Origin of the sequence: Streptomyces sp. NPDC101234 (assembly GCF_044767525.1) — a bacterium.
Lineage (GTDB): Bacteria > Actinomycetota > Actinomycetes > Streptomycetales > Streptomycetaceae > Streptomyces > Streptomyces sasae.
The window spans coordinates 1-55,746 of sequence record NZ_JBIWOA010000047.1 but is presented as its reverse complement, the minus strand read 5'-3'; the positions used below and the strand labels follow the sequence as shown (position 1 = coordinate 55,746).

55 protein-coding genes (1 of these 55 only partly in view) are annotated in these 55,746 nt (G+C 71.6%); 23 read left to right on the top strand and 32 right to left on the bottom strand.

The features are described 5' to 3' along the window. On the bottom strand, window positions 1–633 hold the 5' end (the start) of the coding sequence (locus ACIRR9_RS48895; protein WP_403766333.1) for an ABC-F family ATP-binding cassette domain-containing protein. It extends 987 nt beyond the left edge of the window; 633 of the gene's 1,620 nt are visible here — the first part of the coding sequence; it begins with the start codon at window positions 631–633; its stop codon lies off the left edge, out of view. 193 nt (window positions 634–826) lie between these two features. Beyond that, a complete protein-coding gene (locus ACIRR9_RS48890) occupies window positions 827–1,486 on the bottom strand; it encodes a histidine phosphatase family protein (protein ID WP_403766330.1) in 660 nt (219 codons plus the stop codon). Window positions 1,487–1,557: 71 nt separating this feature from the next. Here ACIRR9_RS48890 and ACIRR9_RS48885 point away from each other — a divergent pair, with 71 nt between their 5' ends. The 3 genes from ACIRR9_RS48885 to ACIRR9_RS48875 all read left to right on the top strand — a co-directional run bounded on the left by ACIRR9_RS48885 (window position 1,558) and on the right by ACIRR9_RS48875 (window position 4,209). Then, entirely contained in the window at window positions 1,558–3,045 is a 1,488-nt protein-coding gene (locus ACIRR9_RS48885) for a bifunctional phosphatase PAP2/diacylglycerol kinase family protein (RefSeq protein WP_403766327.1), read from the top strand. Between the two features lie 129 nt (window positions 3,046–3,174). Continuing rightward, complete coding sequence (locus ACIRR9_RS48880) at window positions 3,175–3,990, top strand: class I SAM-dependent methyltransferase (RefSeq protein ID WP_403766324.1); 816 nt, start codon at window positions 3,175–3,177, stop codon at window positions 3,988–3,990. Between the two features lie 48 nt (window positions 3,991–4,038). Then, entirely contained in the window at window positions 4,039–4,209 is a 171-nt protein-coding gene (locus ACIRR9_RS48875) for a hydrophobic protein (RefSeq protein WP_123972490.1), read from the top strand. 20 nt (window positions 4,210–4,229) lie between these two features. Here the strand turns inward: ACIRR9_RS48875 and ACIRR9_RS48870 are convergent, their stop codons facing one another. The 13 genes from ACIRR9_RS48870 to ACIRR9_RS48810 all read right to left on the bottom strand — a co-directional run bounded on the left by ACIRR9_RS48870 (window position 4,230) and on the right by ACIRR9_RS48810 (window position 13,389). Beyond that, window positions 4,230–4,514, bottom strand: coding sequence for a gas vesicle protein K (locus tag ACIRR9_RS48870; protein WP_365346913.1), 285 nt, complete (start codon window positions 4,512–4,514; stop codon window positions 4,230–4,232). Next, entirely contained in the window at window positions 4,511–4,699 is a 189-nt protein-coding gene (locus ACIRR9_RS48865; RefSeq protein ID WP_365346915.1) for a gas vesicle protein, read from the bottom strand. Before ACIRR9_RS48865 ends, ACIRR9_RS48870 begins: the two co-directional genes overlap by 4 nt. Next, window positions 4,696–5,526: a GvpL/GvpF family gas vesicle protein gene (locus ACIRR9_RS48860; RefSeq protein ID WP_403766319.1), complete on the bottom strand. Its 831-nt coding sequence runs from the start codon at window positions 5,524–5,526 to the stop codon at window positions 4,696–4,698. Before ACIRR9_RS48860 ends, ACIRR9_RS48865 begins: the two co-directional genes overlap by 4 nt. Continuing rightward, window positions 5,523–5,867, bottom strand: coding sequence for a gas vesicle protein (locus ACIRR9_RS48855; protein ID WP_403766316.1), 345 nt, complete (start codon window positions 5,865–5,867; stop codon window positions 5,523–5,525). Before ACIRR9_RS48855 ends, ACIRR9_RS48860 begins: the two co-directional genes overlap by 4 nt. Beyond that, window positions 5,864–6,931 (bottom strand): SRPBCC family protein, encoded by a 1,068-nt coding sequence (locus ACIRR9_RS48850; protein WP_403766313.1) that lies wholly within the window; start codon window positions 6,929–6,931, stop codon window positions 5,864–5,866. Before ACIRR9_RS48850 ends, ACIRR9_RS48855 begins: the two co-directional genes overlap by 4 nt. Then, entirely contained in the window at window positions 6,928–7,527 is a 600-nt protein-coding gene (locus tag ACIRR9_RS48845; protein ID WP_403766310.1) for a DNA primase, read from the bottom strand. Before ACIRR9_RS48845 ends, ACIRR9_RS48850 begins: the two co-directional genes overlap by 4 nt. After that, window positions 7,524–7,787: a gas vesicle protein GvpG gene (locus ACIRR9_RS48840; RefSeq protein WP_365346925.1), complete on the bottom strand. Its 264-nt coding sequence runs from the start codon at window positions 7,785–7,787 to the stop codon at window positions 7,524–7,526. Before ACIRR9_RS48840 ends, ACIRR9_RS48845 begins: the two co-directional genes overlap by 4 nt. Window positions 7,788–7,793: 6 nt before the next feature. Continuing rightward, window positions 7,794–8,567 (bottom strand): GvpL/GvpF family gas vesicle protein, encoded by a 774-nt coding sequence (locus tag ACIRR9_RS48835; protein ID WP_403766307.1) that lies wholly within the window; start codon window positions 8,565–8,567, stop codon window positions 7,794–7,796. Beyond that, complete coding sequence (locus ACIRR9_RS48830) at window positions 8,564–9,031, bottom strand: gas vesicle structural protein GvpA (protein ID WP_403766304.1); 468 nt, start codon at window positions 9,029–9,031, stop codon at window positions 8,564–8,566. Before ACIRR9_RS48830 ends, ACIRR9_RS48835 begins: the two co-directional genes overlap by 4 nt. A gap of 52 nt (window positions 9,032–9,083) precedes the next feature. After that, on the bottom strand, window positions 9,084–9,440 hold the full coding sequence (locus tag ACIRR9_RS48825) for a gas vesicle protein (RefSeq protein WP_403766301.1): 357 nt from the start codon (window positions 9,438–9,440) through the stop codon (window positions 9,084–9,086). Between the two features lie 244 nt (window positions 9,441–9,684). Further along, window positions 9,685–11,532: a transketolase gene (locus ACIRR9_RS48820; RefSeq protein ID WP_403766298.1), complete on the bottom strand. Its 1,848-nt coding sequence runs from the start codon at window positions 11,530–11,532 to the stop codon at window positions 9,685–9,687. Beyond that, window positions 11,529–12,872: an NAD(P)/FAD-dependent oxidoreductase gene (locus ACIRR9_RS48815; protein ID WP_403766295.1), complete on the bottom strand. Its 1,344-nt coding sequence runs from the start codon at window positions 12,870–12,872 to the stop codon at window positions 11,529–11,531. Before ACIRR9_RS48815 ends, ACIRR9_RS48820 begins: the two co-directional genes overlap by 4 nt. 82 nt (window positions 12,873–12,954) lie before the next feature. Next, window positions 12,955–13,389, bottom strand: a complete 435-nt coding sequence (locus tag ACIRR9_RS48810) for a phage holin family protein (RefSeq protein WP_403766292.1) — start codon at window positions 13,387–13,389, stop codon at window positions 12,955–12,957. Window positions 13,390–13,512: 123 nt separating this feature from the next. On the opposite strand from ACIRR9_RS48810, the gene ACIRR9_RS48805 reads away from it, so the two are divergent. Then, window positions 13,513–13,863 (top strand): VOC family protein, encoded by a 351-nt coding sequence (locus ACIRR9_RS48805; RefSeq protein WP_316782001.1) that lies wholly within the window; start codon window positions 13,513–13,515, stop codon window positions 13,861–13,863. A 24-nt stretch (window positions 13,864–13,887) separates the two neighbouring features. Here ACIRR9_RS48805 and ACIRR9_RS48800 read toward each other — a convergent pair whose 3' ends face one another. From ACIRR9_RS48800 to ACIRR9_RS48750, 11 genes are all read right to left on the bottom strand, one after another. After that, window positions 13,888–15,804 (bottom strand): DUF5107 domain-containing protein, encoded by a 1,917-nt coding sequence (locus tag ACIRR9_RS48800; RefSeq protein WP_403766289.1) that lies wholly within the window; start codon window positions 15,802–15,804, stop codon window positions 13,888–13,890. Between the two features lie 87 nt (window positions 15,805–15,891). Further along, window positions 15,892–16,446: a GNAT family N-acetyltransferase gene (locus tag ACIRR9_RS48795; protein WP_403766286.1), complete on the bottom strand. Its 555-nt coding sequence runs from the start codon at window positions 16,444–16,446 to the stop codon at window positions 15,892–15,894. Between the two features lie 74 nt (window positions 16,447–16,520). Beyond that, window positions 16,521–17,444 (bottom strand): LD-carboxypeptidase, encoded by a 924-nt coding sequence (locus ACIRR9_RS48790; RefSeq protein WP_403766283.1) that lies wholly within the window; start codon window positions 17,442–17,444, stop codon window positions 16,521–16,523. Continuing rightward, window positions 17,441–19,369: a prolyl oligopeptidase family serine peptidase gene (locus ACIRR9_RS48785; protein WP_403766280.1), complete on the bottom strand. Its 1,929-nt coding sequence runs from the start codon at window positions 19,367–19,369 to the stop codon at window positions 17,441–17,443. The genes ACIRR9_RS48790 and ACIRR9_RS48785 overlap by 4 nt, the downstream gene beginning before the upstream one ends. A gap of 32 nt (window positions 19,370–19,401) precedes the next feature. Further along, window positions 19,402–20,706 (bottom strand): M20/M25/M40 family metallo-hydrolase, encoded by a 1,305-nt coding sequence (locus ACIRR9_RS48780; RefSeq protein ID WP_403766277.1) that lies wholly within the window; start codon window positions 20,704–20,706, stop codon window positions 19,402–19,404. Next, window positions 20,699–21,532: a M55 family metallopeptidase gene (locus ACIRR9_RS48775; RefSeq protein WP_384575128.1), complete on the bottom strand. Its 834-nt coding sequence runs from the start codon at window positions 21,530–21,532 to the stop codon at window positions 20,699–20,701. Before ACIRR9_RS48775 ends, ACIRR9_RS48780 begins: the two co-directional genes overlap by 8 nt. 11 nt (window positions 21,533–21,543) lie before the next feature. After that, on the bottom strand, window positions 21,544–21,849 hold the full coding sequence (locus ACIRR9_RS48770; protein ID WP_403766273.1) for a hypothetical protein: 306 nt from the start codon (window positions 21,847–21,849) through the stop codon (window positions 21,544–21,546). Window positions 21,850–22,088: 239 nt separating this feature from the next. Beyond that, a complete protein-coding gene (locus ACIRR9_RS48765) occupies window positions 22,089–22,814 on the bottom strand; it encodes a class I SAM-dependent methyltransferase (RefSeq protein WP_403766270.1) in 726 nt (241 codons plus the stop codon). A gap of 136 nt (window positions 22,815–22,950) precedes the next feature. Beyond that, on the bottom strand, window positions 22,951–25,398 hold the full coding sequence (locus ACIRR9_RS48760) for a SpoIIE family protein phosphatase (RefSeq protein WP_403766267.1): 2,448 nt from the start codon (window positions 25,396–25,398) through the stop codon (window positions 22,951–22,953). A gap of 173 nt (window positions 25,399–25,571) precedes the next feature. After that, the gene (locus ACIRR9_RS48755; RefSeq protein ID WP_403766264.1) at window positions 25,572–27,992 is read right to left on the bottom strand and encodes an MFS transporter; all 2,421 of its coding nucleotides are present in this window, start codon (window positions 27,990–27,992) and stop codon (window positions 25,572–25,574) included. Between the two features lie 158 nt (window positions 27,993–28,150). Further along, complete coding sequence (locus tag ACIRR9_RS48750) at window positions 28,151–28,594, bottom strand: SRPBCC family protein (RefSeq protein ID WP_123972506.1); 444 nt, start codon at window positions 28,592–28,594, stop codon at window positions 28,151–28,153. 204 nt (window positions 28,595–28,798) lie between these two features. Between ACIRR9_RS48750 and ACIRR9_RS48745 the strand changes: the two genes are divergently transcribed. From ACIRR9_RS48745 to ACIRR9_RS48735, 3 genes are all read left to right on the top strand, one after another. Next, window positions 28,799–29,836: an Rv2578c family radical SAM protein gene (locus tag ACIRR9_RS48745; protein ID WP_403766261.1), complete on the top strand. Its 1,038-nt coding sequence runs from the start codon at window positions 28,799–28,801 to the stop codon at window positions 29,834–29,836. A 151-nt stretch (window positions 29,837–29,987) separates the two neighbouring features. Beyond that, window positions 29,988–31,556, top strand: a complete 1,569-nt coding sequence (locus ACIRR9_RS48740) for an alpha/beta hydrolase (protein ID WP_403766258.1) — start codon at window positions 29,988–29,990, stop codon at window positions 31,554–31,556. A 73-nt stretch (window positions 31,557–31,629) separates the two neighbouring features. Next, window positions 31,630–32,163, top strand: a complete 534-nt coding sequence (locus tag ACIRR9_RS48735) for a GNAT family N-acetyltransferase (protein ID WP_403766255.1) — start codon at window positions 31,630–31,632, stop codon at window positions 32,161–32,163. Here the strand turns inward: ACIRR9_RS48735 and ACIRR9_RS48730 are convergent. After that, the gene (locus ACIRR9_RS48730) at window positions 32,150–32,725 is read right to left on the bottom strand and encodes an adenylosuccinate lyase (RefSeq protein ID WP_403766252.1); all 576 of its coding nucleotides are present in this window, start codon (window positions 32,723–32,725) and stop codon (window positions 32,150–32,152) included. The genes ACIRR9_RS48735 and ACIRR9_RS48730 overlap by 14 nt on opposite strands. A gap of 382 nt (window positions 32,726–33,107) precedes the next feature. Here ACIRR9_RS48730 and ACIRR9_RS48725 point away from each other — a divergent pair, with 382 nt between their 5' ends. From ACIRR9_RS48725 to pssA, 9 genes are all read left to right on the top strand, one after another. Then, window positions 33,108–34,940, top strand: coding sequence for a 3-hydroxyacyl-CoA dehydrogenase family protein (locus tag ACIRR9_RS48725; RefSeq protein ID WP_403766249.1), 1,833 nt, complete (start codon window positions 33,108–33,110; stop codon window positions 34,938–34,940). 160 nt (window positions 34,941–35,100) lie between these two features. Continuing rightward, window positions 35,101–35,913 carry a TetR family transcriptional regulator gene (locus ACIRR9_RS48720; protein ID WP_365347028.1) on the top strand — a complete coding sequence of 271 codons (813 nt, stop codon included), beginning with the start codon at window positions 35,101–35,103 and terminating at the stop codon, window positions 35,911–35,913. Between the two features lie 408 nt (window positions 35,914–36,321). After that, window positions 36,322–37,665 carry a crotonyl-CoA carboxylase/reductase gene (gene ccrA / locus ACIRR9_RS48715; RefSeq protein ID WP_403766246.1) on the top strand — a complete coding sequence of 448 codons (1,344 nt, stop codon included), beginning with the start codon at window positions 36,322–36,324 and terminating at the stop codon, window positions 37,663–37,665. Between the two features lie 17 nt (window positions 37,666–37,682). Then, window positions 37,683–39,731, top strand: a complete 2,049-nt coding sequence (locus ACIRR9_RS48710) for a protein meaA (RefSeq protein WP_403766243.1) — start codon at window positions 37,683–37,685, stop codon at window positions 39,729–39,731. After that, complete coding sequence (locus ACIRR9_RS48705) at window positions 39,728–40,693, top strand: CoA ester lyase (protein ID WP_365684806.1); 966 nt, start codon at window positions 39,728–39,730, stop codon at window positions 40,691–40,693. The genes ACIRR9_RS48710 and ACIRR9_RS48705 overlap by 4 nt, the downstream gene beginning before the upstream one ends. 5 nt (window positions 40,694–40,698) lie before the next feature. Then, window positions 40,699–41,211 (top strand): MaoC family dehydratase, encoded by a 513-nt coding sequence (locus ACIRR9_RS48700; protein WP_217547894.1) that lies wholly within the window; start codon window positions 40,699–40,701, stop codon window positions 41,209–41,211. Between the two features lie 3 nt (window positions 41,212–41,214). Then, complete coding sequence (locus ACIRR9_RS48695; protein WP_403766239.1) at window positions 41,215–42,420, top strand: acyl-CoA dehydrogenase family protein; 1,206 nt, start codon at window positions 41,215–41,217, stop codon at window positions 42,418–42,420. Window positions 42,421–42,590: 170 nt separating this feature from the next. Then, window positions 42,591–43,247 (top strand): phosphatidylserine decarboxylase, encoded by a 657-nt coding sequence (locus ACIRR9_RS48690; RefSeq protein WP_123972518.1) that lies wholly within the window; start codon window positions 42,591–42,593, stop codon window positions 43,245–43,247. Between the two features lie 22 nt (window positions 43,248–43,269). Then, window positions 43,270–44,094 carry a CDP-diacylglycerol--serine O-phosphatidyltransferase gene (gene pssA, locus ACIRR9_RS48685; RefSeq protein WP_123981024.1) on the top strand — a complete coding sequence of 275 codons (825 nt, stop codon included), beginning with the start codon at window positions 43,270–43,272 and terminating at the stop codon, window positions 44,092–44,094. Between the two features lie 337 nt (window positions 44,095–44,431). Here pssA and ACIRR9_RS48680 read toward each other — a convergent pair whose 3' ends face one another. After that, window positions 44,432–45,550: a glycerate kinase gene (locus ACIRR9_RS48680; RefSeq protein WP_403256820.1), complete on the bottom strand. Its 1,119-nt coding sequence runs from the start codon at window positions 45,548–45,550 to the stop codon at window positions 44,432–44,434. Between the two features lie 159 nt (window positions 45,551–45,709). On the opposite strand from ACIRR9_RS48680, the gene ACIRR9_RS48675 reads away from it, so the two are divergent. After that, window positions 45,710–46,849: an ADP-ribosylglycohydrolase family protein gene (locus tag ACIRR9_RS48675; protein ID WP_403766236.1), complete on the top strand. Its 1,140-nt coding sequence runs from the start codon at window positions 45,710–45,712 to the stop codon at window positions 46,847–46,849. Further along, window positions 46,846–47,340 (top strand): NUDIX domain-containing protein, encoded by a 495-nt coding sequence (locus tag ACIRR9_RS48670; RefSeq protein ID WP_403766233.1) that lies wholly within the window; start codon window positions 46,846–46,848, stop codon window positions 47,338–47,340. The genes ACIRR9_RS48675 and ACIRR9_RS48670 overlap by 4 nt, the downstream gene beginning before the upstream one ends. Window positions 47,341–47,374: 34 nt before the next feature. Here the strand turns inward: ACIRR9_RS48670 and ACIRR9_RS48665 are convergent, their stop codons facing one another. Next, window positions 47,375–47,764, bottom strand: coding sequence for a hypothetical protein (locus ACIRR9_RS48665; protein ID WP_403766230.1), 390 nt, complete (start codon window positions 47,762–47,764; stop codon window positions 47,375–47,377). Between the two features lies 1 nt (window position 47,765). On the opposite strand from ACIRR9_RS48665, the gene ACIRR9_RS48660 reads away from it, so the two are divergent. The 4 genes from ACIRR9_RS48660 (at window position 47,766) to ACIRR9_RS48645 (ending at window position 51,373) form a co-directional block, all read left to right on the top strand. Beyond that, the gene (locus ACIRR9_RS48660) at window positions 47,766–48,023 is read left to right on the top strand and encodes a hypothetical protein (protein WP_403766227.1); all 258 of its coding nucleotides are present in this window, start codon (window positions 47,766–47,768) and stop codon (window positions 48,021–48,023) included. A gap of 100 nt (window positions 48,024–48,123) precedes the next feature. Next, window positions 48,124–48,654, top strand: a complete 531-nt coding sequence (locus ACIRR9_RS48655) for a GNAT family N-acetyltransferase (protein WP_403766224.1) — start codon at window positions 48,124–48,126, stop codon at window positions 48,652–48,654. Window positions 48,655–48,705: 51 nt separating this feature from the next. Next, the gene (locus tag ACIRR9_RS48650) at window positions 48,706–49,431 is read left to right on the top strand and encodes a Sir2 family NAD-dependent protein deacetylase (protein ID WP_365346984.1); all 726 of its coding nucleotides are present in this window, start codon (window positions 48,706–48,708) and stop codon (window positions 49,429–49,431) included. A gap of 106 nt (window positions 49,432–49,537) precedes the next feature. After that, the gene (locus ACIRR9_RS48645) at window positions 49,538–51,373 is read left to right on the top strand and encodes an FAD-dependent oxidoreductase (protein WP_403766221.1); all 1,836 of its coding nucleotides are present in this window, start codon (window positions 49,538–49,540) and stop codon (window positions 51,371–51,373) included. Window positions 51,374–51,615: 242 nt separating this feature from the next. On the opposite strand, the gene ACIRR9_RS48640 is transcribed toward ACIRR9_RS48645, so the two are convergent. From ACIRR9_RS48640 to ACIRR9_RS48630, 3 genes are all read right to left on the bottom strand, one after another. Continuing rightward, window positions 51,616–52,098, bottom strand: coding sequence for a methylated-DNA--[protein]-cysteine S-methyltransferase (locus tag ACIRR9_RS48640; RefSeq protein WP_403766218.1), 483 nt, complete (start codon window positions 52,096–52,098; stop codon window positions 51,616–51,618). 10 nt (window positions 52,099–52,108) lie between these two features. Beyond that, on the bottom strand, window positions 52,109–53,575 hold the full coding sequence (locus ACIRR9_RS48635) for an AlkA N-terminal domain-containing protein (protein ID WP_403766385.1): 1,467 nt from the start codon (window positions 53,573–53,575) through the stop codon (window positions 52,109–52,111). 94 nt (window positions 53,576–53,669) lie between these two features. Further along, window positions 53,670–54,560, bottom strand: a complete 891-nt coding sequence (locus ACIRR9_RS48630) for an SDR family oxidoreductase (protein WP_403766216.1) — start codon at window positions 54,558–54,560, stop codon at window positions 53,670–53,672. A 166-nt stretch (window positions 54,561–54,726) separates the two neighbouring features. Here ACIRR9_RS48630 and ACIRR9_RS48625 point away from each other — a divergent pair, with 166 nt between their 5' ends. Next, a complete protein-coding gene (locus ACIRR9_RS48625) occupies window positions 54,727–55,611 on the top strand; it encodes a LysR substrate-binding domain-containing protein (RefSeq protein ID WP_403766213.1) in 885 nt (294 codons plus the stop codon). The last annotated feature ends 135 nt before the right edge of the window (window positions 55,612–55,746 follow it).

Genomic DNA, 55,746 nt, shown 5'->3' with positions numbered 1-55,746 from the left:
CGTCTTGCGGGTCTCCTTCAGCTGCTCCTCCAGCCAGCGCTTGCCGGGGACGTCGAGGTAGTTGTCCGGCTCGTCCAGCAGCAGCACCTCGTCGGCGCCGCGGAACAGGGCCTCCAGCACCAGCCGCTTCTGCTCACCGCCGGAGAGGGTGCGCACCTGCCGCCACTGGGCCTTCTCGTACGGCACCCCGAGCGCGGCCGTCGTGCACATGTCCCAGAGCGTCTCGTGCTCGTAGCCGCGCACCTCGGCCCAGTCGGAGAGGGCCTGCGCGTAGCGCAGCTGGGCGGCCTCGTCGTCGACGGTCATGATGCCGTGCTCGGCCTGGTCGACGGCGCGCGCGGCCTCGCGGATCCCCGGCGGGGCGACGGACACCAGCAGGTCGCGGACGGTCGTCTCGTCCCGTACGGAGCCCACGAACTGGCGCATCACGCCGAGGCCGCCGCTCACGGTCACGGTGCCGCCGTGCGGCTTGAGCTCGCCGGAGATCAGCCGGAGCAGGGTGGTCTTGCCGGCACCGTTGGGGCCGACGAGGGCGACGGCCGCCCCTTCGCCGACCCTGAAGGACACGTCGCCGAGCAGGGCCCTCCCGTCGGGGAGGTGGTACTCGAGGTGCGCGGCTTCCAGATGTCCCATGGTGAGGGATTCTGCGGGGCACCACCCACCTGGGGCAAACCGTTATGGGCGGTGACGGTGGTCCTCCGGGTGCGGGCGCGTCGTGGTTGCTCGCGCCCCTTCAGGGGTGCGTTGCTGCAGCGCCCTTTCAGGGGCGCGGGGAACTGCGCGACCAGCCCCCACCGGCCCGCACCCGGAACTCACCGGCGCCCCTCTACTCCGCGGCCGGCTCCAGCGGCTCGCCCGTCGGTCCGCTCACCCCTGTCGGTTCCACGACCGCGCCCTCCCAGGACAGGGCCTTCCAGCCGTCGGCCGGGGAGCCCTCCAGGACGACCACGCCCGTGTTGTCGAGCGGGCGGGACGCGGCGTAGGGGACGTCGACGTTGTCGGCGCGGGCCGCGGTCCACAGGCGGATCGCGGCGCCGTGACTGAACATCGCGACCGTGCCGGCGCCGCTCCCGGCGGCCTCGGCGATCACCGCGTCGTAGCGGGCCAGGGCCTCGTCCCCGGTTTCGCCGCCGGGCATGCGCAGCGCGGTGTCGCCGCCCGCCCAGGCGAACACGGTCCGCATGTACTGCTCACCGGCCTCGGAGTGGCCGGGCAGCATCTCCAGATCGCCCGCGGAGACCTCCCGGATGCCGTCGCGGACGATCGGGTCGAGGCCACGGGCGGCCGCCAGCGGCGCGGCGGTGAGCTGGGTGCGGGTCAGGGTGGAGACGTAGAGGGCCGCGATGTCCTCGCCGGTGAGAGCCCCGGGCAGCGCCGCCGCCTGCTGCTCGCCGAGCGCGGTCAGACCGGGGCCGGGTACGGCGGTGTCGAGCAGGAAGTCGACGTTGGCCGGGGTCTGTCCGTGACGTATGAGGAGCAGGCGCATCCAGGGGTTCCTCTCACTCGACCGCACCGCGTACCGACAGGAAACGGCGACTTCAGGGTACCCGGACCCGCATGAGCCCAGACGTCGACCTGACCGTCCCCAAGCCCGGCCGGCACCCGCTGCGCGGCCGGCTGCTCGCTCTCGACCACCGGCTGTTCGAGGTGGCCGCCGAGCGGAACTGGCCGTTCGCGGAGCCGGTGCTGCCGCGGCTGAGCCGGAGCGCCAACCACGGGGTGCTGTGGTTCGCGGCGGCGGCCGCGGTGGCCGCGTCGCGCACCCCGCGCGCCCGCCGGGCCGCCGCCCGCGGCCTGGCCTCGCTGAGCCTGGCGTCCCTGACCATCAACACCCTCGGCAAACGGTCGGTGCGCCGGCCCCGGCCGGTCCTCGATCCGGTGCCGGCGGTACGGCACCTGAAGCGGCAGCCGATCACCACCTCGTTCCCCTCGGGGCACGCGGCGTCGGCGGCGGCCTTCGCGGCCGGGGTCGCCCTGGAGTCCCCGGCGTGGGGCGCGGTCGTGGCGCCCTTGGCGTTCTCGGTCGCCATGTCCCGGGTCTACACGGGTGTGCACTTCCCGAGCGACGTGCTCGCGGGCGCGGCGCTGGGCATCGGAGCCGCGTTCGCCGTGCGCGCGATGGTGCCGACCCGGGCGCGGACCGGCCCGCCGCCCCGGCCCCGCGCGGACGCCCCGGCGCTGCCCGACGGGGACGGTCTGGTGGTGGTGGCCAACCGGGCCTCCGGCAGTGTCGACCGGGTGCGGGTGCTCCGCGACGAGCTGCCGAGGGCGGAGCTGGTGGAGTGCGAACCGGACGAGGTGAAGGCCGAGTTGGAGAAGGCGGCGGCGCGGGCGCGGGCACTGGGGGTGTGCGGCGGCGACGGCACCGTGAACGCGGCCGCCCGGACCGCCCTGCGCCACGGGCTGCCGCTCGCGGTCCTGCCCGGCGGCACCCTCAACCACTTCGCCCTCGACCTGAGCGTGGAGGACGGCCGGGGCCTGGCCCGGGCGGTGCGTGAGGGCGAGGCCGTCCGGGTGGACGTCGGCCGCTTCACCACCGGCGACCGGGAGGGCTTCTTCCTCAACACACTGAGCCTGGGCGTCTATCCGGAGCTGGTCCGGGAGCGGGAGCGCTGGGCGCACCGGATCGGCGGGCGGGCGGCCGAGGTGCTGGCCGTGCTGCGCGTGCTGCGTGCGGACCGGCATCCGATGAAGGTCGAACTCGGCGGCTCCCGGCACCCGTTGTGGCTGCTGTTCGTCGGCAACTGCCTCTATCACCGGATGGGCCTGGCCCCGGCCCGTCGCACCGACCTGGCGGACGGGCAGCTGGACGTACGGGTGGTGCACGGCGGCCGGCACCCCGCGGTCCGTCTGCTCTCCGCCGCCCTCGCGGGCCCGATCGCACGCTCCCCCGCGCATGCGGAGGTACGGGTGCGCCGACTGCGCCTGACCGGTCTGACGACCGGCACCCCGCTCGCGTACGACGGTGAAGTCACCGATGTCGTAGGCGAGTTGACGGTGGACAAGCTGCCGAAGGCGCTGACCGTGTACCGGCCGCTGCCCTGAAGTGACCTTCCGTCAGTCCATATAGTAAAACGCAGGTCTCATCATTCGGCACGCGGGCGTAGCGTTGCGGATACCGCGGGACGGGGTCGCCCGACCCCGTCCGCCGGTATGACGCCAAGGGGTTGAGTCATGTCGAAGCCACGGGAGACCGCCGTCTACACGCACGGGCACCACGAGTCGGTGCTGCGTTCCCACACCTCGCGAACCGCCGCCAACTCGGCTGCCTATCTGCTGGGTTCGCTCAAGCCCCATATGCGGATCCTGGACATCGGCTGCGGTCCGGGCACCATCACCGCCGACCTGGCGGCGCTGGTCCCCGACGGACATGTCACGGGTGTGGACCACGCGCCGGCGATCCTGGACCAGGCCCGGGCGACCGCCGCCGGGCGCGGGCTGACGAACGTGGACTTCGCGGCCGCCGACGTGCACGCGCTGGACTACCCCGACGACACCTTCTGCGTGGTCCACGCCCACCAGGTGCTCCAGCACGTGGGCGACCCTGTGCAGGCGCTGCGCGAGATGCGCCGGGTCACCAAGCCCGGCGGCTTCATCGCCGTACGGGACGCGGACTACGCGGCGATGACCTGGTACCCGGCGGTGCCCGGTCTGGACGACTGGCTGGAGCTGTACGGGCGGGTGGCCCGGGCCAACGGGGGCGAGCCGGACGCCGGACGGCGGCTGCGGTCCTGGGCGCTGGCGGCCGGGCTCGCCGACATCACAGCCACCTCCGGCACCTGGACGTACAGCACGGCCGGGGAACGGGCCTGGTGGGGCGGGCTGTGGGCGGACCGTACGGTCGCCTCCTCCTATGCCGAGCGGGCCACGGAGGGGGGTCACGCGACCACCGGGCAACTGGAGGCCATCGCGTCGGCCTGGCGGGAGTGGGCGGGGCAGGAGGACGGCTGGTTCGCCGTGCTGCACGGAGAAATTCTGTGCCGTAAGTGAGCCTGATCCGTGGATTCCGGGAAACCCGGTCCACAGGAGGTTCACACTATGGTTCCCATTCTGCTGGTACTGCTTCTGGTCCTGATTCTGTTCGGTGCCGGATTCGCGGTGAAACTGCTCTGGTGGATCGCACTCGTCGTACTGGTCCTCTGGCTTCTGGGATTCCTGGTGCGTGGCACGACCGGCGCCGGCGGCAGGGGGCGCTGGTATCGGTGGTGACACCGCCGGCCCTGCCGGAGTCACTCACGCGGCAACAGCGGCCCCAGCGGCCCGAGGTCCAGATTCAGGTCCTCGGGCCGCAGTCCGTAGCGGTCCCGGAGTTCGGCCATGCGGTCCTCCAGGAGCATCAGGGTGAGCCCGATCCGCTCCTCCTGCTGCTCGGTGAGGTCCCCGGTGTCGAAGCGGCGCAGCGCCTGGCGTTCCATCAGCTGGCGCAGCAACTCCACCACGGTCAGCACGAGTTTGACCAGGTCGCGCTCGACGGTGTCCGGGTCCAGGTCCAGCCGGTTGCGGCGCCCGCTCATGTCGACTCCCCCCACGGCGCCGGAACTCGGCCGTTGACCGAGCTGATCAGCGCGTTGAGGTCGATGCGCACGAGGTCGACGTCCGCGATGCGCAGGGTGATGTCGCCGGTGATGACGACGCCGCCGGCCAGCAGCCGGTCGAGCAGATCGACCAAGGCGACCTCACGGCGTTCGACGACGGTCACGGCGACTCCCGCGATTGCGCCGGTTCCGCCGGTTCCGCCGGTTCGGACGATTCCGCCGACTCGGAGGATTCCGTCGGTTCGGAGAAGGAGTAGGCCGCCCAGGGCCCGGTGAGTTCCACCCGCATCCCCGTAGCCTCGTCCTTTGTACGGTCGACCAGCTCCACGAATTCCTCGGAATCCGCACGCGCCACGAGATAAGCCGCATTGAGGAGGTTCTGCCCGGGAGCTCCGGAAAGCGCCGCGTTCTGCGGAGGGTGCAGCCGGGAATCCTCGGCACGCCGGGAAAGCCGCTCATGCAGGGCGCGGGCGAATTCCTCGGCGGCCCGCCATTTCTCCTCGTATTCATGGGTGCGGGTCCGCCGCTGCCGCAGATAGTCCCGCCCGCTTGTGGGCTTCCCTGCGGGCGGGGCTTCCTGCTCCGGCGGGTCGGCGTACAGCTTGACCCCCCACTCGACCCGCCCTTCGAGCCGGTCGAGGGTGTGCCGGAAGTCGGCCTCGCGGGCCTCCATCATGACCCGTACGCCGCTGTCGTCCCGGAAGACCGTGGCGAGCCGGAGCGGCAGCGGCGTGGTGACCGTCGTGAGCGCGTCGATCACGCCCTGGTGGGCGCGGGCGGTCGCGGCCAGCCAGTCCAGGTCCTCCAAGTGGCCCCGCAGCGGCTCCTCGGCGAAGTCGCCCTCCGGGACCGTGCTGACGACGGCGACCAGACCGTGGTGTCTGAGCAGTCCGGGCGGGGCGCCGGCCACGCCGGTGAGCTGGGCCTGGAGGGCCGCCTGGAAGGGCCGGCAGACGGCGTACACGTACCGGAGTCCGGCCTGTGCGGTCATCGGTCCTCCTCCTCGCGCTGTCCGCGACCGGTCTCCAGCGCCTCCAGCGCCGCGAGCCGCTCGCGCAGCTCGTGGTTCTCCCGGGTGAGCTGGTCGCGCCGGGCGCGGGTGGACAGCTCCGGGTCGTGCTCCCACCAGTCGATGCCCATCTCCTTCGCCCGGTCGACGGAGGCGACGATCAGCCGGAGCTTGACGGTGAGCAGCTCGATGTCGAGCAGGTTGATCCTGATGTCACCGGCGATGACGATGCCCTTGTCCAGGACGCGCTCCAGGATGTCGGCGAGGTTGGCGCCCCCGCTGTCACGTCCGTAGGGCTCGGGCAGCCGGCCGGCCATCGTCATCGACGGCTCCCGGACCCGGCGTACTCGTTCTCGTCCTCGTACTCGTTCTCGGATTCCTCAGCGTCCTCCGAGTCCTCGTACTCGCCCTCGGGACCCTCCTCGTCCTCGTCCTCATCCTCGTCCGCGTACTCCTCATCATCCCCCTGCTCGGTGTCCTCCGCCTCGTCGTACGGCTCCTCGTCCTCGTAGGACTCCTCGTACGACTCCTCGTCCCGTTCCTCTTCCTCCTTCGCCACCGCGTCCTCGTGGCTGCGGACCACCTCGCCGTCGCGGATCTCGCCGCGCCAGCCGTCGTCCACTTCTCCCTTGAGGGAGATGTGGCGGGCGTAGTGCTTGAGGTCGAGACGGGTCCGGCGGCCCGAGGCACGCCAGATGTTGGCGGTCTTCTCGAAGAAGCCGCTCGGGTAGTACTCGATCACCAGCAGCACGCGGGTGAGGTTGTCGTCGAGGCGGTGGAAGGTCACGACGCCCTTGTGGGTGCCCTTGGCGCCCTGCGACGACCACTGGATGCGGTAGTCCGGGATCTGCTCGACGGTCTTGCCCTTCCAGCTGCGGCTGGACCACCAGATCTTGCCCTGCCAGTCCGACGTGGTGTCGTCGCCGCGGCCGGCGCTCTTCACGCCCTTGGCGAAGGTGCTGAAGTCCTGGTAGCGGGTCCACTGGTCGTAGGCGGTGCGCACCGGCACACCGACGTCGACGGACTCCATGATGACGGTCGGCTTCTGGCCCCCTCCCTTGCCCTTGCCCTTCCCTTTGCCGCCGCCGAGATTCTTCACCTGCTCCATCACGGTGTCCTTGGCGTGGGAGAGGCCGAGCTCCAGTGCGGAGCGCAGCGGGCCCTTGCCCTCGGCGACCTTGCGGCCGGCGTCGAGGGCGAGCTTGCCGAAGCCCGGACTGTTGCCCTCGGCGATGTCGTTGAGCTTGCCGGTGGCCTCGCCGAGTGTGCGGCCCGCGCTCGTGAGCAGGCGCTCGGTCTGGGCGGTGAGGTACTCCTGCAGCTCTGTCTTCAGGCGTTCGGCGGCCTCGGAGTGGGCCGCGTCCGTGAGCGGGCCGTTGTCGTTCATCGGTCACCGCCTCCCTTCGACCGGGCATGGTCCGCCGTCCTCCTGGCGGCCCGGCCCTGTGCGGCCTTCCTGGCCGGGGGCTTCTTGCCTGCTGCCTTCTTGGCCGGCGGCTTCTTCGCCGCCTGCTTGGGGGCGGCCTTGCGGCCCGACGTCTTGCGCGCGGGCCTCTTGCCACGGTCGCTCCCGGCCTTGTCAGCCTTCTCAGCCATGTCGGCCTTGCCCTCGGGTTCCTCATCGTCCCGGTCGTCGCCGGGAGCGAGGTCGCCGGTGTCCGGCACGACACCCGCGAGCTGGTCGCGTACCTCGGCGGTACGGTCGTGCAGCCGGTCGGCGAAGGCGTCCAACTGGCGCTCGACCATGGCGCCCGAGGCGGCCTTGCCGACCCCGCGCAGATCCTCGCGCAGCTGGTTCCCGATCTCCTTGAACTGCGGGTTGTCGCGCAGTTGCTGGTTGGCCAGGTCCATCACCGCCTTCGGGCTCAGGTTCAGCCGTTTGCCGGCCATCAAGGAGCCGACGGCAAAGGCCAGTTTCAGTTTCCTGGTCCGGCCCAGGAGATATCCGGCCCCGATCGCGAGGCCCAGTCCGATGCGGTTCATGTATGCATCCCATTGCCGTGCCCCGCACCTCTGCGCAGGGCGGTCTCCAGCCGGTCGAGGAGCTCGTCCTCGGCCCGGTCGAACTCCTCGTCGTCGATCTCACCGGCCTCCAGGCGCTCCTCCAGCCGGGCCAGTTCGATCCGGACCGCTGCCGGGTCGTAGTAGATCCGTTCCGCCTCGTCCAGCACCTGCTCGACGACCCAGGCGCTGCCGCGCACGGGCGCGAAGGGCAGGAGCAGCAGCTCCTTGATGACTCCCATGGGTCTCTACTCCTGACCGCCCCGCACCCCGCCGACGACGCTTCCCGCGGGCTCGGCGGGGCCCGGTTCGACGAAGCTGTACGGCGGGAGCGGGCCGTTGACGCTCAGTTCCAGGTGCGGATGGCTGCCGCGCAGCCGCTCGACGCCGGCCAGGAACGCCATGACGGAGCCCTGGTCCACGAGGAACGACACATTGGCGAGCCAGCCGGTGGACTCGGGTCCCACGCTCACGGCCGCCGCCTCCGGTTCCAGTGTCTGCCGGATCTCGACCGCGTCCTCGGCCTCACGAACCCGTACGGCGCCCACGACCATCTCGCCGAGCCGCAGCCGGTCCTCGTAACTGCCGCCGCCGGCCTGCCGGTTGGCCTCGGTGAGGGCGCGCAGCTCCGCGTTCTCGGACATCACCCGGTGCAGTACGGCCGCCTCGACATGGCCGGCCTTGACGTTGTACTCGACCTTGCCGTCGAGGGTGCGCAACCGCTCCCGGTAGTGATCCGCGCGTTCGGCGAGGACCCCGGTGACGGTGCAGTCGTCCGGGGCGACGCTGCCGAACCGCATGGGCAGGACACAGCCGCCGCCCCCGGCCTCCGCCAGCACGTTCTGGTGGGCCAGGAGATCCCGGCGTTTGGGCCGGAGCCCTTCGGGGGCCTCACTGACCAGTGCGGCCAGTTCGCCTTCCGTGAGCACCCGCACCCGGCGCGGCGGATCGCCGACGCCGCCCATGCCCTCGGGCAGGTCGGGGTGCGCGGCGGCCGTGATGCCGTAGACGTACGTACTCACTCCTGCTCCTCCCTCTCCTTGCGGCGGGCCGAGGCCGGCCTACGGGGGCGCGGCCTGGACTCGGTCTCGCCCGAACCCGCGTCCGATCCCGAACCCGAGCCCGAGTGCTCGTCGCGTGCCTGCTGGAAGGCGTCCGAGATCGTCTGGGCGGCGCCGGACAGCGCGCCCTTCGACTTGCCGCGGGCGCCGGACTCCGTGACCTCGCCGACGATGTCGGGCAGGCCGGGGGTCTTGTGCGGACCCGACTCCAGGTCGAGCCGGTTGCAGGCCTCGGCGAAGCGCAGATACGTGTCGACGCTGGCGACGACGACCCGTATGTCGATCTTCAGGATCTCGATGCCGACCAGGGAGACCCGCACGAACGCGTCGATGACCAGTCCTCGGTCGAGGACGAGTTCGAGCACGTCGTAGAGACTGCCGCTGCTGACGCCCCCGCCGGTCTGCTGTGCCGGTACAACGGTCATGCCGGTCCGACCTCCTTGCCGTGGGATGTGTGGACGGGCACGGGCGGGCGGCCTAGTGACCGCCGGGCCTGTGTGGGTCGGCGCGGCCGCGTTCGTAGCGGCATACGCGCCGGTAGCCGGTGAGCTGTCCCCCGGGGTCGAGGTCGACCCGGTAGCTGCCCATCAGGCTCATCGTGTCGGGCACCCTGGGGAGTTCGAGGACCTCGATCTCCAGCGCCCAGCCGTCCTCGGTCTGCTCGAAGGACGACACGGTCTCGGCGGCCATTCCGGTGAGCTCGGCGAGTTGGGTGCGCGCCTGGCGCAGCACCTCCATGGAGCTCGGCCGGTCATGTGCCGTGCCTGGTCCGTCGTCGTGTTCGCGGTCTTGCCGTGAACCCTGCGTCCGGGACGTGTCTCTTGCGTTCCTCATGGCCACCTCGCAGTCCGAGTGGCCGAACGAAAAGCAGTCAAACACGAATATTTCGGATATCACGCAGCGCGTCGGACCGACACCGGACGGGAAGGGGCCGGCTCCGGTAACGACCGGTCGGGGCAGGTGGGGCGAGAAGGGCCTGTGGGTCTGGAGGGGTCAGTGGTTTCGGAGGGGCTGGCGGGGCTGGCGGGGTCGGTGGGACGTGAGGGTCAGCGTCGGCCCGTCCGCACCTTGCCGCCGGTCACCGCACGATCGCCTCCTCCACCAGCAGCCGGCCGGCCGCGGCGATCGCCTCGGCGTCGATGCCCGCGGCGTGCAGTTGCTGGTCGGGCGCGGCCGAGCCCGGCATGGTGCGTACGGCGAGCCGGACCAGGCGCGGTACGGGCCTGCCGTCGGCGAACGCCTCCGCGACCGCGTCGCCGAGGCCGCCCTCCTCGTGGTGGTCCTCGACCGTGAGCAGACAGCCGGTGTCCTCGGCGGCCCGGTGCAGTGTGTGCCGGTCGACGGGCTTCACGGAGTACAGGTCGACGACCCGGATCCGGATGTCGTCCTCGGCGAGCGCGTCGGCGGCCTTCAGCGCCTCGTGCAGGGTGACTCCGGCGGCGATCACGGTGAGCCGGTCCTCGTCGGAGGAGCGCAGCACCTTGCTGCCGCCGACCGGGAACTCCTCGTCCGGGCCGTAGATCACCGGGGTCGCCCCGCGCGAGGTGCGCAGATACCGGATGCCGTCGAGCCCGGCCATCGTCGCGACGAGCCTGGCGGTCTGGTTGGCGTCGCACGGGTAGAGCACGGTCGAGCCGTACACGGAGCGGAACATGGCCAGGTCCTCCAGGCCCATCTGGGAGGGCCCGTCCTGCCCGATGGAGACGCCCGCGTGCGAGCCGACCAGGTTGATGCCGCTGCCGCTGACGGAGGCCATGCGCACGAAGTCGTGGGCCCGGGTGAGGAAGGCGGCGAAGGTGGCGGCGTACGGCACCCAGCCGCGCGTGGCCATGCCGACGGCGGCGGCGACCAGTTGCTGCTCGGCGATGTAGAACTCGAAGTAGCGGTCGGGGTGTTCCTTCCCGAAGAGCTCGGTCCGGGTGGAGTCGCCGACCTCGCCGTCCAGGGCGACGACATCGGCACGGGCGGTGCCGAGCGCGACGAGCGCCTTGCCGAAGGAGTCGCGGGTGGGGACCTGATCGCCCCTGTCGTAGCGCGGGAGTTCGAGCGGTCCGGTGGGCACGGAGTGCAGTGCGCGCGCCGCCGGCGGCTCCTTCACATGGACCCGCAGATCGCGGATTCCGCCGAGTTCGGCGACGGCCTCCTCGGGATCGGGCAGCGGTTTGCCGTGCATGCCCTCCCGGTCCTCGACGGAGGCGACGCCCCGGCCCTTGCGGGTACGGGCGAGGATCACGGTGGGCTGTCCGGGGCTGGAAGCGGCCTCGCCGTAGGCCCGGTCGACGGCGTCCACGTCGTGGCCGTCGATCTCCACGGTGTGCCAGCCGAAGGCCCGGAAGCGGCGGGCGTAGGCGTCGAGGTCGTGACCGTGCCGGGTGGGGCCGCGCTGGCCGAGCCGGTTGACGTCCACGATCATGGTGAGGTTGTCGAGATGCTCGTAGCCGGCGTGTTCGGCGGCCTCCCACACGGAACCCTCCGCCAACTCGCTGTCCCCGCACACCACCCAGACCCGGTAGCGGCCGTGTTCCAGCCGTTTCCCGGACAGCGCGATTCCGACGCCGACCGGCAGGCCCTGCCCGAGGGACCCGGTGGCGGTCTCGACCCACGGCAGCCGGCGCGGGGTGGGGTGCCCCTCCAGATGGCTGCCGAGCCTGCGGAAGGTGAGCAGTTCGGCGTCGTCGATGGCGCCCACCGCCTTGTACGCGGCGTACAGCAGCGGCGAGGCATGGCCCTTGGAGAGGACGAAGCGGTCGTTGCCGGGGTGGGTGGGCCGCTCGAAGTCGTAGCGCAGATGGTGGGCGAGCAGGACCGCCATCAGATCGGCGGCGGACATCGACGACGTCGGATGCCCGGACTCGGCCGCGGCGGCCGCCCGCACGCTGTCCACACGCAACTGCTGGGCCAGTTCGACGAGTTCGGCGGTGTTCATGAGGCTCCTTCCGGTGGAGCGTCCGTAACGGATTCGGGGGCCTTCGGCAGTTCCGGCGAGGCCGTGTCCAGGGGCACCGACCAGGACCGCACAAGGCCCAACTGGACGCCCTGGCGCGGCAGTACGGCGTTCAGCAGCCAGTCGGCGGCGACCCGGACCCGGCCCGCGGGCATCGCCGCCAGGTGATAGCCGCGGGTCACCAGTTGGGCGGGCGGGCCGGACAGGGGTACCCCTAGTGGGTCGGCGGCGGCCTGGACGCCGCCGAGGTCGACGACGAACCCCAGGTCGCGGTGGCGGTAGCGGCGCATGGTCCCGCCGAGACCGAGCGAGGCGGCCACGTTCTCGCCGGCCACCCGGCCCTGCCGCCAGGCGTGCTGGGCGGTCATCGGCGTGAACGCGCCGGGGTTCACCAGGTCGGGCACCGCGGCCGCGTCCCCGCAGGCGAAGGCGTCGGGGCAGCCGGGGACCCGGAGATACGGATCGACGATCAGCCGCCCCTTCTCCAGCGGCCGCCCGGTGTCCTCGACGAGTGGATCGGGCCGCACCCCGACGCACCACACCAGGGTCCGCGACGCGATGAACTCCCCGTCGGAGAGCAGCACCCCGTCGCGGGTCGCCTCCCGCACGGAGGTCCCCGTACGCACCTCGACCCCGCGCCGGCGCAGCACCCTGTCGGCCGTACGGGACAGCCTCTCGTCCATCCCTGGCAGCACCCGGGGCGCCACGTCCAGCAGCAGCCAGCGTGGCCGCACCCCGTACGGCAGGCGGTTGCGGCGGGCCAGTTCGACGGTGAGCATCCGCATCTGGGCGGCGACCTCGGTCCCGGTGTACCCGGCGCCGACGACGACGAAGGTGCACCGTGCGGCGGCGGTACCCGGATCCTCGGCGACGGCGGCCAGCTCGATCTGGCGGATCACATGATCACGCAGATAGAGCGCCTCGGGCAGTCCCCGGAAGCCGTGCGCGTGCTCCGCGACACCTGGGACGGGCAACAGCTTGTTGACACTTCCGACACAGAGCACCAGCCGTTCGTAGCCGAGGCCGCGGCCGGCGCCCTCGGGGTCGGTGTAGTGCACGCGCTGCCCGTCGAGGTCGACCCGGTCCGCCTCCCCGAGCACGGCCCGCACCCCGTCCAGGGCGCCGGAAAGGGGCACGGCGATCCGCCGGGGGTCGAGAATCCCGGCGGCGACCTGGGGCAGCAGGGGCAGATACAGAAAGTGGTCGGTGGGGTTCAGCAGGGTGACGTCGGCACGGTCCCGGGCAAGCCGGGAAAGGGTACGGGCCGCGCGATACCCGGCGAACCCGGCGCCGACGATGACGATCCGGGGTCGACGACTCACGGTACGCCTCCGGCAGTACGACGAGGTCCTCCCACGTAACCGTAGGCAATACTCCGAAACGCCGCCTGCTGAAAGCGCCCCGTCAGCTCCGGTGATGAGGCGCCTCCGGATCCGTGCCCGGCCGAACCGGCGGAGCCCCCGGCGTGGGCGGATACGGCAGCCCCAGCCCGCTCGGCGGACCCGCGGGCGCCGTCCCTCCGACGACCCGGTGCGGAGCATGCGGCCTGCTGGGCCGGGCAGCCTCCCTCAGGGCGTAGGCGACCACCGCCAGTATCACCGCGGTGACCAGCGCCGCGGCCCACCCCGGCAGCACGTGGGCCCACGCCAGCACCACGGCCAGCGCCACCGCGCCCCCGGCGTACAGGGCGACCGCGCCCGAGGCCGCGTACAGAGTCGCCGCCCGCCGCCGCTTCCGGCTCTGCTCGCGCAGCTCGTCCCGTACGGTCTCGCGCGCGACCTGGGCCAGCTCGTCGACGAGGGCCTTGTCCAGATGCTCCAGATGATCAAGGTGTTCCATGGCGCCCGAGTACCCGGACACGGATTGCCGTAACGGATTGCCGTAACAGACCGCCGTAACGGACCGCAACGGGAGATCACCGGAGGCGGCGTCATCTCGGCCCGCGCCAACTAGGCTCGTCGCATGGAGATTCTGGGCGCCTCCCTGCGCATCTGCGTCGACGACCTCGATACCGCGATCCCGTTCTACGAACGCCTCTCCGGCGGCAGAGCCCTCCGTTTCGAACGCGGCGGCGTCCAGGTCGCCGCGGTCGGCTCCTTCCTTCTGATGAGCGGCCCGGAGGCTGAGCTGGAGGTACTGCGCAAGGTGGCCGCGACGATCGCGGTGAAGGACGTCGAGGCGGCCCACCGGCTGCTCGGCGATCTCGGCGCGACGATCATCGCGGGACCGGTGCCGACGCCGGTGGGCCGCAACCTGCTCGCGATGCACCCCGACGGCTCGATCTTCGAGTACGTCGACCAGCACCAGGACTGATCCCCGGCCGCCGCCCCTGGCAAGTCAGGGGCCGGGCGGCCGCATCCGGAAGTCGTACCGGCCGGGCAGCGGCTCGTCACCGAGCCGCTCCCACAACCGGTCGACGGCGTCCGCGCCCTCCCGCAGATCGGCGACCTCGAACCCGTCGTCGAACACGGACCGGGCCGCCGCCCGCCGTCCCTCCGCTAGCCGCAGCTCCGCCTCCAGGAGCCGGAAGCGGCCCCGCTGCCGGGTCGCCGGCAGCAGCGCCTCCCACACGGTGCGGGCGTCCTCGACCCGCCGTACCTGCAGCAGCGCTTCGAGGGCCTCGCGGCCGAGCGCGGCCGAGGCCGCCGTCCATGCCTCGCCGTCGTCGCGCCGCTCCCGGCACAGGTCGTCGAAGGCGTCGGCGTAGCGTTCGGCGGCCCGCTCATGGTGCCCGTACTCCTGGTCGGCGACCGCGAGACAGCGCAGCAACGGCCACAGGGACGGGGCGAGTTGGAGGGCGCGCTCCCAGCTGCGGACGGCCTGGGCGCGGTCGCCGGCGTGCCACTGGGCGATGCCGAGGTGGTACTCGGTGTGCGGGGTCGCGGGTGCCGTCTCCAGCATGTCCCGCCAGTGCGGGGCGACCAGGGTCGGTCCGGGCGGCCTTACCCGGCGAGGTTCGGGCAGGGTACCGGTGCGCAACAGCTCCGCCCACGGTGCCTGCTCCTCGCCGAGCAGGGTCGCGGGGAACGGTGTGCCGGGCAACTTCCAGTCGGCGCGCAGCACTTCGAGGGCGCCCCAGCCGGATCCGGTGGCGAGGAGTGCGCCGGGTTCGGCGTCGGCGTACGGCTGCCAGGCGGCCCGTGCGGCCTCGAACTCGGCACGAGGCAGGACGAGTTCGAGTTCGTCCTCGGTGTTCTCCGGCGACGCCGTGAGCGGTCCGTACGCCTCCAGCCAGGACACCTCGCTCTCCGCCTCCAGCCGGACGTGCTCCAGCTGGGTGCGGGCCAGCCCGGCCTGGATCTCGCGGTAGCCGCCGCTGCCGGGTGCGCCGAGCCACTCCTGCCAGCGCCGGCCACCGGGTCCCGAGCCCCACACGAACTGTTTCCGGCCGCGCAGTTCGTCGGTCGAGGTCTGCGCCAGCCCGTGGCCGTCTACGTCCAGCGCGGCGATCCAGCGGCGCCGCCCGTCCGGGATGTCGTAGAACCAGTCGGTCGCGTAAGGGCGTTGGGCGTCGTGCGCCGGAGCGGGAACCCGCCGCAGCCGCCGCTCGGACCCGAACTCCCAGGCCTCCTCGGCCGGAACGACGACCCGGCGGTCCTCCGGTACGGCCGTGCTGGACCACCAGTAGAGCGGCACCGCACGTTCGTGCGGGTTGCGGACGCGGACGCCGGCGTGGAGGAAGTCGGAGCCGTCCGGGAGCCAGAGGTCGACCTGGAAGGACAGGTCGCGCAGCCGCTCCCACTCCCAGAGGCGGAGCATCTCCCCGCCGTCGGGGGCGGGGACGCGGGCCGCGTGGAGGGGAGCGCAGGACAGGGTGGTGTGGCCGGTGGCGCCGATGTTCCATTCGATGCCACCGGCGTACCAGGCACCGTTGAGAGCGAGGTTGGCGGGCTGGAACACCGGGTTGCGGTAGAGAAGTTCGCGGCCGGTGGGCAGATGGAGCAGGGAGGCGACGCGGCCGCCGAGGCCGGGCAGGACGGTGGCGCGCAGCCGGTCGTTCTCGATCACGATCGCGTCGACGGTACGGGGTTCGCGGGATCTGCCGTAGCCGTCGCGGATCCGCACCGGGAGGAGGCTGTGCAGGGGTTCGTAGCCGATCTGCCGGGCCATGTCCCGCGGCAGGTCCTCCCGGTCGCGGTCGTCGACCCGGTGTGTCTCGTCCAGGGGGCGGAGCGGGGGCAGCGGATTGTCCGGGCCCAACTCCGCCGCGGGCAGGGTCAGTACCTCACGTCGGATCCTTGTCACGATCGCCATGGAACCCGGCGCGGGGTGAGCTGGCCAGGGGATGTGCGGGTCAGGATTCCGCAAAGGCCGGGGTGCAGCCGGCGGTGCGCCCGGGGCTCAGCCGCCGGTGCGCATCTCCGCCGTGATCGCCCACCGCTCGTGGTCCCGCCAGGCCCCGTCGATGTAGATCATGTTCGGCGAGAAGCCCTCCAGCCGGAACCCGGCGCCGCGTGCGAGCGCGATGGACGCGGCGTTGCCGGGCTGTGCGTTGATCTCCAGCCGGTGCAGTCGCATCGGTCCGAAGGCATGGTCGACGACCAGGCCCATCGCCTCCCGCATCAGCCCGCGCCCCGCCGCGTGCGCGAACACGCCATAGCCGAGGGCACCGCACTGGAAGCCGCCCTCGACGATGTTGTTGATGCTGATGAACCCGGCGATCGCCCCGTCCGCATCCTTCTCGCAGACCAGGAACCCGGCCTTGCTGCGGTCCTCGATCAGCCGCCCCGCGTAGCCGGCGTAGGCCGCGTCCGTGGTGGGCGGGAACAGCCAGGGCTGGTGGAGGTCCTTGCTCTCCCTGGCCCGGGCGATGAACTCGGCCCCGTCCTCGTAGGTGTAATGGCGGATGCCCACGCGGGGGCCCTCGGCGAGATAGCGGGAAGCGATGTGCGGCATCCGGCCACCCTACGCCGGGCCGACGACGGCGGCGCTTGAAACAGCACCTCGGGCGGGCTCAGCGCAGGAGGGGCTCAGCGCAGGGCGGGCTCCAGCAGGGTGAGCGTGCCCGTGTCCGCGTCCAGCTCCGCGGTGACCCCCAGCGGCATGGTCAGGGCTCCCTCGCAGTGCCCGAACCCGAACTCCTCCACCACCGGCACCCCGAGCCCGCCGAGCCGGTCGGCGAGCACCGCCCGCACCCTCTCGTACGGCCCGCACCGGTCCCAGGAGCCGAGCAGGATCCCGGCGACACCGTCGAGCCAGCCGGACCGCAGCAGCTGGGTGATGCTCCGGTCGAGGCTGTACGGCGCCTCGCCCACGTCTTCGAGCAGGAGCAGTCCGCCGCGGGCACCGGGGTGGGTGTGCGGGGTGCCGCGGCCGGTCGCGAGCAACGTCAGGCAGCCGCCGACCGTGACGCCGCGGGCCCGGCCCGGTACCAGGGCGGTGCCCCGGCCGGTGATCGTGCGGACCGTCTCCGGGGCGAACAGGGTGGCCCGCAGGTGCTCCTGCGCCTCGGTGCTCTTGACGAAGTCGGCGCCCGCGGCGACCGGCCCGTACAGGGTGGCGAGCCCGAGCCGGGTCGCGAACGCCTCGTGCAGCACGGTCGCGTCGCTGAAGCCGACGAACGCCTTCGGCCCGGCCGCCCGCATCGCCTCCCAGTCGAGGAGGTCGACGAGACGCTGTGCGCCGTAGCCGCCGCGGGCGCACAGCACGGCCGACACGGCCGGATCGCACCAGGCCCGCTGGAGATCGGCCGCCCGGTCGGCGTCGGAGCCCGCGAGGTACCGCAGGTCTCCGTCCTCGGCGAGCACATGGGGTGCCACCACCGGGTCGAGGTCCCAGCCGCGCAGGATGTCGAGGCCCGCCTGGAGCCGCTCCTCCACCACCGGCCCGCTCGGCGCCACGACGGCGATCCGGGCTCCGGCGGTCAGCCGCGCCGGCCGTGTCGGTCGGTTCACTTCACCAGCTCCAGCTCGGGGATTCCGGGCACCTCCAGCCCGAACACCTGAGCGTACAAGGCGAGCTCCGCCTCCAGCGCGCGGACCAGGGTCTCGGCACGGCGGAAACCATGGCCCTCGCCCTCGAAGGTGAGGTAGGCGTGCGGGACGCGCCGTCCGTCGAGCCGGGCGAGGAGGCGCTCGCACTGCACGGGCGGGCAGATCACGTCGTCCAGTCCCTGGAGCAGCAGGAACGGCGCGGTGAGCCGGTCGGCGTGCTCGACCGGCGACCGCTCCTTGTAGCGGTCGGGCACCTCGGCGAGCGGCCCGATCAGGGATTCCAGGTAGTGCGACTCGAAGTCGTGGGTCGCCCCCGGGCCCCAGTTGGAGAGGTCCAGCACCGGGTAGGAGATGGCGCCGCAGGCGTAGACGTCGGTGCCGGTCAGGGAGGCGGCGGCGGTCCAGCCGCCGGCGCTGCCGCCCCGGATCGCCAGCCGGGCGCGGTCGGCGGTGCCCTCCTCGGCGAGGGCGAGCGCGACGGCCGCGCAGTCCTCGACGTCGACCACGCCCCACTGCCCGCGCAGCCGGTTGCGGTACTCCCGGCCGTACCCGGTCGAGCCGCCGTAGTTGACCTCGGCGACCCCGATGCCCCGGGATGTGAAGTAGGCGATGGCCAGGTCGAGGACGAGGGGCGCCCGGCCGGTGGGACCGCCGTGCGCCCACACGACGTACGGCGGCAGCTCACCGTCGGGTGCGGTGTGGCCGGGGTGGTGGGGCGGGTAGACGTGGGCGTGCACCTCGCGGCCGCCCGGGCCGCTGAAGGTGCGGACCTGCGGATCGGGGTAGTAGGCCGGGTCGACGGGGTCGCGGTGCGGGGAGCCGACGACGCGGGCGCGGCCGGTGACGGTGTCGAGTTCGACGACCTCGGCCGCGGTGCGCGGGCCGGCGCCGACCGCGACGACTCGGGTGCCGTGGACGGCGAGGGCGGGGGCGAACTCGGTCCACGGTCCGGCGGCGTCGGCGATCTCACCGGATTCCGTGTCCAGTATTCCGAGCGCGGTCGCCCCTCGACCGTGGACGACGGCGATCAGTCCGTTCTCCAGTGGCGCGAACCAGCGCTGGCCGAGCTTCCAGAGCGGCCCGGCGAATTCCTCCGCCCGCGGGCAGAGGGGGTCGCCGTCCCGGTAGAGGTTCCACCAGCCGCTGCGGTCGCTCGCGTACAGCAGACGGTCGTCCGTCGACCATTCGACCTGTGCGACGGACTCCTCCGGCCCGCCCGCGACCGTATGGACCGCGTGCAGTACACCGTCGACACCGATGTCGCCGACCAGCAGTTCCGTGCCGTCCCACGGCATCCGCGGATGGTTCCAGGCGAGCCAGGCGGCCCGCCGGCCGTCGTGCGAGAGCCGGGGTCCGGTGACGAACCGGTGCCGGTCGTCGGTGAGTTCACGTACGGCGGCCCGGTCCTTCGCCGCCGATCCGTCCAGCGGTACGGCGGCGAGCACACGGCGCACATCGCCGGGCCCGTCCCCGGTGAACTCCTCCAGGACGCACCAGACTTCGCCCCGGTCGAGCAGCAACTGGGGGTCGGCCCAGCGTGGTCCGGCCGGAGTGAGCGGGCGCGGCTCGCCGCCGGGCCGGTACGCGTACAGCCGTTGGTCGTCGAAGTGGACGAAGACCAGCAGGGGTTCACCGCCGTCGGCGGGCACGGCACCGGCCCACGGCTGTCCGCCGTACTCCATGACCCGGCTGCGGACGTTCCACGGCGCGGGCAGCACGGACTCCCGGGTGCTGCCGCGCACCAGGGTCCGGCGGCCGCCCTGTGCCGGGCGGGGTTCGGTCCACCAGGTCTCGTCGCCGACGAAGCCCACCCACTCGGGGTTGCCGTCGTGCGCGGCGGCCAGGGCCGCGTCGATGGGCGAGGGCCAGGAACCGTACGCCTTCATCCCCACTATGTCTCCTCTGCCGTCCATACCGTCTATGCCGTGCGCAGGAAGTGGTCCAGGACCCGGACGCCGAAGTGCAGTGCCTCGACGGGGACGCGTTCGTCGACGCCGTGGAACATCGCCTGGTAGTCGAGGCCCTCGGGGAGCCTGAGCGGGGCGAAGCCGTAGCCGGTGATGCCGAGCCGGGAGAACTGCTTGGCGTCGGTGCCGCCGGACATGCAGTACGGCACCACATGCCCTTCGGGCGCGAACTCCTCGACGGCGGCGCGCATCCGGGCGTACGTCGGCGAGTCCAGCGGCGCCTGGAGGGCGACCCCGCGGTGGTGGAACTCCCAGTCGACGTCGGGTCCCGTGAGATGGTCCAGGGTGGCGCGGAACTCGTCCTCGGTGCCGTACAGAAAGCGTCCGTCGACGAAGGCGACGGCCTCGCCGGGGATGACGTTGACCTTGTAACCGGCGTTCAGCATGGTCGGGTTGGCGCTGTTGCGGAGGGTGGCCTCGACCAGCTTGGCGGCCGGGCCGAGCTTGTCCAGGAGCAGGTCCACCTCGCGCAGGTCGGGGGCGATGCCGTAGAGGGCGGCGAGTTCGGTGAGGGCGGCACGGACCGTGGGGGTGAGGCGGAGCGGCCACCGGTGCTCGCCGATGCGGGTGACGGCGGCGGCGATACGGGTGACCGCGTTCTCGTTGTTCACCTTGGAGCCGTGGCCGGCGCGGCCGCGCGCGGTGAGCTTCAGCCAGCCGGTGCCGCGCTCTCCTGCGGCGATGGGATAGATGTGGCGTCCGCTGCCGTCGTGGAAGGTGAAGGCGCCCGACTCGCCGACGCCCTCGGTGCAGCCCTCGAACAGTTCGGGGTGGTGGTCGGCGAGGAACCCGGAGCCGTCCACCGCGCTGTCCTCCTCGTCGGCGGTGAACGCGACGACGATGTCCCGGCGCGGGCGCAGCCCTTGGCGGGCCCAGGTCCGCACCACCGCCAGGATCATCGCGTCCATGTTCTTCATGTCGACGGCGCCCCGGCCCCACACGACCCCGTCGCGGATCTCCCCGGAGAACGGGGGGACGCTCCAGTCGGCGGCCTGGGCCGGCACCACGTCGAGGTGGCCGTGGACAAGGAGCGCGTCGGCGGCCGGGTCGGTGCCCTCGATACGGGCGACGACGTTGGTGCGCCCCTCGGTCCGCTCCAGGAGGATCGGCTCCAGGCCGGCCCCGGCGAGCTGCTCCGCCGCGTACTCGGCGGCGGGCCGCTCCCGGCAGTCGCCGCCGCCGCGGTTGCTGGTGTCGATCCGGATCAGTTCGGAGGTGAACCGGACGACCTCGTCCAGTGCCTGCTCGTCAGCCATACTGCTCCTCCACCGCGGACGAGACGATCGTGGTGACCGCCTTGAAGGTGCGGATGCCGTCGTACATGGTCGCTTCGGTGTACGCCACCTTCCGCTCGCCGATCCGTTCGACGCCGGGGACGACGGTGGCGGAGAGGGCGAGGTGCTCGGCGTCGAACTCCAGGGCGATCGTGAAGGGTCCGCCGGTCACGGGTGTGTGCCGTACCGCGAGGCGGGCGGCGTCCTTAGCGGCGGAACGGATGTCGGCGGCGGTCCTGGCCGGGGTACGGCAGACGGCCGCGTACCGCGACACATGGTCCTTGACGGCGACCTTGAGGGCCTCGGGCGCATAGCCGAGGGCGTCCTCGCAGGCCAGGTCGTCGCCGGTGAAGAGGACGACGGGCACGCCGTACTCGGCGACGACGTGTGCGTTGAGCAGGCCCTCGCTGGCGCGGACGTCGTTGAGCCAGACGCCTGTGATGGAGTTGGCGAGGTAGGTGTGGGCGAGGACGCCCTCCATGCCGGCGCCGGTGTGGTAGCCGACGAAGGCGATGCCGTCGATGTCACCGTGCTGGACGCCCTCGACCATGGAGAGGGACTTGTGGCGGCCGGTGAGCAGCTCGGCGCGTTCGTCGAGCTGCTCCAGGAGCAGGTTGCGCATGCTCCAGTGGGCCTCGTTGATGACGACCTCGTCGGCGCCGCCGTCGTAGAAACCGAGGACGGCGGCGTTGACGTCGGAGGTGAACATCGACCGGCACCGCTCCCACTGCGGCGTCCCGGGCAGCACGTCGCCGGGCCAGGTCACCCCGGTGGCGCCTTCCATGTCGGCGCTGATGAGGATCTTCATGGGGCTTCACGTTACGCGCCGACGAGGGAACTTCCTACGAAGCGGAGATCCCACACATGCTCCGCGACCGGTCCGCCCGGACCGCGCCCGCCGTCACGACCGCGGCCCCGGCGTCCTGCCCGGCCTGCCTCCCGGTACCGGACCCGAGCGCCGAAGCGGACGCCACGCGCCTCGGCGACCTGGCCCAGCCCGGCGTCCTGGTCCCGCTCCGCCAGGGCGATGTCGCCAAGTCCGCGCAGGGCTGCCGCCAGGCACGCGGTCCGGCCGATGCCCCGCACCCCCACCGGCCGCCCGTGCAGTCCTGCGCGTCGGATCACCCATCGTGCGCTCCTCGCTCAACGGCCGGTCCTCGGCGCGGGGCCGGCGACGAGGCCGCAGTGGCGACGGCGGTTCACCGCGCGCTCATCGCGGGCTCACCGGAACGCGGAGCCCTACCGGCCGCCGTGGGGCGCCATGGGTTCGGGTGGTCGGCGACGGGGGGCTGCCGCGGTCGCCTTCGCTCGGTAGGTCGCGGAGCCGGGCGGGGGGCGCCCGGCTCCGTGTCGTTCGGGTCCGGTCAGTTCTCCCGGCCCGCCAGCAGCCATGTGGACGGCAGCACGATCCGTTCGCCGTCCGGGGCGAACTCGGTCGTCGTCAGCGGGAGTTGGCCGCTCGCGAGGACGGTGAGGCCGGCGTTGCGGAGGTATTCGGGGATCGCGTCGTCGGCGACCTCGCCGGGGGCGATGCCGTGGCGGAAGACCGGGGCGAGCTTGGCCGGCGGGCCGGAGGGGCTCTGGGCGAGGCCACCGAGGATGGGGCGGGCGGCTTCGGAGAGTTCGACGAGGAAGGCCCGGCCGCGGCTGCCGACGAGGGTGGCGATGGCGTCGGTCATCGGCTGCCGGTCGTCGGGTTCGCACTGGTGCAGGACGCCCCGCATATAGACGTTGGCGTCGCCGAGTTCCGCGTGCAGGGCCTCGGCCTCGCTCTTCTCGGCGCCGTCGAGCACCCGGTAGTGGGCCTGTCCGGCGGGATCGGCGTGCCGGGCGTGTTCCACGGCGGCCTCGGCTATGTCGACGCCCAGGACGCGCGGGAACCGCTGGGCGAGGAAACGGGTCTGGGTGCCGTTGCCGCAGCCCAGGTCGACCATCGGCAGGCCGGGATCGGTGAGACGGGATTCGAAGAGGGAGACATGGACGGCGGCGGTCACGCCCGGTTCGGCGTCCCAGAACACCGCCCCCTGTTCGTCGGGCGCCTCGCGCCAGAAGCCCTCCCAGGCATGCCGGTACCGACTCGTCACGCTCATGGCCAACTCCCCAGGGTGAAACCGCAGATGACCGTCGTGAGTGACGGGCGAGTACGGTCTACCGTGCGCCGGTTACGGCCACAAGCGCCCGGCGCGTTCCTTCACTCCACATTCGACGGAACGCGCGCCCCCGTGGTCAGCGGCGCCGTGCGGTGAGCTCGAACCACACCGTTTTCCCGGCGGCCGTACGGCTGGTGCCCCATTCCCGGGCGAGGGTGCTGACGACCCGCAGTCCGCGTCCGGTGTCGTCGCCGGGGCCCGTGCTGAGCAGGGTCGGCAGGGTGTGGTCGTCGTCATCGACCTCGCACAGCAGGGTCTCCCCGCGGATCAGCCGCAGTTGGACCGGACGGCTGTGGGAGTGCCGGATCGCGTTGGTGACGAGTTCGCTGACCATGAGTTCGGTGGGGTCGGCGAGCTTGGCCAGACCCCAGCCGTGGAGCTGTTCGCGGACGGCGGCGCGGGCGCGGCGGACCTCGGCGGGGTCGAGGGCGAGCCGCCACTCGGCGACATCGTCGGGTTCGATGCCGTTGAGGCGGGCCATCAGCAGGGCGACGTCGTCCTTGCGGCCGCCGCGGGTGTTGAGGGCACGGATGATGGTGTCGCAGGCGTCGTCCATGGAGGCGGCCGGGTGGGCGGCGGACTCGCAGAGGGTGGCCAGGCCGACGCCGATGTCCACCCCGCGCATCTCGACCAGGCCGTCGGTGCACATCACCAGCCGGTCACCGGGTTCGACACGCACCCGCAGCGACTCGAAGGCGACGCCGCCGACACCTATGGGCGCACCGGTGGGGAGGTCGAGGAGTTCACTGCGGCCGTCGACGGCGCGCACCAGCACCGGAGGGATGTGGCCCGCGTTGGCGAGGTGCAGTTCGCCCTCGATCGGGTCGTAGACGGCGTAGAGGCAGGTGGCGAGGTAGCCGTCGCCGAGTCGCTGGGCCAGGTCGTCAAGATTGCGCAGGAGTTGGGCAGGGGGCAGGTCCATGGCCGCCATCGTCTGGACGGCGGTGCGCAACTGGCCCATCATCGCGGCAGAGTTGAGGCCGTGGCCCATGACGTCGCCGACGACCAGGGCGGTGCGGGCGCCCGGGAGTTTCACGGAGTCGAACCAGTCGCCGCCGACCCGGCCGAGGAGCGTGCCCGGCAGATAGCGGGTGGCGATGTCGCAGCCCGCCATGCGCGGCGGGATGTGCGGCAGCATGCTGTCCTGGAGGGTCTCGGCGACGCTCTCCTGGAAGGTGTACATGCGGGCGTTGTCGAGCACGAGCCCGGCCCGGGCGGCGAGTTCGGCGCCGGTGACCCGGTCCATGTCGTTGAACAGCTCGCGCTCGGGGTGGCGCAGCAGGATCATGAAGCCGAGTACGACGTTGCGTGCCTTGAGCGGGACGACCAGCATCGAGCGGCCGGTGATCAGCGGCCTGATGTCGCGCTTCTCGAACTGGGAGGCGATGGCGTGGCCCATCTCCTCGCTGATGCGCGGCACGAGGACCGGGTCACCGGTGGTCATGCACTGGAAGAACGGGGTGTGGGCCGGGAACGGCATGGCCTCGCCGACCGGGACGACGTCGTCCCAGCGGCCGGGTTCGTCGGTGTGTTCGAGGGCGACCCGGTGCCACATGGTGGTGGTGTCGGGCACGCCGTCCGGGAACCCCTCGCCGGCGACGACCTGTTCACGCAGGTAGGTGCCGGCGACGTCGGTGAAGCGGGGTACGACGGCTCTGCTGACCTCGATGATGGTCCGGGAGAGGTCGAGCGAGGTGCCGATCTTCCCGCTGACCTCGTTGAGGAATTCGAGGCGCTCACGGACGGCCGTGTACTCCAGGTCCTCGCGCTCGTCGTCGGCGAGTTCTTCGGGCAGCGGCAGTCCCCGGGCCGCGGCGAGGGCGGCGCGTTCGCGGCGGGCCTTGCGTTCGGTGCGGCGGGTGACACCCCAGTCGGGGGTGACGGGGACCCGGTCGTTCTGGCTGAACTCCAGGATCGGATAGCCGAGTTCCAGGACCTGGGCGACGATCCGGGCGCCTTCGTCCACGCTCATGCTGGGCAGGATGTCGGGCAGCCTACGGGCCAGCTCCTCGGCGCCGGGGAAGTCGGTGTGCAGGGCGAATCCGGGGGCGATGCGCTCGAAGGCGATGCCCTCGTCGCGCTCGGCCTGGCGCAGCCGCTCGGCGTCTGCGGCGAGTACGAGCAGCCTCTCGCTGCCCGGGCCGACCAGCGGATACGCCCACCACAGCACATCGGTGCGGCCGTGGTCGGGCACGGTGAGCCGGGCGCGGCCGGCGGCGGGGAAGTTCAGTCGTCCGTCGAGGGAGGACTCCAGGTCGGGGCCGAGTCCGTCGTATGCCGCGTAGGCCCCGTAAGGGGTGATCTCGTCGTCCTCGGGGAGGGCGCCGGAGACGGGCAGCAGGTCGAGGACCGAGCGGCCGATCGCCTCCTCCTTGGCGGCGCCGAAGAGCCGTCGGGCACCGGAGCTCCAGTGGGAGACGTGGCCGTCACGGTCGACGACGACCACGGCCAGCGGGATACGGCCCGCCGCCCCGTCGCCGGCACCGAGGCCGGGAGGTGCGTCCCGCTCGCTGCCATGCTCCATGGCCCAGGCCCCTCTCCCCACGGCTCCGCAAAAGATCTGTGCCGCCCGCCACTACCGTACGGTGGCGGCCGGTTGCGATGTGTGGCAATCCTGGAATTGGTTTCACCGAATCGCGCCAACGCGCAGGTCCGCGCCTTCGGGCGGTGCGCGGACCGGTCCGGCCGCGTCGGCGCTCAGTCCTCGTGCCCGAGTTGGAGATCGCGTTCGGTGCGGCCGCCGCCCGCGACCTGGAGGACCGTGGCGACCGGCGGGTAGCCGGAGGCGATGACGGTGTACTCGCCGGAGGAGAGGTCGACGAACCGGAACGTTCCGTCGGGTCCGGTGGTGAGGGTGTCCACGACGTTCCCGGCCGCGTCGAGCAGGGTGACGCGCGCGTCCTGCACCGGCCGCCCGCCGCCGGCCCGGACGGTGCCCTTCAGCACGGCGCCGCCCGCGAGTTCGACGTCCTGCCGGGTCTCCCGGGCGGCCTGGACGGTGACCGGGATGGCGGCGGGGCGGAAGGCGGGGGCGCTGGCGGCGAGGGTGTACTCGCCGGCCACCAGCTCGGTGATGACATAGCCGCCCTCGCGCCCGCTGCGCACACTGGCGACGACCTCGCCGTGCACGTTGGTGAGGGTGACGGTGGCGTCCCACACCGGCGAGCCGTCGGCGGTGAGGACACTGCCCGCGAGGCGCCCGGCGCCGCCGAGGACGACGTCCAGCTCGACGGGCCGCTCGCCGACGGTCACGGTGACGGCCTGCGGCTGATGGCCGCCGGCGGCGGCGATCAGGACGTACGCCCCTGAGCCGGGCGTGGCCAGGGCGTACCGTCCGTCCTCGCCGCTGGCGCCCCGGCCGATCTGCCGGCCGACGGAGTCGATGAGGGTGAGCGCGGCGCGGGGCACCACGGTCCCGTCCGGGTGCTGGACCGTGCCGCAGACGGGGATCCCGGCGCCCGGGCGGGGCGGGACGGGGGTCGCGCCGGCCGACGGCTGGGGGCGGGCCTGCGGGATCGGGGCGGTCACGGACGCGGGCTCCGGTTCGGCGGTGTAGTGGGACACCAGCGGTTTCTCCTTGAGGAAGCAGGCGACGATCAGGCCGAGGACCAGCACCGGGACCAGGTAGAGGAAGATCCGGGGCATCGCGTCGGCGTAGGCGCGGATGTACGCGTCGCGCAGTGCCGGGGGCAGCGCGTGGACGAGCTGCGGGGTGAGGGATTCGGGGTCGGGCAGGCGGCTGCCGGTGCGGGCGGGGAGCTGTCGGTGCAGGGCGTCGGCGAGCCGGTCGGCGAACAGGGTGCCAAAGACCGCGGCGCCGACGCTGCCGCCGATCTGCCGGAAGTAGTTGTTGGCGCTGGTGGCGGTGCCGAGGTCGGCGGGCCGTACGGAGTTCTGCACGGCGAGGACCAGCACCGGCATCACCATGCCGATCCCGGCGCCGAGGACAGCCATCCAGATGCTGTACTGCCAGCGCGGGGTGCCGACTTCGAGCCGGGAGAGGAGCCACATGCCGACGACCGACAGTACCCCGCCGAGCACCGGGTAGATCCGGTAGCGCCCGGTGCGGCTGATGAGCTGTCCCGCGACGACCGAGGCGCCGACGATCCCGCCCATCATGGGCAGCATCAGCAGCCCGGACCCGGTGGCCGAGGCGCCGTCGACCATCTGCAGGAAGGTCGGCAGATAGCTGGCGGCGCCGAACAGGGCGACGCCGACGACCAGTCCGACCAGACCGGTCACGTCGAAGACGGGGTCCCGGAACAGCCGGAGCGGGATGAGGGGTTCGACCGCGTGGCGCTCGACGAGGAGGAACAGCCCGGTGGCGGCCAGCGCCCCCGCGCCGAGCCCGAGGACGACGTGCGAGCCCCATGCGTACTCGGTCCCGCCCCAACTGGTCAGCAGGACGAGGCAGGTGGAGACGGTGGCGAGCAACAGCGCGCCCAGCACGTCGAAACGGCCGCGGGCCGGGGGCTTCGGCAGCTTCAGTACGACGGTGATGACGGCCAGCGTGACCAGGCCGAAGGGGACGTTGACGTAGAAGCACCAGCGCCACGAGAGGTGATCGGTGAAATAGCCGCCGAGCAGGGGTCCGGCGACGGAGGCGAGACCGAAGGCGGCGCCGATCAGGCCCATGAACCGGCCGCGCTGCCGTGGCGGCACGATGTCGGCGATGATCGCCTGCACACCGATCATCAACCCGCCGGCGCCGACGCCCTGTACGGCCCGGAAGGCGATCAACTGGTCCATCGTCTGCGCCCGTCCGGAGAGCGCGGAGCCGACCGCGAAGACGAGGATCGCGAACTGGAAGACACCCTTGCGGCCGATGAGGTCGCCGAGTTTGCCGTAGACGGGGAGGCCCACGGTGGCGGTGAGCAGATAGGCGGTGATCGCCCAGGACATCCTGTCGAGGCCGTGCAGTTCACCGACGATCTTCGGCAGCGCGGTGGCGACGATCATCTGGTCCAGCGCGGCGAGGAGCAGGGCGAGCATCAGCCCGCCGAACACCAACCAGGTGCGGCGCGGCCCGAGTCCGGACGCCGGGGCGGGTTCCGGCACGGGGGCGTCCGAAGGCGCCATGGCCGGTTCCTCGTACTGCACCAGTGTCGTTCCGCCCACGTACCGCTCCCCTCGTCGCACCTGCGCACAATTCCCGCCGTTAGGCGACAACTACGGGCAAGCGCGACGAGTTACGGTTCAAAGCCGGTGGAGACGGAGATCCACTCGAACCGGTGAGGGGCCGGGCGCGGGGCCAACGGCCCCTGTCCGCCGGGAGGTTACTTCTCGACCTCGGCGGCGAGCTTGGCGAGCACCGCGTCGTAGATCCGGCCGAGGCCCTTGGGCGCGAAGGTCTTCTCGAAGAAGCCGCCGATGCCGCCGGCACCCTGCCAGGTGGTGTGGACGACGACCTTGGACCTGCCTTCGCCGGCCGGGGTGACGCGCCAGGTGGTGACCATGGAGGAGTTGCGGTCCTTCTCGACGAGTTCGCCGTCGGTGGGCTCGCTGACCTCCAGGAGGCAGTCGCGGACGCGCTTGCTGGTGGCCTGGAGCTTCCAGTGGACGAGGGTGCCCTCGCCGTCGCCGCCCTCGCGCACCTCGTACTCGCTGAAGTGCTCGGAGAGCAGCTTCGCGCGCGTGCCGCTGTAGTCGGCGACCGCGTCGAACACCGTTTCCGCGTCCGCGGCGACGACCCGCTCGGTAGTGGCCTCGACCTGCGCCATTGCGTTCCTCCAGCACCTGAGTTCTCGGGGTTGCGCCAAGCCAACCACCCCGGCGCCCGGCCGCCCAAATCGGGGTGCCGGAAGCGGGCCTCAAGCGGTCGGAAACGCGATCGGAATCGGCGCCCGCGCGGTCTCCACAGATCGTTCGCACGATCACGGGAACAGATGTTCTATTCTATGGCGCAGTGCTACCGAGGAGGCGTCATGCGCTGGGAGAACCTCACCGAGGAGGCCGAGCACGGCCGGGCCGGGACCGCGCTGTTCGGCGCGGACGCGGTCACCACCCGCACCTTCGACACGCCCGAGTTCCGGGGGATCACGTTCCACGAGGTGCGGGCGCGGTCGATCATCAACCGGGTACCGGGCGCCTCGCGGATGCCGTTCGAATGGACGGTGAACCCGTACCGAGGCTGTTCGCACGCGTGCGTGTACTGCTTCGCCCGCAAGACCCACAGCTATCTGGACCTGGACACCGGGATCGGCTTCGACAGCCAGATCGTGGTCAAGATGAACGCGCCCGAGCTGCTCCGCCGCCAGCTGGGCTCGCGGCGCTGGCTCGGCGACCACATCGCGATGGGCACCAACGTCGACTGCTACCAGCGCGCCGAGGGCCGCTACCGGCTGATGCCGGGGATCATCTCCGCCCTCACCGAGCACGCGAACCCGTTCTCGATCCTCACCAAGGGCACGCTGATCCTGCGCGACCTCGACCTGCTGCGCCGGGCGGCGGACGTCACGGAGATCGGCATCTCGGTCTCGGTGGGCTTCGTCGACCCCGAGCTGTGGCGCACCGTGGAGCCGGGCACCCCGGCCCCCGAGCGCCGGCTGGACGTCGTACGCGCCCTCGCCGGGGCCGGTATCGGCTGCGGGGTGCTGATGGCGCCGGTGATCCCCTTCCTGGGCGACCACCCGGCCCAACTCCGGGCCACCGTGCGGGCGATCGCGGCGGCCGGGGCCACCTCGGTGACGCCCCTGGTGCTGCATCTGCGGCCGGGCGCCCGCGAGTGGTACATGAGCTGGCTGGCGGCCCACCACCCGCATCTGGTGCGGCGCTACGAGCGGCTGTACGCGGAGGGCGCCTACGCGCCGAAGTGGTACCAGCGCCGGATCACCCGTCAGGTGCACGAGCTGGCCCAGGAGTACGGCATCGGGCCCGACCGGGCCGGCACGCCCCGCCGGATCCCCGTGCCGGCGACGAACGAGCCCGAGCTGCCGGAGCCGACCCAACTGACGCTGCTCTGAGCGCGTTCGCACCGGGGAGCGTTCGAGCGCAACCCTCGGACCAATTGGGTCAATAATCGTCAGATCAGGTTCTTCCGGGCGCCGTTTCCGGGACGATGCGGCGAGGACCGTGACACGTGCGGTCCGCGATCCCTCCGTCCTGGGAGGACCCATGCGAACACGCGCAGCCGTGCTGTGCGCCGCCGCCGCTGTCGTGGCCGGGTCGGTCACCGCCCTGCCCGCGAGCGCCACCACCCGATCCCCCGTCCAGGTCTCCTCGGTGACCTGGAAGAAGTGCGGTACCACCGACTACCCGACGCTGCAGTGCGGCTCGGTCAGGGTGCCGCTCGACCACGCGAAGCCGGGCGGGAAGCGGATCACCCTCGCCCTCTCCCGCGTCCCGCACACCGCGTCGGCCTCTCAGGGGCCGCTGCTGGTCAACCCCGGCGGCCCGGGCGGCAGCGGGCTGGCCCTCGCGGGCTTCGTGGCCTCCGCGCTGCCCAAGAAGGTGGCGGCCCGGTACGACATCATCGGCTTCGACCCGCGCGGGGTCGGCCGGAGCAGCCCGGCGATCGACTGCGCGCCCGGCTTCTTCAAGCCGGTGCGCCCCGACTCCGTCCCGGCCACCACCGCCCTCGAAGAGGCGAACCTCAAGCGCGTGAAGTCGTTCGCGGCGGCCTGCGGCAAGAAGTACGCGAGCCTGCTGCCGTATCTCGACACGGTGAGCGCCGCACAGGACCTCGACTCGATCCGCCAGGCCCTCGGGGCCCGCCGGATCAGCTACTTCGGCTACTCGTACGGCACCTACCTGGGCGCGGTCTACGCGAAGCTGCACCCGGACCGGATCCACCGGCTGGTCCTGGACTCGATCGTGGACCCGACGGGCGTCTGGTACGAGGACAACCTGAGCCAGGACCACGCGTTCAACGACCGGCAACGCGCCCTGATGGCCTGGATCGCCAAGTACGACTCGACGTACAAGCTCGGCACCGACCCGGAGAAGGTCGAGGCCAAGTGGTACGCCATGCGGGCCGCGCTGGCGAAGAAGCCGGCGGGCGGCAAGGTCGGCGCCTCCGAGCTGGAGGACACCTTCATCCCCGGCGGTTACTACAACGGCTACTGGCCCTACCTGGCGGAGGCCTTCTCCGCCTACGTCAACGGCAAGAAGACGACGGCGCTGGTCGAGGCGTACCGGAACTTCGCCGCCGTCGACGCCTCGGGCGAGAACGGCTACAGCGTCTATGCGGCCGTCCAGTGCCGGGACGCCTCCTGGCCGCGGGACTGGAACCAGTGGAGCAAGGACAACTGGGCGGCGTACGAGAAGGCGCCGTTCATGACCTGGAACAACGCCTGGTACAACGCGGCGTGCGCCTACTGGCCGACGAAGGCACTGAAGCCGACGGACATCGCCAACGCCGAACTCCCGCCGGCCCTCCTCTTCCAGGCCACGGACGACGCGGCCACCCCCTACCAGGGCGGCGTCACGACCCACCGCCTGCTGGCCGGCTCCGGCCTGGTCGTCGAGGAGGGCGGCGGCAACCACGGCATCACACTGAGCGGCAACACCTGTCTGGACAAGTACCTCGCCACCTACCTGACCGACGGCAAGGTCCCGCACGGCACCGGCACGGCCGACGCGACCTGCCGCAAGACCCCGGACCCGAAGCCCCTGAAGACGAGGGCGGCGTCGACGTCGTCCCACGGCTCGACCCTGCACGGCCTGCTGGGCTTCCGCGGCTGAGCGCGCGCCGACGGCCCCCGGTGACCCGGAAATCCCGGGTCACCGGGGGCCGTTCGCTGTCTAGGGTGCCGTCATGAACGACGACTTGCTCCGCATTCGGCCGATGACGCTCGACGACTGTGGTCGCGTCTCCGAGATACGCGTCCGGGGCTGGCAGTACGCCTATCGGGGGCTCATGCCGCAGCCGTTCCTGGACGGGCTCAGTGTCGAGCGGGATGCCGAGCGGCGGCGGGGCCGGTTCCGGGACGGGGAGGACGGGGTGACGGACCTGGTCGCCGAACGACATGGGGAGGTCGTCGGGTGGACGGCGCACGGGCCGTACCGGGACCGCGAAGTGCGCACCGGTGACGCCGAGTTGTACGCGATCTACCTCGATCCGGCGCATCTCGGCAGCGGAGCCGGGCGCGCGCTCCTGGAGACGGTCCTCGACCAGTGCGCCGGGCACGCGCGCGTGTATCTGTGGGTGCTGAAGGGGAACGCGCGCGCCCGGAGGTTCTACGAGATCGCGGGCTTCCGGGCCGACGGCGCCGAGGAACCGTACGAGGTCGACGGGGTGCCGGTGCCCGAGGTGCGGTATGTCAGGGGCCGCGGCGTCATCGCGGCCTAGGGATGCGGGCGAGGGCGCCCACCGCGGCCTCGGCGAGCGTCGGGTGGGCCAGGGCCTCGTTCAGGACGCGGCGGGCGCGGGGGTCGGCGAGGGTGCCGAGGCCGTCCACGCAGGCGAGGGCGACCTTGCGGTAGGGGTCGTGCGGGCGCAGCCGGCGTTCCAGCGTGGTGATGAGGGCGGGTACGGACTCCGGGGCCCGCAGTTCGACCAGGAGACGGACCGGGTGGAAGGCGTAGGCGACGCGGAGTTCGTTGGTGGCGAGGGCGGCTGCCGCGCGGGCGGTCCGCGGGTCCTGGAGGCGGGCCAGGGCGTGCGCGGCGGAGGCGCAGCGCGGTGGGTCGCGGTGGTTGAGCAGAAGCACCAGGGTCTCGAAGGCGCGCCGGTCGCCGGCCCTCCCCAGGCGGAACGCGGCCAGTTCCCTGGCCCACAGGGGCTGTCCGGCGGCGGTGAGCACCTCCGCCAACTCGTCGTGGTCCTCGGTGGCCAGGAGCCGGTCGTAGCCGGCCGTTCCCTGCGACTCCTGGCGCAGACGCTCCGTGAGTGATCGCAACTCTTCGTCCACGAAGCCCAGCGTAGAGGGGTTGCGGGAGGAGAGGGACGTACATCACAAAGTCGGGGGACTGGCGTGCTCGTTACCCGCCGGTTAAGCTCAATCGAGCGAGTCACCCACTCGCAGTAACGCTCACATCGGTTTGGTGACGCAGCCGCCGTGAGCATCAGGTCGGTTCGGTACCTCGGTACCGCAGTACGACCCGGCTCCGGGACAGGGCCGGTCGGAATCCGCCGCTCCCGGGCGTGTGCACGCCCGAGCCGGCAGCACCGGGCGTGTGCGCCAGCAGCCCGGAACCACCCGCATTCACGCAGCTCTCTCTCCGCACCCGGTGTGCCCCCTCGGCGCACCCGGGCGCGTTTCCAGTCGTCACCCTCATTCCTGGAGTCCCGCGATGGCCACTCCCCTGTCCGACCCTTCCCTGTCCCCGCTCAGGACCGTCGCCGTCGTCGGCCTCGGCACCATGGGCACCGGAATCACCGAGGTCCTCGCCAAGGCCGGCCGCGAGGTGATCGGCATCGACGTCAGCGAGGCCCAGGCCGCCCGGTCCCTCGCCGCCCTGGAGGCCTCGACGTCGCGGGCCGTGGCGCGCGGCAAGCTCACCGAGCAGGAGCGTGCCGACGTCCTCGCCCGGGTCCGCACCGGCACCGACCTCACCGCCGCGGCCGACGCCGACCTGGTCATCGAGGTGACTCCGGAGTCGTACGACATCAAGCACCAGGTCATCCGCGAGCTGGACGGCATCGTCCGCCCTGAGACCATCCTCGCCACCGGCACCAACGCGCTCTCCGTGACCCGCCTGGCCGCCGACTCGGCCCGCCCGGAGCGCGTCCTCGGACTGCACTTCTTCAACCCGGCCCCCGCGATGAAGCTGGTCGAGGTCGTCTCCTCGGTCCTCACCGCGCCGAGCGCCGTCGCCGCCGTCACCGGCCTCGCCATCGAGCTGGGCAAGGAGCCGGTCGCGGTCGGCGACCGCCCCGGGTTCGTCGCGGACGGGCTGCTGTTCGGCTACCTCAACCAGGCCGCCGCGATGTACGAGGCGAAGTACGCCTCCCGCGAGGACATCGACGCGGCCATGCGCCTCGGCTGCGGCCTCCCGATGGGCCCCCTGGCCCTGCTGGACCTGATCGGCATCGACACCGCCCGTACGGTCCTGGACGCCATGTACGCCGAGTCCCGCGACCGGCTGCACGCCCCGGCCCCCATCCTCAAGCAGCTCAGCGAGGCGGGCCTGACCGGCCGCAAGTCCGGCCGCGGCTTCTACACCTACGAGGCCCCGGGCTGGGGGCCCCTCCCAGCGGTAGCTGGGGGAGCCGCGGTCGTCCGCGACGCGCAGACCCCGCTGGACGGCGCCGCGCTCACCCAGGGCCGTACGGTCCGCTCGGTCGGTGTCGCCGGCTCCGGCACCATGGCCTCCGGCATCGCCGAGGTCTTCGCCAAGGCCGGGTACGAGGTCGTCCTCGCCGCCCGCAGCGAGGAGAAGGCCCAGGCCGCCAAGGCCCGTATCGGCAAGTCCCTGGACCGTTCCGTCGGCAAGGGGCGGATGACCGCCGAGGCCGCCGCCCAGACCCTGGATCTGATCACCCCGGCCGGCTCCTACGACGCCTTCTCCGACGTCGACCTGGCCGTCGAGGCCGTCGCCGAGGATCTGGAGGTCAAGCGGCAGCTGTTCGCGACGTTCGACAAGGTCTGCAAGCCGGGCGCGGTCCTGGCCACCACGACCTCCTCGCTGCCGGTCGTGGCCTGCGCCCGCGCCACCTCGCGTCCGCAGGACGTGATCGGCATGCACTTCTTCAACCCGGCGCCGGCCATGAAACTGGTCGAGGTCGTGCGGACGGTGCTGACCGCCGAGGACGTGCACGCCACGGTCCGCGAGGTCTGCACGAAGATCCGCAAGCACGCGGTCGACTGCGGTGACCGGGCCGGATTCATCGTGAACGCGCTGCTGTTCCCCTACCTCAACAACGCGATCAAGATGGTCGAGGAGCACTACGCGTCCCTCGACGACATCGACGCGGCGATGAAGCTCGGCGGCGGCTACCCGATGGGCCCGTTCGAGCTGCTCGACGTGGTCGGCCTGGATGTCTCGCTCGCGATCGAGAAGGTCCTGCACCGCGAGTTCCGCGACCCGGGCCTCGCCCCCGCGCCCTTGCTGGAGCACCTGGTGGCCGCGGGCTGCCTCGGCCGCAAGACCGGCCGCGGCTTCCGCGAATATGCCCGCCGCTGACGGCCTCGGCGACTGGTTCCGGGACGAGGACGACTGGGGCGGCCTGCTCGACCCCGGCAGCCAGCTCCCGCCCACCCGGCCCGGCGGTCCCCCGCCCCTCGCGGGCGGGGGAAACCCCGGACATGCGCATCAAGCTGCGCACATGCAGTACGTTCGGGTCATGTCCCAGCCCGCCAGGTCCTCACGTACACCAGCCACGCCCGACGCGCCGGAAAGTGCCGCGGGCAGTCGCGCGGCGGCCCAGCGGCTCAAGATGCGCCGCGAACTGGCGGCCGCCGCGATGGAACTGTTCGCGACGAAGGGGTACGAGGCGACCACCGTCGACGAGATCGCGGCCGCGGCCGGGGTCGCCCGCCGCACGTTCTTCCGTCACTTCCGTTCCAAGGAAGAGGCGATCTTCCCCGACCACGACGACACGCTGATCCGCGCGGAGGCGGTGCTCAACGCGGCCCCGGCCCATGAGCACCCGCTCGACACCGTGTGCCGTGGCATCAAGGAAGTCATGAAGATGTACGCGGCCCGGCCGGAGATCTCGGTCGCCCGCTACAAGCTCACCCGTGAGGTGCCCACCCTCCGCGAGGCCGAGATCGCGTCGGTGGCCCGCTACGAGCGGCTCTTCACCCGCTACCTCCTCGGCCACTTCGACGAGCACGCGCACGCGGACGACGCGAACGACGACCCGCTGCTGGCCGAGGTCGCCGCGTCGGCGGTGGTCACCGCCCACAACCACGTGCTGCGGCGCTGGCTGCGGGCGGGCGGCCAGGGGGATGTGGAGGCGCAGCTGGACCATGCCTTCGCGATCGTGCGGAAGACGTTCGGGACGGGCATCGGGGCCGGGCGTTCGACGGCGCCCAAGCCGGCGGGCCCCGCGACGGTGTCCTCCCAGGGCGAGGTGCTGGTCACCGTCGCCCGTACCGACGCCCCGCTGGACGAGGTCATGCGGACCATCGAACAGGCTCTCAAGGAACGCTGAACCCTCCCGCGGGGTGTCCCGCGACACTCCGTGCCTGTGATGACGGCCACCCGCCCGGGTGGCCGTTTTGGCATGTCAGGGGCTCTTTTCAGGCACCTTTCATGGGCCGTTCGATCGATCATCGCTCATTTGTTACGTAAAGATTTCATCTGAGGCGAGGTTCTGGCACTCAGTGCCTTGCGGCATGACACGCGGTGTCATACGTTGATGGTGTCCGGCCTGTCCCGGTGAGCCCACCAGCTCCCCCGCCGGACGCCTGCGTCACAGGCAACCTCCCGCGCCACAAAGCGCTGCCGAAGCACCACCCCCGCCGAACCGACGGCATCTTTCCCAAAACCCTCAGCAGCACCGACGTAACCCTCAGCGCCCCTTCCCTCAAGGGGCGCAAGCATCGCCGGAGGCAACACCGTGACCACTCAGGCCATTCTGGACGCGATCCAGTCGCCGGACTCGACGCCGGCCGACTTCGCCGCCCTGCCGCTCCCCGAGTCGTATCGCGCGATCACCGTGCACAAGGACGAGACGGACATGTTCGCCGGTCTGGAGACCCGCGACAAGGACCCCCGCAAGTCCATCCACCTCGACGAGGTGGCCCTGCCCGAGCTGGGCCCGGGCGAGGCCCTGGTCGCCGTCATGGCGTCCAGCGTCAACTACAACTCGGTGTGGACCTCGATCTTCGAGCCGCTGTCGACCTTCGGCTTCCTGGAGCGCTACGGCCGCCTCAGCGAGCTGACCAAGCGGCACGACCTGCCGTACCACATCATCGGTTCCGACCTCGCGGGCGTCGTCCTGCGCACCGGACCGGGCGTCAACGCCTGGAAGCCGGGTGACGAGGTCGTCGCGCACTGCCTCAGCGTGGAGCTGGAGTCCAGCGACGGGCACAACGACACGATGCTCGACCCCGAGCAGCGCATCTGGGGCTTCGAGACCAACTTCGGCGGTCTCGCCGAGGTCGCGCTGGTCAAGTCCAACCAGCTGATGCCGAAGCCGAACCACCTCAGCTGGGAGGAGGCCGCCGCCCCGGGCCTGGTCAACTCCACCGCCTACCGGCAGCTGGTCTCCCGCAACGGCGCCGGCATGAAGCAGGGCGACAACGTGCTGATCTGGGGCGCGAGCGGCGGACTCGGCTCGTACGCCACGCAGTTCGCGCTCGCGGGCGGCGCCAACCCCGTCTGCGTGGTGTCCTCGCCGCAGAAGGCGGACATCTGCCGGTCGATGGGCGCCGAGGCGATCATCGACCGCAACGCCGAGGACTACAAGTTCTGGAAGAACGAGCGGGAGCAGGACCCGCGCGAGTGGAAGCGCTTCGGCAAGCGGATCCGCGAGTTCACCGGCGGCGAGGACATCGACATCGTCTTCGAGCACCCCGGCCGCGAGACCTTCGGCGCCTCCGTCTTCGTCACCCGCAAGGGCGGCACCATCACCACCTGCGCCTCCACCTCGGGCTACATGCACGAGTACGACAACCGCTACCTGTGGATGTCCCTGAAGCGGATCATCGGCTCGCACTTCGCCAACTACCGCGAGGCCTGGGAGGCCAACCGGCTGATCGCGAAGGGCAAGATCCACCCGACGCTGTCGAGGACCTACTCCCTGGAGGAGACCGGCCAGGCCGCCTACGACGTGCACCGCAACCTCCACCAGGGCAAGGTCGGCGTCCTCTGCCTCGCCCCCGAGGAAGGCCTCGGCGTGCGCGACGAGGAGATGCGTGCCAAGCACCTCGACGCCATCAACCGCTTCCGCAACATCTGAGACACCCGAGGTCATAGATGACTGAGCGTCAGAATGCCGCAGGCACGCGGGAGAAGGACCGGCCGTGGCTCATGCGCACGTACGCCGGCCACTCCACGGCCGAGGCGTCCAACGAGCTGTACCGGCGCAACCTCGCCAAGGGCCAGACAGGTCTGTCGGTGGCGTTCGACCTGCCGACGCAGACCGGCTACGACCCCGACCACATCCTCGCCCGCGGCGAGGTCGGCCGGGTGGGCGTGCCCGTCTCGCACCTCGGTGACATGCGCCGGCTGTTCCAGGACATCCCCCTGGAGCAGATGAACACCTCGATGACGATCAACGCCACCGCCATGTGGCTGCTGGCGCTCTACCAGGTCGTCGCGGAGGAGCAGGGCGCGGACATCACCAGGCTCCAGGGCACGACCCAGAACGACATCGTCAAGGAGTACCTGTCCCGGGGGACGCATGTCTTCCCGCCGGGGCCGTCGCTCCGCCTGACGACGGACATGATCGCGTACACGGTCTCCCACATGCCGAAGTGGAACCCGATCAACATCTGCAGCTACCACCTGCAGGAGGCGGGCGCCACGCCGGTCCAGGAGATCGCGTACGCCATGTCGACGGCCATCGCGGTCCTCGACGCCGTGCGCGACAGCGGCCAGGTGCCGCAGGAGCGGATGGGCGATGTCGTCGCCCGTATCTCCTTCTTCGTGAACGCGGGCGTCCGGTTCGTCGAGGAGATGTGCAAGATGCGGGCGTTCGGCCGCATCTGGGACCAGATCACCCGTGAGCGGTACGGCATCGAGGACGCCAAGCAGCGCCGCTTCCGGTACGGCGTCCAGGTCAACTCCCTCGGTCTGACCGAGGCGCAGCCGGAGAACAACGTCCAGCGGATCGTGCTGGAGATGCTCGCCGTGACGCTGTCGAAGGACGCACGTGCGCGTGCCGTGCAGCTGCCGGCCTGGAACGAGGCGCTCGGCCTGCCGACGCCCTGGGACCAGCAGTGGTCGCTGCGGATCCAGCAGGTCCTCGCCCACGAGAGCGACCTGCTGGAGTACGAGGACATCTTCGAGGGCTCGCACGTCGTCGAGAAGAAGGTCGCCCAGCTGGTCGAGGACTCCCTCGCGGAGATCGACCGGATCCAGGAGATGGGCGGCGCGATGGCCGCCGTCGAGTCCGGCTACCTGAAGTCGCAGCTGGTCTCCTCGCACGCCGAGCGGCGGGCCCGGATCGAGTCCGGCCAGGAGAAGATCGTCGGCGTCAACATCTTCGAGACGACCGAGCCCAACCCGCTGACCGCCGACCTGGACACCGCGATCCAGACGGTCGACCCGGCGGTCGAGGCGAGGGTCGTGGCGGCGATCGGCCACTGGCGCGACACGCGCTACCAGCCGCCGTTCAACCACCCGCGGCCCTGCAAGGCCCTGGAGCGGCTGAAGGAGGCCGCCAAGGGCACCGGCAACCTCATGGAGGCCACCCTGGAGTGCGCCCGTGCGGGCGTGACGACCGGTGAGTGGGCGGGGGCCCTGCGGGAGGTGTTCGGCGAGTTCCGGGCGCCCACCGGGGTCTCCTCGGCTCCCATAGCCGTCCCCGTCGAGCCGGGCTCGGCGCTGGCCGAGGTGCGGGCCAGGGTGGATGCCACGGCTCGTGACCTGGGCAGCGGCAAGCTCCGCTTCCTGGTGGGCAAGCCGGGCCTGGACGGTCACTCCAACGGCGCCGAGCAGATCGCCGTGCGCGCCCGTGACGCCGGCTTCGAGGTGGTCTACCAGGGCATCCGGCTGACGCCCGAGCAGATCGTGGACGCGGCGCTGGCCGAGGACGTGCACGCGGTCGGCCTGTCGATCCTCTCCGGGTCGCACGCGCAGCTGGTCCCGGACGTCCTGGAACGACTCCGTGTGGCCGGTGCCACAGATATACCCGTGATCGCCGGTGGCATCATCCCGAACGGGGATGCCGAGCAGCTGCGGGAAGCCGGAGTGGCCGCGGTGTTCACCCCGAAGGACTTCGACATCACCGGAATCATCGGCCGCATCGTCGACGAGATCCGGAAAGCGAACAAGCTCGACCCTCTGGAGGTCCCCGCATGACCACGCCCGTCAACCGGCTCCGCCCGCGGCGCTCGTGCCTGGCAGTACCCGGTTCGAACCCCCGCTTCCTGGAGAAGGCGCAGGGGCTCCCGGCGGACCAGGTCTTCCTCGACCTGGAGGACGCGTGCGCGCCGCTCGCCAAGCCCGGGGCGCGGCACACCATCGTCAAGTTCCTCAACGAGGGCGACTGGACCGGCAAGACGCGCGTGGTGCGCGTGAACGACTGGACGACCGAGTGGACGTACCGTGACGTCGTCACGGTCGTCGAGGGCGCCGGCCAGAACCTCGACTGCATCATGCTGCCGAAGGTGCAGACGGCCCAGCAGGTGGTCGCCCTGGACCTCCTGCTGACCCAGATCGAGAAGACCATGGGCTTCGAGGTCGGCAAGATCGGCATCGAGGCGCAGATCGAGAACGCGCAGGGCCTGAACAACGTCAACGAGATCGCGACGGCCTCCCCGCGCGTCGAGACGATCATCTTCGGCCCGGCCGACTTCATGGCGTCCATCAACATGAAGTCGCTGGTCGTGGGCGAGCAGCCGCCCGGCTACCCGGCGGACGCCTACCACTACATCCTGATGAAGATCCTGATGGCCGCCCGCGCCAACAACCTCCAGGCGATCGACGGCCCCTACCTCCAGATCCGCAACATCGACGGCTACCGCGAGGTCGCCCAGCGCGCCGCCGCGCTCGGCTTCGACGGCAAGTGGGTGCTGCACCCCGGCCAGGTCGAGGCGTCCAACGAGATCTTCTCGCCGTCCCAGGAGGACTACGACCACGCCGAGCTGATCCTGGACGCGTACGACTACTACACGTCCGAGGCGGGCGGCAAGAAGGGCTCCGCGATGCTCGGCGACGAGATGATCGACGAGGCCAGCCGCAAGATGGCCCTGGTCATCTCCGGCAAGGGCCGGGCCGCCGGTATGCAGCGCACGTCGAAGTTCGAGATCCCGGAGGCCTGAGCGCGATGCAGTTCGGACGCACGTATGAGGAGTTCGAGGTCGGCGCGACGTACAAGCACTGGCCCGGGAAGACGGTCACGGAGTACGACGACCACCTGTTCTGTCTCCTCACCATGAACCACCACCCGCTCCACATGGACACGAACTACGCCGAGAAGACGACGGACTTCGGCAAGAACGTGGTGGTCGGGAACTACATCTACTCGCTGCTGCTGGGCATGTCCGTGCCGGACATCTCGGGCAAGGCGATCGCCAACCTGGAGATCGAGTCGCTGAAGCACGTGGCGCCGACCTTCCACGGCGACACGATCTACGGCCAGACGACCGTGCTCGACAAGTGGCCCTCCAAGTCGAAGAACGACCGCGGGATCGTCTACGTCGAGACCAAGGGCTACAAGCAGGACGGCACGCTCGTGTGCATCTTCCGCCGCAAGGTGATGGTGCCGACCGAGACGTACATCAAGGAGCGCGGCGGCGAGCAGCCGGGCCGCCCCGAGCTCAAGGAACAGGGGAAGTAAGCGATGGCCCGTCTCGCCCAGACCGCCGGTCTGACCGATGTCCAGCAGGAGATCCTCTCCACCGTCCGCGACTTCGTGGACAAGGAGATCATCCCGGTCGCCACCGAGCTGGAGCACCGCGACGAGTATCCGCAGCAGATCGTCGACGGCCTCAAGGAGCTCGGCCTGTTCGGCCTGATGATCCCCGAGGAGTACGGCGGCCTGGGCGAGTCCCTCCTGACGTACGCGCTGTGCGTCGAGGAGATCGCCCGCGGCTGGATGTCCGTCTCCGGCATCATCAACACGCACTTCATCGTGGCGTACATGCTCAAGCAGCACGGCACGCAGGAGCAGAAGGACCACTTCCTGCCGCGCATGGCGGCCGGCGACATCCGGGGCGCGTTCTCGATGTCGGAGCCGGGCCTGGGCTCGGACGTGTCGGCGATCACCTCGAAGGCGGTGAAGGACGGCGACGAGTACGTCCTGAACGGCCAGAAGATGTGGCTGACGAACGGCGGTACCTCGTCGCTCGTGGCCGTCCTCGTCCGGAGTGACGAAGGACACCCCGAGGGTACGGCGCCCCACAAGTCGATGACGACCTTCCTCGTCGAGAAGGAGCCCGGCTTCGGCGAGGTCCGCCCCGGCCTCACCATCCCGGGCAAGATCGACAAGATGGGCTACAAGGGCGTCGACACCACCGAGCTGATCATGGACGGGCTGCGGGTCCCGGCCGATCGGGTGCTCGGCGGCGTCACGGGCCGAGGTTTTTACCAAATGATGGACGGAGTCGAGGTCGGCCGCGTCAACGTGGCGGCACGCGGCTGCGGTGTCGCCCAGCGCGCGTTCGAACTCGGTGTCCGGTACGCCCAGCAGCGTCACACTTTCGGCAAGGCGATCGCCCAGCACCAGGCCATCCAGTTCAAGCTGGCGGAGATGGCCACCAAGGTGGAGGCCGCCCATGCCATGATGGTCAACGCTGCACGCAAAAAGGACTCCGGCGAACGAAACGACCTTGAGGCCGGGATGGCGAAGTACCTCGCCTCCGAGTACTGCAAAGAGGTCGTGGAAGATGCCTTCCGGATCCACGGCGGCTACGGGTTCTCGAAGGAGTACGAGATCGAACGTCTCTACCGCGAGGCGCCGATGTTGCTGATCGGCGAAGGCACCGCCGAGATCCAGAAAATGATCATCGGGCGTAGATTGCTCGAAGAGTATCGATTCCAGGGCTGATTGTCCCGGTACGGGGTGTTTTCTTCGAGAAGAAGATCACACCCCGTCAACGGTCTTCGGCCGCCGACTCGGCTTCCTGGCTTGCCCAGTTGCGGCCCCCGACCGGTACGATCCCCGGAAAGCCGCCGTCCCCTGTCATAGCGCGGCATCATCCGCTACGAAGGTCATCCATGCCCCACAGCCAAACCTCTGCACATCGAGACAGCCTGGCCGGCGTACGCCTCGCGCGCGGAGCATCGCCGTGGCTTCTCCCGACCGTCGCCACCGCAGCCGTCAGCCTTCTCCGCGCCCGTCGCTCCGGCGCCGCGAAGGCCGTCGCCGTGCCCGCCACCGCGCTCGCGGCGGGCATGCTGTGGTTCTTCCGCGACCCCGAGCGTGAGATCGCCCAGGGCCGTGTCATCTCGCCCGCCGACGGTGTGGTGCAGAGCATCATGCCGTGGAAGGACGGACGCACCCGCGTCGCCATCTTCATGAGCCCGCTCAACGTCCACGTCAACCGCGCGCCCCTGTCGGGCACGGTGACGTCGGTGGAGCACATCCCCGGTGGCTTCGTTCCCGCCTTCAACAAGGAGAGCGAGAACAACGAGCGCGTAGTCTGGCATTTCGACACCGAACTCGGCGACATCGAGATGATCCAGATCGCCGGCGCGGTGGCCCGCCGTATCGTGCCCTACATCCCGCAGGGCACGAAGGTCGAGCAGGGCGACCGCATCGGTCTGATCCGCTTCGGCTCGCGCGTCGACATCTACCTGCCCGAGGGCGTGGAGGTCGCGGTCGAGGTCGGGCAGAAGACCGTGGCTGGGGTGACTCGCATTGACCGTGATTGATCCTGAGACCCAGGCGGGCTGGGTGCCCGAGGCCGACGAGATCGGCGACGACGAGGAGGAGATGCCGCTCTCTCTCCGCCTCTCGATAGCGGACACCCTCACCCTCGGCAACGCCACGTGCGGCTTCATGGCGGTGTACTTCACCACCACCGGCATCCTGATCCCGCACCTCACCGGCGACGACCAGTCGGCGGGCATGGCACGGCACAGCGCCGCCACCGCCGTCATCCTGATGCTCTGCGCGGCCATCTTCGACCTGTTCGACGGCCTGGTGGCGCGCAAGCTGCGCTCCTCCCCCATGGGTGCGGAGCTGGACAACCTCTCCGACCTGATCAGCTTCGGTCTGGCCCCGGCGTACTTCGTCCTCGTCTACGGCATGGTGGCGGACGACGCGTACCAGAAGGTGGCCGCGGTCGGAGCGGTCGTGGTGCTGCTGGCCGTGGTGCTGAGACTCGCGCGCTTCTCGTGCGTGACACCGCCGAACGGCATGTTCCAGGGCATGCCCTCGCCGTTCGGCGCGCTCACCGTGGTCTCGATCGTGCTCCTGGAACTGCCGTTCTTCGCGACGCTGCTCGCGATCCTCGGTACGGCGTGGCTGATGGTGAGCCGGGTCGAGTACCCGAAGCCGCGCGGCCGCCTCGCGGTCGCGATGCTGTCCTGGATCGTGCTCGGCGTGGGCCTCCTGGCGGCCTGGGCGTTCGACGCGCCCGGCGGTCAGCTCCTCCTCCAGACCGGCTGCGCGCTGCAGCTGGTGACCGGCGCGGTGATCCCGCTGTTCGCCACGGCCCGCCGGGTGAACAACTTCCGCGACAACCGACGCGAGGCGAGGACGGCACAGCTGCCGTAGCGACAACGCCGAGGGCCCCGGACCGTAACTTGGTCCGGGGCCCTTCGCCGTTCTCCCAGTTTTCCCACCCACCCACCCGACTCGGCCAACTGAACAGGCACCGTCCGGGCGAGCCGTCGACCGTCCCAGCCACCCAGCCCTCCCAGCCCCCGACCCGCCTCATAGCGTCCCGGCCGCGACCCGCCTCATGGACCTCTCCGCCCTCTCCGCTCCCGGCCCGCCTCGGCCTCTTGGTTCACTTCTTGTCCCACCGGGTCGGGTGGTGGGTGGGCGGAGGGCCCGGGGGTCCGGGGGCGGAGGGCCCGGGGGTCCGGGGGCGGAACCCCCGGGTGCCGCCTCAGGTCAGGAAGTCCCGCGCGACCTGTTCCGCGACGCGCTCCAGGATCGGCCCCGCATCCGCGATGCACTTCACCACGTCCGGCTCCTCCGACGTCAGCGGATACGCCCGCCGGATCCCCGCCCGGCCGATCGCCTCCGGCGGCAGCGCGAGGCGGCCGCACACCGCCACCACCTCCTTGCCCGCGGCACGCGCGGCCGCGGCCACCCCGGCCGGCGCCTTCCCGTGCAGCGTCTGCTCGTCCAGCGAGCCCTCGCCGGTGATGACGAGCGTCGCCCGCTCCAGCGCGGGCGCGAAGCCGAGGACGTCGAGCATGACCTCGATACCGGCCCGGAAGCGCGCGCCGAGCAGCAGCGCGCCGTATCCGATGCCGCCGGCCGCACCGGCACCCGGGGAGGCCGCGTACCCGGCGGCGCGCGGGCCGGCCTCGGCCTCCAGGACCTTCGCGTAGTGGGTCAGCGCCGCGTCCAGCAGGTCAACGTCGTCCGGTGAGGCGCCCTTCTGCGGGCCGTAGACCGCCGGCGCGCCCTTCGGACCGGTCAGCGGGTTGTCGACGTCGCTGGCGAGGATGAGGTCGACGGAGGACAGCCGCGGGTCCAGCCCGGAGAGGTCCGCGCGGGCGAGGTCGGCGAGGCCGCCGCCACCCGGCGGCACCGGCTCTCCGTCCTCGTCCAGGAACCGCGCCCCGAGCGCCGACAGCATGCCGGCGCCGCCGTCCGTCGTGGCGCTGCCGCCGACGCCGAAGACGATCGTGCGCGCACCCGCGTCCAGCGCGGCCCGCAGCAGTTCCCCGGAGCCGTACGTGGAGGCCGTGAGCGGTGCGAAGACCCCGCGCGGCAGCCGCTGCAGTCCGCTCGCCTCGGCCATCTCCACGACGGCGGTGTCGCCGCGCAGCGCGAACGCGGCGGTGACCTCCTGGCCCAGCGGCCCGGCGACCTGCCTCTCGTGGCGTTCGAATCCGGCCGCGACCGCCGCGGCCACCGTGCCGTCCCCGCCGTCGGCGACGGGCAGCGCCTCCACTTCGACGCCGGGCACCACCCGCCGGAGCCCCGCCGTGACCCGCTCGGCGACCTGCACGGCCGTCAGCGAGCCCTTGAACTTGTCCGCGGCGATGAGCACGCGCTGTGTCACCTGTATCCCCTTGCTCTCCGGGCCTCGCGCACGTCAAGGCCAGTCGCGCCGCTGTGACCTTAACCGGAGGACGCCCTCCCCGTCATTCCCCGACCGAAGCCTGGGAAAGGGCTGGGAACCACCTGGGAAAACGGGTAGACCGCAGACATGGGCAAGCTGCAGTCCGAGTTCACCGACCGCGCACTCGGCGAGGACGTCCTCGCCGACCGTATCCTTGCCGACCGCGTCCTCGGCGGCTGGCTCGGCCGGATCGCGGGCAACATGCTCGGCAAACCGGTCGAGCGGGGCGACCTGTGGACGCGGGAGCGCATCGACGGCTATCTGCGGCGGTCCGGTGCCCTGCCGCTCACCGACTACCTACCCGAACCCGTCGACGAGACCGACGCCCTCGCGCTGCGCCCCGAGTGGCGGCAGTGCGTGCGCGGCCGGATCCACGGCAGCTGCCGTGACGACGACGTGGACTACGCGATCCTCGGCCTGGACCTCCTGGAGACCCACGGCTTCGGCTTCAGCACCGAGGAGGTCGGCGAGCTGTGGCTGCTGCGGCTGCCGTATCTGCAGACGTTCACGGCGGAGCGGGCCGCCTACCGCAACCTCGCGAACGGCCTGAAGCCGCCCCTCACCGCCACCTACGACAACCCCTACCAGGAGTGGATCGGCGCCCTGATCCGCGCCGACATCTTCGGCTGGACCTGCCCCGGCGACCCGCACCGGGCCGCCGGCCTGGCCCGCCGGGACGCCGTCCTCTCCCACGCCGGCAACGGGGTGTACGGCGCGATGTGGGCCGCCGCCCTGATCTCGGCGGCGTTCACCGCCCCCACGGTGCGGCAGGCGGTCGAGGCCGCGCTCGCCGTCGTACCGGCGAGCTGCCGCCTGGCCCGGACCGTACGCCGGGTCGTCTCCCTGCACGAGACCCGGCTGAGCTGGGAGGACACCCTCACCACCGTCTCCGTCGAGACCGCGGGCCTCGGCTGGATCCACGTCGTCCCCAACGTGGCCGTCCTCACCGCCGGGCTGCTCTACGGCGGCGGCGACTTCACCCGGACCCTCGCGCTCACCGTGCGCGGCGGCCTGGACACCGACTCCAACGGCGCGACCGCGGGCTCGGTGGCCGGGGTGCTGACCGGTGCGGCGGCCGTTCCGGACCGGTGGAAGGACCCGCTGGAGGACACGGTCCGCAGTGCGGTCTTCGGCTTCGACGGGGCCCGGATCAGCGATCTGGCGGCACGGACGGTACGGCTTGCCCGGACGGGTAGCGGGTCCGGGCTGGATACCCTGCCCGGGTGACCACCACCGACACGTATGCCGCATACATCGCGAGCCTTCCCCGGATCCTCGCCGGGGCCGCCGCGCTCTTCCGGGACGCCGAGGGGCGGGTGCTGCTCGTCGAGCCCAACTACCGGGAGGGCTGGGCGCTGCCGGGCGGGACCATCGAGTCCGACGACGGGGAGACCCCGCGTCAGGGTGCCCGCCGGGAGACCCTGGAGGAGATCGGCCTGGACCGGGAGATGGGCCGGCTGCTCACGGTGGACTGGGTGCACGGGACGGCGCGGCCGCCCCTGGTGGCGTATGTGTACGACGGCGGTGTCCTCACCGACGCGGACCTCGGGGCGATCAGGCTCCAGGAGGAGGAGCTGCTGAGCTGGCGGCTGGTGCCCCGCGCGGAGGTCTCCGACCATCTGCCGGGGTCGCTGGGGCAGCGCGTGCTGATCGCGCTGGACGTGCTGGCCGAGGGCTCGGGCCCCGCCGAGCTGGAGAACGGCCACCGGGTGGGGTGAACCCGGGCAGGTGAGCCCGGATGGGACGAGCCGGTCACGGCCAGCCCCGGCGGGCGGCGATCGCGCCCGCCTGGAACCGGTTCGTCGCGCCGAGCCGGGTGAGCAGGGCGCTCACCCGGCGTCGCATGGCGCGCGGTGACCAGCCGAGCCGCCGGGCGATGGCCTCGTCCTTGAGCCCGGCGGCCATCAGCGCGAGCAACGACCGGTCCTCGTCGCCGAGTTCGTCGCCGACCTCCCCGTGCAGCGGCACGGCCTGCCGCCAGCGGGTCCGGACCAGTGCCTCCACGGCGGCCTGCGGGTCGATCGCGGCGTACCGGCGCTGCCGCCCGCTGCGCCGTGCGATCAGGCCGAGTTCACGTAATCGGTCCAGCGAGCGGGCCACCCGGGCGGCGGAGCAGCCCAGTTGGGCCGACACCCGGTTCACGGTGCCGTTCGTCGTGCAGCAGCAGGGTCCGGCGACCTGCCGGGGCCTGCGGGGCAAGGTCACCGTCGAGGCGTCGTACGACGACGGCGCGACCTGGACGCCCGTCCCGGCCACGGTCCGCGGCACCCACGGCCGGGCCGTCCTGACCCACCCGGCGGCCACTAACGGCACCGGCTGGGTCTCCCTCCGGGCGAGCGGAACGGACCAGGCGGGCGACACCTTCAGCCGGACGGTGATCCGCGCCCACCAACTGGCCTGACCGCTCCTCGCTCCCGGCGCCGGACCATCGTGCGCCGGGAGCAACGTCCGTTCTCCGCACGGCCGTTCGGGGCGACCCGGCCACCTGTTAGCGTGCGCGGATGGAAGATCTGGGATCAGTGGCCTGGCCGCCCGAGCCGATCAGGACCGGGAGGCTGGTACTCCGTGCGCCCGAGGCCCGGGACCGTGCGGCGTTCGTCGAGCTGCTGGCGTCGCCGGAGGTGCACACCTACCTCGGGGGCCCCCGGCCGCGTGCCGAGCTCGAGCGCGAGCTGCCCGCGGTGCCGGAGCGGTGGCCGGGGAGTTTCGTCGTTGATCTCGACGGATCGATGATCGGCCAGCTCCTGCTCAGGAGAGCACCGGAGCACCATCGCCCGACCGCCGCGGGGAAGGCCGATCTCGGTTACCTGTTCCTGCCGCGGGCATGGGGATCCGGGTACGCCGCCGAGGCGTGCGCGGCGGCACTCGGCTGGCTCGCCGGCGCGCTTCCCGGCGAGCCGGTGGTGCTCACCACCCAGACCGCCAACGCCCGCTCGATGCGTCTCGCGGCAAAACTGGGGTTCACCGAGGTGGAGCGGTTCGAGGCCTGGAGCGCCGAGCAGTGGCTCGGCATGTGGTCCCCGGTCACGTAGTCCCCGATTATCCGTTCGCCGCCGACCGTGCGGGCGTCCTAGGCTCGGCGCATGAACAAGCCTCTCGTCGCCATCCTGAGTGGCGCGGGCATCTCCACCGATTCCGGGATTCCTGACTATCGCGGTCCCAACGGCCTGTGGCGCAAGGATCCCGAAGCCGAGAAGCTCGTCACCTACGAGTACTACATGGGCGATCCCGAGATCCGGCGGCGGTCGTGGCAGATGCGCCTCAAGAACCGCGCGCTCCTCGCCGAGCCGAACGCCGCGCACCGGGCCGTGGCCGATCTGGAGCGGTCCGGGGTGCCGGTCAGGGTCATCACGCAGAACGTCGACGGGCTCCACCAGCTCGGTGGTGTGACCGCGCGCAAGGTGCTCGAACTGCACGGCACCGCACGGCAGGTGGTGTGCACGCAGTGTCATGCGCGCGGGCCGATGGCGGACGCGCTCGCCCGTGTCGAGGCCGGCGAGGACGATCCGCCCTGTCTGGAATGCGGCGGGATCCTCAAGTCGGCGACCGTGATGTTCGGCGAGCGCCTGGACCCGGTGGTACTCGGCGAGGCGCTCGCCATCAGCAAGGCGTGCCAGGTGTTCATCGCCGTGGGCAGCAGTCTGCAGGTACAGCCCGCCGCCGGCCTCGTGGGTGTCGCCGCCGACCACGGCGCCCGGCTGATCATCGTCAACGCGGAGCCGACACCGTACGACGAACGGGCCGACGAAGTCGTCCGGGAACCGATCGGCGCCGCACTGCCCGAACTGCTCCGGCGGTTGCAGGGCTGAGGCCGGAACACCCGGCATCGCTGTCTCTTCGTGTGTGTGAGGATGCTGTGGGTGACAGGGAAAAGTGGTTCCGGCTTCCGGAGCCCCTCCCTACCCTCCAGTTCTCATGGCAGCAGAACACGCGCAGCAGTCTCAGGGGCACAACCGGCACAGCCGCAGACGTTTTCTGACGGCGACCGGAGGGGCGGTCGCCGGAGTCGTCGGCGGGGGAACGGCCGGCGCCCTGTGCGCCGCCGGCAGTGCGGCCGCGGCTTCGTCCGGAAGGCGTGTCGCCGTTCTCGGCGGCGGAGTCTCCGGCCTCAGCGCCGCCCACGAACTCGCCGAACGCGGCTACGAGGTCACGGTCTACGAGTTCTACGACGTCCTCGGCGGCAAGGCCCGCTCGATGGACGTCCCCGGGACCGGAACGGGCGGCCGCAAGCCGCTTCCCGGCGAGCACGGCTTCCGCTTCTTCCCCGGCTTCTACCGGAACCTGCCGGACACCATGCGCCGCATCCCCTTCCCCGGCAACACGAACGGCGTCCACGGCAACCTCCGCAACGGTACGGAGGAGTTGTTCGCCCGCGGTTCCGGCCGCCCGGACCTGCACTTCCCGCTCCGCCGCGCCACCACCCCGCCCGCCCCCGGCGACCTCACCCCGTCCTGGATCCGCGACCAGATCCTGTCCGTACTGGACCTCGCCACCCACCTCCCGGCCCACGAGGCCGCCTACTTCGCCGACCGCCTCCTGGTCCACCTCACCAGTTGCGACGCCCGCCGCGAGAACCAGTGGGAGAAGGTCGCCTGGTGGGACTTCATCCGCGCCGGCGAGATGAGCCGCGAGTACCAGGTGCTCCTCGGCATCGGCCAGACCCGCAACCTCGTCGCCACCCGCGCCGAGATCGCCTCCACCCGCACCGTCGGCCGCGTCATCATCGAGGCCCTCATCCTGTGGGGCCTGCTCGGCCGCGGCCTGGACGGCGACGCGGACGTCGACCGGGTGCTGAACGCCCCGACCAGCGAGGCCTGGATCGACCCCTGGGAGACGCATCTGCGCTCCCTCGGCGTCGAGTTCGTGCTCGGCACCGAGGTCCGGGAGGTGGTGTACGACGGCGGCCGGGTCACCGGCGTACGGGTCGCGGCGCGCGACGGCAGCCGGCAGCGCACCGTCACCGCCGACCACTACGTCTCCGCCCTCCCGGTCGAGCACGCCCGCGTGACCTGGGGCCCGGCCCTGCGCGCCGCCGACCCCCAACTCGGGCGGTGCGACGCGCTGAAGACGGACTGGATGACCGGCGTGATGTTCTACCTGCGCACGCCCACCCCCGTCGTGCACGGCCACATCAACTGCCTCGACTCGCCCTGGGCGGTCACCGGAATCGGTCAGTCCCAGTTCTGGGACGTACGGGACTTCGCGCGCGACTACGGGGACGGGCAGGCCCATGAGTGCCTGTCCACGATCATCTCCGAGTGGGACAAGCCCGGCATCCTGTACGGCAAGACGGCCCGCGAGTGCACCAAGGACGAGATCGTCGCCGAGCTGTGGGCCCAGCTGAAGGACGGGCTGAACGACTCGGGCAAGACGACGCTCAGGGACGAGGACCGGCTCGGCTGGTTCATGGACCCGGCGGTGACCGGCCTCGGCGGCCCCGACCCGCAGAACCGCGAGCAGCTCCTCATCCACCCCACCGGCACGCTCTACCACCGCCCGTCGGCGAGGACGGCGGTCCGGAACTTCTTCCTCGCGGGCGACTACGTCCGTACGGATGTGGACCTGGCGACCATGGAGGGCGCCAACGAGTCCGCACGCCGCGCCGTCAACGCACTCCTGGACGCGGACGCCTCCGACGCCGAACGGTGTCACATCTGGGAGTTGTTCCGGCCACCGGAGATGGAACCCCTGAAACGCGTCGACGAGCTGCGCTACCGCCTGGGCCTACCCAACACCTTCGACCTGGGATAGGACCCGCAGCACCCGAACACGGCATCACAACTCAGCCACATCCCTTACACACTTCACCAAGGTCTCCGCCGACGTGAGCACGGCGAAGCTGTCCGGGACCGTCACCGCCAAGGGGGACGTCGAACGCGGCGACGCCATCGAGGCGTTCGACAGCCCGGCCGACGCGCAGGCCCGCCGCGAACAACCTCGGCTGACCGGGAGTTCCGCGCCGTCCTTCCCCAGGGTGAGAAGGAAGAGCCCGGTCAGAAGAGCCCCGCTCCCCGTTCGAAGTCCAGTAGGCGTCGTTTGCGGGGGAGGCCGCCGCCGTAGCCGGTGAGGCTGCCGTTGGCGCCGATCACTCGGTGGCAGGGCACGATGATGCCGACCGGGTTCTTGCCGTTGGCGAGGCCGACCGCGCGGGAGGCCTGGGGATTGCCCAGGCCTTCGGCAAGTTCGCCGTACGAGCGGGTCTCGCCGTAGGGGATCAGGCGCAGTTGCTCCCAGACGCTGCGCTGGAACGGGGTGCCGTTCAGGCGCAGTTCGACGGTGAACTCCTTCAACTCGCCGGCGAAGTAGGCGGAGAGCTGTTCCTCGGTTTCGGCGAAGAGGTCGTCGTCGCGGGTACCGAAGGTCTCCTCGGGCGGGCGGTGGCGTTGGTCCTCCATGTAGAGGCCGCAGAGGGTGCCGTCCTCGGCGACGAGGGTGAGGGGGCCGTAGGGGCTGCCGGTGACTGTGTGGTTCTTCATGGCAAGGTCCTCACACGGGAAGGAAGTTGATCGGGTGACTGTCGGTCGCCCACAGGTACTGGACGGCGTAGGCCCGCCAGGGGCGCCAGGCCGCCGCGCGTGCGGTGAGGGCGGCCGGGGTGCCGGGCAGGCCCAGTTCCTGGGCGGCGCGGCGGATTCCGAGGTCGGTGGGGAGGAAGGCGTCGGGGTCGCCGAGGGCGCGCATGGCGATGACGTCGACGGTCCAGGGGCCGAAGCCGGGGAGCGCCAAAAGCTTCGCGCGGGCTTCCGCCCAGTCGCTCTCCACGCCCAGGTGGAGGGTGCCGTCGGCGAGTTGGCCGACCAGCGTGGTGAAGGTGGTGCGGCGGGTGCGAGGCATCGCCAGGGAGTCGGGGGGCACCTCCGCCAGCGCCTCGGGGGACGGGAAGAGATGGGTGAGGCCGCCCTCCGGGTCGTCCACCGGTGTGCCGTGGGCGGTCACCAGGCGCGCCGCGTGGGTGCGGGCGGCGGCCGTGGAGACCTGCTGGCCCAGCACGGCCCGGACGGCGAACTCCGCCTCGTCGACCGTGCGCGGCACCCGCCGTCCCGGTGCCTTGTCCACCAGCGGGGCCAGGAAGGGGTCGGTGCGCAGCTGGTCGTCGATGGCGACCGGGTCGGCGTCCAGGTCGAGCATGCGGCGGCAGCGGCTGATGGCGACGGGCAGGTCCCGCAGGTCGCTGAGGGTGAGCCGGCAGGCGATGTGGTCGGGCCTCGGGGTGAGGGCGGCGATGCCATGGCCGTACGGCAGCCGCAGGGTCCGCCGGTAGGCGCCGTCCCGCCACTCCTCGACGCCGGGTACGGCGGTGGCGGCGAGGTGCCCGAAGAGATTGTCGGGGTTGAGGGGGGCGCGGAACGGGAGGCGGAGGGTGAGCGTGCCGGGGGCGAGCTGTGCCGACTTCGGGCGGCGGTCGCGCAGCTCCGTCGGCGAGAGCGCGAAGACCTCGCGGACGGTGTCGTTGAAGGTACGGATCGAGGAGAAGCCGGCCGCGAAGGCGATCTCCGCCATCGGCAGGGCGGTCGTCTCGATCAACAGGCGGGCGGTCTGGGCCCGTTGGGCGCGGGCCAGGGCCAGCGGTCCGGCGCCGAGTTCGGCGAGGAGCTGGCGTTCGACCTGCCGGGGGCTGTAGCCGAGGCGGGTGGCGAGGCCCGGCACGCCCTCGCGGTCCACGACCCCGTCGGCGATCAGCCGCATGGCGCGGGCGACCAGGTCGGCGCGCTGGTTCCACTCCGGGGAGCCGGGGCTGGTGTCGGGGCGGCAGCGCTTGCAGGCCCGGAACCCGGCCTGCTGGCAGGCGGCCGCACTCGGGTAGAACGTCATGTTCTGGGGCTTGGGCGGAACCACCGGGCAACTGGGCCGGCAGTAGATACGGGTCGTCAGGACGGCCGTGAAGAACCAGCCGTCGAACCGCGCGTCCTTCGACTGCACGGCCCGTACGCAGTGCTCTCGGTCGAGGTGCATCCCTGTCTGCATGAGACCAGCATCGGCCACCGGAGGGGGCCGATGCTGGCGGAAATCCGACACGAAGGTGGGCTGACCTCAGGCCCCGGGAGGCTCAGTCGAAGTAGTGGTCCTGATCCAGGTCGGCCAGCAGTCCTGGCTGCTCGGGCCGCCAGTCGTACCGCTCCCGGGTCGCGGCGCTCGACGTGGGGTTGTCGTTGCCGACGAAGCGGCCGATCCAGCCGAAGTGGGTGGCCGCCTCCTCAGGCGCGAGGGAGACGGCCGGTACGTCGAGACGGCGGCCGATGACCTCGGCGATGTCGCGCACCCGTACGCCGTCCTCGGCGGCCGCGTGCAGCACCGCACCGGCCGGGGCCGTCTCCAGGGCCTTGCGGTAGAGACGGGCGGCGTCCAGGCGGTGCACGGCCGACCAGCGGTTGACGCCCTCGCCCAGGTACGCGGAGACGCCCTTGTCCCGGGCGATGGCGATCAGGTGCGGGACGAAGGCGTGGTCGCCGACGCCGTGCACGCCCGGGAGCCGGATCGCGGAGACCCGCACCCCGCGGTCGGCCAGGGCCAGGGCCGCCCGCTCCGACTCGCCCCGGTGCGCGCCGGGCGCCGCGGGGTCGGGCCCGTCCGCCTCGGTGCCGAGCCGGCCCGGGGTGAGCAGACCGGTCACGGAGCTGATGACGAGCGGGCGGCCGGAGTCGGCGAGCGCGTCGCCGAAGGCGGCCAGGGCCGCCAGTTCGGTGCGCAGGGCGCCGTGCGGGTCGGAGAAGTCGTGGTTGAAGCCCGTGTGGACCACGCCGTCCGTGGCGTCCGCCGCGACCCGCAGTCCGTCGACGTCGTCCAGGTCGCCCCGGTGCGCCTGTGCCCCCACCTCCTTCAGGGCCGCCTCGGCCGCGTCCGAACGGGCGAGGCCGAGCACCTGGTGCCCGGCGCCGAGCAGTTCGCGGACCACCGCGCTGCCGATGAACCCGGTGGCACCGGTGACGAACACACGCATGACGAATCACCTCACGGAGAGTGAAAGATCTGGAACGGCTCCAGCGTGCGTCCGGCCCGGTGCCCGGGTCCAAGACCTGTTCCGTACCGGGTGATGCTCCTTCGGTCATGACCGCAGTTCACAGCGTTCACAGCGGCCGGAGTCGGGCGGGAGCTACAGTCGAGGGGTGCCCGATTCCCCTGTACCGCCGGTGGACCTGGAGCTGCGCCTGGTGCGCTACTTCACCGTGGTCGCCGAGGAACTGCACTTCGGCCGCGCCGCCGAGGCGCTGCATCTCGCCCAGCCCTCGCTGAGCCGTCAGATCCGGCGTCTGGAGCGGGAGTTGGACGTCCGGCTCCTTGACCGCACCTCGCGCGGCACCCGGCTCACCGAGGCCGGGGAGACCTTTCTGCCGCAGGCCAGGGAGTTGCTGCGGACCGCCGCCCGGGCCACCGCGAGCGCCCGCTCCGCCGCCGCACACGGCCCGTTCACCGTCGGTTACACCACCCACCAGATCGTCACCCCGGCCGTACGCGAGCTGCGCCGGCGCCACCCGCGGGCCGACATCCGCACCCTGCACGTGGACTGGAACGAGCCGCGCGACGCGCTGCTCGACCACCGCGTCGATGTCGTGGTGTCCCGGTTCCTGTTCTCCGCCGACGACCTGGACGTCCGGGTCCTCTACGACGAGCCGCGCGTCCTCCTGGTCCCGGTCGGCCACCCGCTGGCCGGCAAGGAGTCGGTCACGCTCGCGGACTTCGCCGACCAACCCCTCCCCCGCTTCGCGGGAGCCGACCGGATCGGGGCGAATCCCGCCGGCCACACCAATCTGGGCGCCCTGGTGGAGACGCTGGAGGACAAGCTGGAGCTGGTCGCCAGCGGTGAGGTGGTGTCTCTGGCGCCGGCCGGGTTCCGCGGCAGCCTGCGGCCGGACATCGCCGTGATCCCGGTCGAGGACGCCGAGCCCGTCCAGGTCGTCCTGGCCGGCCGGGCAGGCGACCGCCATGCCCTGCTCCCGGCGTTCCGGCACGCGGCCGAGACCCACCTGGTCCCCGCCGACGCCGCCCGCTGACGGTCCGCGAACGCCACAGGGGTTGCCGCCGGCGGCGGCCAACCCCGAGGGGGTCTCGGTCCCGAACCCCCCCCCCACGGAATTCTGGCGCGGGAACCAACCCACGCCCCACAAATATAAAAACGGCACAAAGCA

Coding starts and splice junctions, on each gene's coding strand:
- ACIRR9_RS48830 (WP_403766304.1), bottom strand. CDS start 9,031: ATGACCGTTGTACCGGCACAGCAGACCGGCGGGGGCGTCAGCAGCGGC.
- ACIRR9_RS48890 (WP_403766330.1), bottom strand. CDS start 1,486: ATGCGCCTGCTCCTCATACGTCACGGACAGACCCCGGCCAACGTCGAC.
- ACIRR9_RS48760 (WP_403766267.1), bottom strand. CDS start 25,398: ATGGAGCATGGCAGCGAGCGGGACGCACCTCCCGGCCTCGGTGCCGGC.
- ACIRR9_RS48845 (WP_403766310.1), bottom strand. CDS start 7,527: ATGAACCGCATCGGACTGGGCCTCGCGATCGGGGCCGGATATCTCCTG.
- ACIRR9_RS48860 (WP_403766319.1), bottom strand. CDS start 5,526: ATGACCGCACAGGCCGGACTCCGGTACGTGTACGCCGTCTGCCGGCCC.
- ACIRR9_RS48645 (WP_403766221.1), top strand. CDS start 49,538: ATGGCAGCAGAACACGCGCAGCAGTCTCAGGGGCACAACCGGCACAGC.
- ACIRR9_RS48885 (WP_403766327.1), top strand. CDS start 1,558: ATGAGCCCAGACGTCGACCTGACCGTCCCCAAGCCCGGCCGGCACCCG.
- ACIRR9_RS48825 (WP_403766301.1), bottom strand. CDS start 9,440: ATGAGGAACGCAAGAGACACGTCCCGGACGCAGGGTTCACGGCAAGAC.
- ACIRR9_RS48675 (WP_403766236.1), top strand. CDS start 45,710: ATGGGCAAGCTGCAGTCCGAGTTCACCGACCGCGCACTCGGCGAGGAC.
- ACIRR9_RS48635 (WP_403766385.1), bottom strand. CDS start 53,575: ATGCACCTCGACCGAGAGCACTGCGTACGGGCCGTGCAGTCGAAGGAC.
- ACIRR9_RS48850 (WP_403766313.1), bottom strand. CDS start 6,931: ATGAACGACAACGGCCCGCTCACGGACGCGGCCCACTCCGAGGCCGCC.
- ACIRR9_RS48735 (WP_403766255.1), top strand. CDS start 31,630: ATGAACGACGACTTGCTCCGCATTCGGCCGATGACGCTCGACGACTGT.
- ACIRR9_RS48630 (WP_403766216.1), bottom strand. CDS start 54,560: ATGCGTGTGTTCGTCACCGGTGCCACCGGGTTCATCGGCAGCGCGGTG.
- ACIRR9_RS48880 (WP_403766324.1), top strand. CDS start 3,175: ATGTCGAAGCCACGGGAGACCGCCGTCTACACGCACGGGCACCACGAG.
- ACIRR9_RS48650 (WP_365346984.1), top strand. CDS start 48,706: ATGAACAAGCCTCTCGTCGCCATCCTGAGTGGCGCGGGCATCTCCACC.
- ACIRR9_RS48725 (WP_403766249.1), top strand. CDS start 33,108: ATGGCCACTCCCCTGTCCGACCCTTCCCTGTCCCCGCTCAGGACCGTC.
- ACIRR9_RS48785 (WP_403766280.1), bottom strand. CDS start 19,369: ATGAAGGCGTACGGTTCCTGGCCCTCGCCCATCGACGCGGCCCTGGCC.
- ACIRR9_RS48870 (WP_365346913.1), bottom strand. CDS start 4,514: ATGAGCGGGCGCCGCAACCGGCTGGACCTGGACCCGGACACCGTCGAG.
- ACIRR9_RS48765 (WP_403766270.1), bottom strand. CDS start 22,814: ATGAGCGTGACGAGTCGGTACCGGCATGCCTGGGAGGGCTTCTGGCGC.
- ACIRR9_RS48655 (WP_403766224.1), top strand. CDS start 48,124: ATGGAAGATCTGGGATCAGTGGCCTGGCCGCCCGAGCCGATCAGGACC.
- ACIRR9_RS48690 (WP_123972518.1), top strand. CDS start 42,591: ATGCCCCACAGCCAAACCTCTGCACATCGAGACAGCCTGGCCGGCGTA.
- ACIRR9_RS48695 (WP_403766239.1), top strand. CDS start 41,215: ATGGCCCGTCTCGCCCAGACCGCCGGTCTGACCGATGTCCAGCAGGAG.
- ACIRR9_RS48775 (WP_384575128.1), bottom strand. CDS start 21,532: ATGAAGATCCTCATCAGCGCCGACATGGAAGGCGCCACCGGGGTGACC.
- ACIRR9_RS48875 (WP_123972490.1), top strand. CDS start 4,039: ATGGTTCCCATTCTGCTGGTACTGCTTCTGGTCCTGATTCTGTTCGGT.
- ACIRR9_RS48720 (WP_365347028.1), top strand. CDS start 35,101: ATGTCCCAGCCCGCCAGGTCCTCACGTACACCAGCCACGCCCGACGCG.
- ACIRR9_RS48750 (WP_123972506.1), bottom strand. CDS start 28,594: ATGGCGCAGGTCGAGGCCACTACCGAGCGGGTCGTCGCCGCGGACGCG.
- ACIRR9_RS48710 (WP_403766243.1), top strand. CDS start 37,683: ATGACTGAGCGTCAGAATGCCGCAGGCACGCGGGAGAAGGACCGGCCG.
- ACIRR9_RS48640 (WP_403766218.1), bottom strand. CDS start 52,098: ATGAAGAACCACACAGTCACCGGCAGCCCCTACGGCCCCCTCACCCTC.
- ACIRR9_RS48800 (WP_403766289.1), bottom strand. CDS start 15,804: ATGGCGATCGTGACAAGGATCCGACGTGAGGTACTGACCCTGCCCGCG.
- ACIRR9_RS48810 (WP_403766292.1), bottom strand. CDS start 13,389: ATGGAACACCTTGATCATCTGGAGCATCTGGACAAGGCCCTCGTCGAC.
- ACIRR9_RS48705 (WP_365684806.1), top strand. CDS start 39,728: ATGACCACGCCCGTCAACCGGCTCCGCCCGCGGCGCTCGTGCCTGGCA.
- ACIRR9_RS48840 (WP_365346925.1), bottom strand. CDS start 7,787: ATGGGAGTCATCAAGGAGCTGCTGCTCCTGCCCTTCGCGCCCGTGCGC.
- ACIRR9_RS48795 (WP_403766286.1), bottom strand. CDS start 16,446: ATGCCGCACATCGCTTCCCGCTATCTCGCCGAGGGCCCCCGCGTGGGC.
- ACIRR9_RS48855 (WP_403766316.1), bottom strand. CDS start 5,867: ATGACGATGGCCGGCCGGCTGCCCGAGCCCTACGGACGTGACAGCGGG.
- ACIRR9_RS48805 (WP_316782001.1), top strand. CDS start 13,513: ATGGAGATTCTGGGCGCCTCCCTGCGCATCTGCGTCGACGACCTCGAT.
- ACIRR9_RS48780 (WP_403766277.1), bottom strand. CDS start 20,706: ATGGCTGACGAGCAGGCACTGGACGAGGTCGTCCGGTTCACCTCCGAA.
- ACIRR9_RS48700 (WP_217547894.1), top strand. CDS start 40,699: ATGCAGTTCGGACGCACGTATGAGGAGTTCGAGGTCGGCGCGACGTAC.
- ACIRR9_RS48745 (WP_403766261.1), top strand. CDS start 28,799: ATGCGCTGGGAGAACCTCACCGAGGAGGCCGAGCACGGCCGGGCCGGG.
- ACIRR9_RS48820 (WP_403766298.1), bottom strand. CDS start 11,532: ATGAACACCGCCGAACTCGTCGAACTGGCCCAGCAGTTGCGTGTGGAC.
- ACIRR9_RS48740 (WP_403766258.1), top strand. CDS start 29,988: ATGCGAACACGCGCAGCCGTGCTGTGCGCCGCCGCCGCTGTCGTGGCC.